At 30.4% G+C, this 57,671-nt stretch carries 53 protein-coding genes (2 of these 53 cut by a window edge); 43 read left to right on the forward strand and 10 right to left on the reverse strand.

Annotation, left to right across the window (positions count from 1 at the left end; all coding sequences use genetic code 11):
• From pepV to ACI48Q_RS03395, 19 genes are all read left to right on the forward strand, one after another.
• Nucleotides 1-658, forward strand: the final stretch of a protein-coding gene (gene pepV, locus ACI48Q_RS03305; protein WP_474917618.1) for a dipeptidase PepV. It extends 731 nt beyond the left edge of the window; only the last 658 of its 1,389 coding nucleotides appear in the window; its start codon lies off the left edge, out of view; its stop codon occupies nt 656-658.
• Nucleotides 659-1,247: 589 nt separating this feature from the next.
• Nucleotides 1,248-2,972, forward strand: a complete 1,725-nt coding sequence (locus tag ACI48Q_RS03310; RefSeq protein WP_474917619.1) for a peptide ABC transporter substrate-binding protein — start codon at nt 1,248-1,250, stop codon at nt 2,970-2,972.
• Between the two features lie 69 nt (nt 2,973-3,041).
• Entirely contained in the window at nt 3,042-3,998 is a 957-nt protein-coding gene (locus ACI48Q_RS03315; protein WP_474917620.1) for an ABC transporter permease, read from the forward strand.
• Nucleotides 3,999-4,015: 17 nt separating this feature from the next.
• A complete protein-coding gene (locus ACI48Q_RS03320; RefSeq protein WP_474917621.1) occupies nt 4,016-4,933 on the forward strand; it encodes an ABC transporter permease in 918 nt (305 codons plus the stop codon).
• 14 nt (nt 4,934-4,947) lie between these two features.
• Nucleotides 4,948-5,967: an ABC transporter ATP-binding protein gene (locus ACI48Q_RS03325; protein ID WP_474917622.1), complete on the forward strand. Its 1,020-nt coding sequence runs from the start codon at nt 4,948-4,950 to the stop codon at nt 5,965-5,967.
• Nucleotides 5,968-5,990: 23 nt separating this feature from the next.
• Nucleotides 5,991-6,932: an ABC transporter ATP-binding protein gene (locus tag ACI48Q_RS03330; protein ID WP_474918328.1), complete on the forward strand. Its 942-nt coding sequence runs from the start codon at nt 5,991-5,993 to the stop codon at nt 6,930-6,932.
• 39 nt (nt 6,933-6,971) lie between these two features.
• Entirely contained in the window at nt 6,972-7,322 is a 351-nt protein-coding gene (locus ACI48Q_RS03335; RefSeq protein ID WP_474917623.1) for a hypothetical protein, read from the forward strand.
• Nucleotides 7,323-7,574: 252 nt separating this feature from the next.
• Nucleotides 7,575-7,898 (forward strand): thioredoxin family protein, encoded by a 324-nt coding sequence (locus ACI48Q_RS03340; protein WP_474917624.1) that lies wholly within the window; start codon nt 7,575-7,577, stop codon nt 7,896-7,898.
• A gap of 201 nt (nt 7,899-8,099) precedes the next feature.
• Nucleotides 8,100-9,122, forward strand: a complete 1,023-nt coding sequence (locus ACI48Q_RS03345; protein ID WP_474917625.1) for a branched-chain amino acid aminotransferase — start codon at nt 8,100-8,102, stop codon at nt 9,120-9,122.
• 475 nt (nt 9,123-9,597) lie between these two features.
• The gene (locus tag ACI48Q_RS03350; protein ID WP_474917626.1) at nt 9,598-10,713 is read left to right on the forward strand and encodes a BMP family ABC transporter substrate-binding protein; all 1,116 of its coding nucleotides are present in this window, start codon (nt 9,598-9,600) and stop codon (nt 10,711-10,713) included.
• A 62-nt stretch (nt 10,714-10,775) separates the two neighbouring features.
• A complete protein-coding gene (locus tag ACI48Q_RS03355; RefSeq protein WP_474917627.1) occupies nt 10,776-12,308 on the forward strand; it encodes an ABC transporter ATP-binding protein in 1,533 nt (510 codons plus the stop codon).
• Nucleotides 12,305-13,411 carry an ABC transporter permease gene (locus tag ACI48Q_RS03360; protein WP_474917628.1) on the forward strand — a complete coding sequence of 369 codons (1,107 nt, stop codon included), beginning with the start codon at nt 12,305-12,307 and terminating at the stop codon, nt 13,409-13,411. Before ACI48Q_RS03355 ends, ACI48Q_RS03360 begins: the two co-directional genes overlap by 4 nt.
• Nucleotides 13,411-14,337: an ABC transporter permease gene (locus ACI48Q_RS03365; protein ID WP_474917629.1), complete on the forward strand. Its 927-nt coding sequence runs from the start codon at nt 13,411-13,413 to the stop codon at nt 14,335-14,337. The genes ACI48Q_RS03360 and ACI48Q_RS03365 overlap by 1 nt, the downstream gene beginning before the upstream one ends.
• 266 nt (nt 14,338-14,603) lie before the next feature.
• Nucleotides 14,604-15,431 carry an ABC transporter permease gene (locus ACI48Q_RS03370; protein WP_474917630.1) on the forward strand — a complete coding sequence of 276 codons (828 nt, stop codon included), beginning with the start codon at nt 14,604-14,606 and terminating at the stop codon, nt 15,429-15,431.
• A gap of 1 nt (nt 15,432) precedes the next feature.
• Nucleotides 15,433-16,215 (forward strand): ABC transporter permease, encoded by a 783-nt coding sequence (locus ACI48Q_RS03375; RefSeq protein ID WP_474917631.1) that lies wholly within the window; start codon nt 15,433-15,435, stop codon nt 16,213-16,215.
• A 19-nt stretch (nt 16,216-16,234) separates the two neighbouring features.
• Entirely contained in the window at nt 16,235-17,266 is a 1,032-nt protein-coding gene (locus ACI48Q_RS03380) for an ABC transporter ATP-binding protein (RefSeq protein WP_474917632.1), read from the forward strand.
• A gap of 33 nt (nt 17,267-17,299) precedes the next feature.
• Complete coding sequence (locus ACI48Q_RS03385; protein WP_474917633.1) at nt 17,300-18,355, forward strand: ABC transporter substrate-binding protein; 1,056 nt, start codon at nt 17,300-17,302, stop codon at nt 18,353-18,355.
• A 26-nt stretch (nt 18,356-18,381) separates the two neighbouring features.
• The gene (locus tag ACI48Q_RS03390) at nt 18,382-20,091 is read left to right on the forward strand and encodes an adenine deaminase C-terminal domain-containing protein (RefSeq protein ID WP_474917634.1); all 1,710 of its coding nucleotides are present in this window, start codon (nt 18,382-18,384) and stop codon (nt 20,089-20,091) included.
• A 34-nt stretch (nt 20,092-20,125) separates the two neighbouring features.
• Nucleotides 20,126-21,451: an amidohydrolase gene (locus ACI48Q_RS03395; protein ID WP_474917635.1), complete on the forward strand. Its 1,326-nt coding sequence runs from the start codon at nt 20,126-20,128 to the stop codon at nt 21,449-21,451.
• Nucleotides 21,452-21,474: 23 nt separating this feature from the next.
• Here the strand turns inward: ACI48Q_RS03395 and ACI48Q_RS03400 are convergent, their stop codons facing one another.
• On the reverse strand, nt 21,475-22,299 hold the full coding sequence (locus ACI48Q_RS03400; protein ID WP_474917636.1) for a hypothetical protein: 825 nt from the start codon (nt 22,297-22,299) through the stop codon (nt 21,475-21,477).
• 322 nt (nt 22,300-22,621) lie between these two features.
• Between ACI48Q_RS03400 and ACI48Q_RS03405 the strand changes: the two genes are divergently transcribed.
• The 8 genes from ACI48Q_RS03405 (at nt 22,622) to ACI48Q_RS03440 (ending at nt 30,988) form a co-directional block, all read left to right on the forward strand.
• On the forward strand, nt 22,622-22,813 hold the full coding sequence (locus ACI48Q_RS03405; RefSeq protein WP_474917637.1) for a hypothetical protein: 192 nt from the start codon (nt 22,622-22,624) through the stop codon (nt 22,811-22,813).
• A gap of 223 nt (nt 22,814-23,036) precedes the next feature.
• The gene (locus tag ACI48Q_RS03410; protein WP_474917638.1) at nt 23,037-24,941 is read left to right on the forward strand and encodes a glycosyltransferase family 2 protein; all 1,905 of its coding nucleotides are present in this window, start codon (nt 23,037-23,039) and stop codon (nt 24,939-24,941) included.
• 25 nt (nt 24,942-24,966) lie between these two features.
• Complete coding sequence (locus tag ACI48Q_RS03415; RefSeq protein ID WP_474917639.1) at nt 24,967-25,992, forward strand: polysaccharide deacetylase family protein; 1,026 nt, start codon at nt 24,967-24,969, stop codon at nt 25,990-25,992.
• An 83-nt stretch (nt 25,993-26,075) separates the two neighbouring features.
• Nucleotides 26,076-27,098: a glycosyl hydrolase family 18 protein gene (locus tag ACI48Q_RS03420; protein ID WP_474917640.1), complete on the forward strand. Its 1,023-nt coding sequence runs from the start codon at nt 26,076-26,078 to the stop codon at nt 27,096-27,098.
• Nucleotides 27,099-27,224: 126 nt separating this feature from the next.
• On the forward strand, nt 27,225-28,643 hold the full coding sequence (locus ACI48Q_RS03425) for a polysaccharide deacetylase family protein (RefSeq protein ID WP_474917641.1): 1,419 nt from the start codon (nt 27,225-27,227) through the stop codon (nt 28,641-28,643).
• A 197-nt stretch (nt 28,644-28,840) separates the two neighbouring features.
• Nucleotides 28,841-29,422: a M15 family metallopeptidase gene (locus tag ACI48Q_RS03430; protein WP_474917642.1), complete on the forward strand. Its 582-nt coding sequence runs from the start codon at nt 28,841-28,843 to the stop codon at nt 29,420-29,422.
• A gap of 79 nt (nt 29,423-29,501) precedes the next feature.
• Entirely contained in the window at nt 29,502-30,728 is a 1,227-nt protein-coding gene (locus ACI48Q_RS03435; protein WP_474917643.1) for a hypothetical protein, read from the forward strand.
• A 98-nt stretch (nt 30,729-30,826) separates the two neighbouring features.
• The gene (locus ACI48Q_RS03440) at nt 30,827-30,988 is read left to right on the forward strand and encodes a hypothetical protein (RefSeq protein WP_474917644.1); all 162 of its coding nucleotides are present in this window, start codon (nt 30,827-30,829) and stop codon (nt 30,986-30,988) included.
• A gap of 51 nt (nt 30,989-31,039) precedes the next feature.
• Here the strand turns inward: ACI48Q_RS03440 and ACI48Q_RS03445 are convergent, their stop codons facing one another.
• From ACI48Q_RS03445 to ACI48Q_RS03460, 4 genes are all read right to left on the reverse strand, one after another.
• Nucleotides 31,040-33,127: a cell division protein FtsA gene (locus tag ACI48Q_RS03445; RefSeq protein ID WP_474917645.1), complete on the reverse strand. Its 2,088-nt coding sequence runs from the start codon at nt 33,125-33,127 to the stop codon at nt 31,040-31,042.
• A gap of 211 nt (nt 33,128-33,338) precedes the next feature.
• On the reverse strand, nt 33,339-33,608 hold the full coding sequence (locus ACI48Q_RS03450; RefSeq protein ID WP_474917646.1) for a hypothetical protein: 270 nt from the start codon (nt 33,606-33,608) through the stop codon (nt 33,339-33,341).
• 46 nt (nt 33,609-33,654) lie between these two features.
• Complete coding sequence (locus ACI48Q_RS03455; RefSeq protein ID WP_474917647.1) at nt 33,655-34,230, reverse strand: GDSL-type esterase/lipase family protein; 576 nt, start codon at nt 34,228-34,230, stop codon at nt 33,655-33,657.
• Between the two features lie 126 nt (nt 34,231-34,356).
• Nucleotides 34,357-34,728 (reverse strand): hypothetical protein, encoded by a 372-nt coding sequence (locus ACI48Q_RS03460; RefSeq protein ID WP_474917648.1) that lies wholly within the window; start codon nt 34,726-34,728, stop codon nt 34,357-34,359.
• Nucleotides 34,729-35,181: 453 nt separating this feature from the next.
• On the opposite strand from ACI48Q_RS03460, the gene ACI48Q_RS03465 reads away from it, so the two are divergent.
• From ACI48Q_RS03465 to ACI48Q_RS03475, 3 genes are all read left to right on the forward strand, one after another.
• Nucleotides 35,182-36,837, forward strand: a complete 1,656-nt coding sequence (locus tag ACI48Q_RS03465) for a SulP family inorganic anion transporter (RefSeq protein ID WP_474917649.1) — start codon at nt 35,182-35,184, stop codon at nt 36,835-36,837.
• Nucleotides 36,838-36,938: 101 nt separating this feature from the next.
• The gene (locus tag ACI48Q_RS03470) at nt 36,939-37,382 is read left to right on the forward strand and encodes a DUF2383 domain-containing protein (protein ID WP_474917650.1); all 444 of its coding nucleotides are present in this window, start codon (nt 36,939-36,941) and stop codon (nt 37,380-37,382) included.
• A 454-nt stretch (nt 37,383-37,836) separates the two neighbouring features.
• On the forward strand, nt 37,837-38,799 hold the full coding sequence (locus ACI48Q_RS03475) for a TRM11 family SAM-dependent methyltransferase (RefSeq protein WP_474917651.1): 963 nt from the start codon (nt 37,837-37,839) through the stop codon (nt 38,797-38,799).
• 36 nt (nt 38,800-38,835) lie between these two features.
• Here the strand turns inward: ACI48Q_RS03475 and ACI48Q_RS03480 are convergent, their stop codons facing one another.
• Entirely contained in the window at nt 38,836-39,618 is a 783-nt protein-coding gene (locus ACI48Q_RS03480) for a nitroreductase family protein (RefSeq protein ID WP_474917652.1), read from the reverse strand.
• Between the two features lie 167 nt (nt 39,619-39,785).
• On the opposite strand from ACI48Q_RS03480, the gene ACI48Q_RS03485 reads away from it, so the two are divergent.
• Both ACI48Q_RS03485 and ACI48Q_RS03490 read left to right on the forward strand, forming a co-directional pair.
• Nucleotides 39,786-41,003 (forward strand): MerR family transcriptional regulator, encoded by a 1,218-nt coding sequence (locus tag ACI48Q_RS03485; RefSeq protein ID WP_474917653.1) that lies wholly within the window; start codon nt 39,786-39,788, stop codon nt 41,001-41,003.
• Between the two features lie 290 nt (nt 41,004-41,293).
• Nucleotides 41,294-42,277, forward strand: coding sequence for a diaminopimelate dehydrogenase (locus ACI48Q_RS03490; protein ID WP_474917654.1), 984 nt, complete (start codon nt 41,294-41,296; stop codon nt 42,275-42,277).
• Between the two features lie 71 nt (nt 42,278-42,348).
• Here the strand turns inward: ACI48Q_RS03490 and ACI48Q_RS03495 are convergent, their stop codons facing one another.
• On the reverse strand, nt 42,349-42,858 hold the full coding sequence (locus tag ACI48Q_RS03495; protein WP_474917655.1) for an N-acetyltransferase family protein: 510 nt from the start codon (nt 42,856-42,858) through the stop codon (nt 42,349-42,351).
• Nucleotides 42,859-42,911: 53 nt separating this feature from the next.
• On the reverse strand, nt 42,912-44,600 hold the full coding sequence (locus tag ACI48Q_RS03500) for a methyl-accepting chemotaxis protein (protein WP_474917656.1): 1,689 nt from the start codon (nt 44,598-44,600) through the stop codon (nt 42,912-42,914).
• Nucleotides 44,601-44,936: 336 nt separating this feature from the next.
• On the opposite strand from ACI48Q_RS03500, the gene ACI48Q_RS03505 reads away from it, so the two are divergent.
• From ACI48Q_RS03505 to ACI48Q_RS03525, 5 genes are all read left to right on the forward strand, one after another.
• Nucleotides 44,937-45,578 (forward strand): undecaprenyl diphosphate synthase family protein, encoded by a 642-nt coding sequence (locus ACI48Q_RS03505; RefSeq protein WP_474917657.1) that lies wholly within the window; start codon nt 44,937-44,939, stop codon nt 45,576-45,578.
• A 3-nt stretch (nt 45,579-45,581) separates the two neighbouring features.
• Nucleotides 45,582-47,054 carry a phytoene desaturase family protein gene (locus ACI48Q_RS03510; protein ID WP_474917658.1) on the forward strand — a complete coding sequence of 491 codons (1,473 nt, stop codon included), beginning with the start codon at nt 45,582-45,584 and terminating at the stop codon, nt 47,052-47,054.
• Nucleotides 47,055-47,353: 299 nt separating this feature from the next.
• Entirely contained in the window at nt 47,354-47,797 is a 444-nt protein-coding gene (locus ACI48Q_RS03515) for a LytTR family DNA-binding domain-containing protein (RefSeq protein ID WP_474917659.1), read from the forward strand.
• Complete coding sequence (locus ACI48Q_RS03520; RefSeq protein ID WP_474917660.1) at nt 47,797-48,237, forward strand: hypothetical protein; 441 nt, start codon at nt 47,797-47,799, stop codon at nt 48,235-48,237. The genes ACI48Q_RS03515 and ACI48Q_RS03520 overlap by 1 nt, the downstream gene beginning before the upstream one ends.
• A 6-nt stretch (nt 48,238-48,243) precedes the next feature.
• Entirely contained in the window at nt 48,244-49,431 is a 1,188-nt protein-coding gene (locus ACI48Q_RS03525; protein WP_474917661.1) for an MFS transporter, read from the forward strand.
• Between the two features lie 106 nt (nt 49,432-49,537).
• Here the strand turns inward: ACI48Q_RS03525 and ACI48Q_RS03530 are convergent, their stop codons facing one another.
• Nucleotides 49,538-50,272: a M15 family metallopeptidase gene (locus tag ACI48Q_RS03530; RefSeq protein ID WP_474917662.1), complete on the reverse strand. Its 735-nt coding sequence runs from the start codon at nt 50,270-50,272 to the stop codon at nt 49,538-49,540.
• Nucleotides 50,273-50,621: 349 nt separating this feature from the next.
• Between ACI48Q_RS03530 and ACI48Q_RS03535 the strand changes: the two genes are divergently transcribed.
• From ACI48Q_RS03535 to ACI48Q_RS03555, 5 genes are all read left to right on the forward strand, one after another.
• Entirely contained in the window at nt 50,622-51,356 is a 735-nt protein-coding gene (locus ACI48Q_RS03535; protein WP_474917663.1) for a hypothetical protein, read from the forward strand.
• Between the two features lie 177 nt (nt 51,357-51,533).
• Entirely contained in the window at nt 51,534-52,202 is a 669-nt protein-coding gene (locus tag ACI48Q_RS03540; RefSeq protein WP_474917664.1) for a response regulator transcription factor, read from the forward strand.
• Nucleotides 52,199-53,209: an ATP-binding protein gene (locus ACI48Q_RS03545; protein WP_474917665.1), complete on the forward strand. Its 1,011-nt coding sequence runs from the start codon at nt 52,199-52,201 to the stop codon at nt 53,207-53,209. The genes ACI48Q_RS03540 and ACI48Q_RS03545 overlap by 4 nt, the downstream gene beginning before the upstream one ends.
• Before the next feature lie 132 nt (nt 53,210-53,341).
• Complete coding sequence (locus ACI48Q_RS03550; RefSeq protein ID WP_474917666.1) at nt 53,342-54,109, forward strand: ABC transporter ATP-binding protein; 768 nt, start codon at nt 53,342-53,344, stop codon at nt 54,107-54,109.
• Nucleotides 54,099-56,114 (forward strand): FtsX-like permease family protein, encoded by a 2,016-nt coding sequence (locus tag ACI48Q_RS03555; protein ID WP_474917667.1) that lies wholly within the window; start codon nt 54,099-54,101, stop codon nt 56,112-56,114. The genes ACI48Q_RS03550 and ACI48Q_RS03555 overlap by 11 nt, the downstream gene beginning before the upstream one ends.
• A 71-nt stretch (nt 56,115-56,185) precedes the next feature.
• Here the strand turns inward: ACI48Q_RS03555 and ACI48Q_RS03560 are convergent, their stop codons facing one another.
• On the reverse strand, nt 56,186-57,046 hold the full coding sequence (locus ACI48Q_RS03560; protein WP_474917668.1) for a hypothetical protein: 861 nt from the start codon (nt 57,044-57,046) through the stop codon (nt 56,186-56,188).
• A gap of 150 nt (nt 57,047-57,196) precedes the next feature.
• On the opposite strand from ACI48Q_RS03560, the gene ACI48Q_RS03565 reads away from it, so the two are divergent.
• Nucleotides 57,197-57,671: the 5' portion of a TetR/AcrR family transcriptional regulator gene (locus ACI48Q_RS03565; protein WP_474917669.1), read on the forward strand. 176 nt of this gene lie beyond the right edge of the window; 475 of the gene's 651 nt are visible here — the first part of the coding sequence; its start codon is at nt 57,197-57,199; its stop codon lies beyond the right edge, outside the window.

A 57,671-nucleotide genomic window follows, 5' to 3' on the forward strand; every position in this document is an offset into this window, starting at 1 on the left:
AGTGGCAGTAGAGCAATTAGAAGACAAGATTGTAGTTAAAATTAAGGGAGTATCTGCTCATGGCAGCACACCTGAACAAGGAATTAATGCAGCCTCACATATGTTTAGGTTTTTAAACTCTCTAAATCTAGCATCAGGAGATATTAAAACATATATAGAATTCTATGCAGAAAAAATAGGTCTTGAAGTAAATGGAGAAGCAATTGGATGTGGTTTTAAACATGAACTTGGAGATTTGACCTTTAATGTCGGGGTAGTTAAAGTAGATATGGATTTAGCAGAGGTAACTGTTAACGTAAGATATCCTATCAATCTTAATTATGAAGAAGTACTTAAGTCAATGGAAGTTGCCACAAAGCAATATGGAGTAGCTATAGAGTATCAAGGTGGGCAAGGGCCTATTTATATACCAGAAGATAGTGAACTTATAAAAAAACTTATGGCTGTTTACGTGGAAATCACAGGAGATACAGAAAATAAACCTAAAACTATAGGGGGAGGAACCTATGCTAGAGCAATGAAAAATTGTGTAGCCTTTGGATGTGGTTTTCCAGGGCATGAAGAAACTGAGCATCAAAGAAATGAGTATATGGCAATAGATGACATGATGCTTAATGCTAAAATTATCACTAAAGCGTTATATGAATTAGCTAAATAAAGTAGAAATTGAGTATAGGACTTCCTCTATATAAATTAATTTATATAGAGGAAGTCCTATTGTTAGATTATATTTTAATATAGTATCGATAGAAAGCAATTAATATTAAGCTTGATTCTGAATATATAATAAGTTATAGCTACTATATTAAAAACAGAGTGTAATATTATAATAAATTTATAAAAATACCTTATTGTCAAATATATAAAATATTTGGCAATAAGGTATTGTTTTTTGACTAGATATATCCTACACTAATTACATATATTTCTATATTAAGTTAATAATTACATTTAATATAGAAATATACAATAGTTTTGGTGTGAAAGTTGGAATATTTAAAATATTAATAGAATATTCATAAGAGATAAGGATTAAATCTATACAGCATATAATGTTTTGTAATTTATACTACTTTTTATCTTTACAAGTACAAATTTTATTAGCATTATAAACTACTTCAAGAATCTAGCCTCTTTAAAAGTTTTGTTAAAAATTCTGAAGAAATATAAAAAGTAAATCTTCAGGATTAAAATGGAGACTTAAATGTTTCCAAATATATTTTATTAATTAAGTAGGAGGTAAAAAAATGAAGTCAAAAAAATGGATTAGCCTTTTAGTAGCAGCCACTATGGTAACAGGCCTAATTGGACTTGCTGGATGCAACAAAAAAACTGAAACTAAAGATCCTGACACAAAACCAGTTGAGGAAACAACAGGAAAGAAGGATGCAGATCAACACTTAAAACTCATATTACTAGAACCACAAACCTTAGATCCAAATGAAGCACAAGATACTTCAACCCATGTAGTACTTTCTGCGGTTCAAGAAAGCTTAGTTAGAGTAAAAGTTGTGGATGGCAAGGATAAAATAGAACCTGCAGGTGCAGAAAGTTGGGAAGTTTCACCTGATGGACTTACATGGACATTTAAACTAAGAGATTATAAGTGGAGTGATGGTGTAAAGGTTACTGCACAGAACTATGTAGATTCCTATTTAAGACTATTAAATAAGGAAAAAGCTTTTCCTTATGCATATTTCTTATATGATATAAAAGGAGCTGAAGCATATAATAAGGGCAACGGAAAGATAGAAGATGTAGGCGTTGTTGCTAAGGATGACAGTACATTAGTTATAACCTTAGAAAAACCAACAGCATATTTTGAGAAGAAGTTAGTGCATACAGCAATGTTCCCTATTAGACTTGATGTTATAGAAAAAGGTGGAGAAAATTGGAGCACAGATATTACAAAGCAGGTTTATTCTGGACCTTATAAAATAAAAGAATGGATAAGAGATAATAAGTTAGTTTTTGAGAAAAATGCAGATTATTGGGATGCAAAAAATGTAACTATAGAAAGAGTTGAAATGAATGATATCAAAGAATTCTCAACTCAAGCTCAATTATTTGAATCAAAGCAATTAGATGTTACAGGTTCTAGACAAGAATATATAAAAAAATGGACAGAAGCAGCTAAAACAGGAAAATTCCAAGCAGCAGTAGGAGAAGTTCCAGGTGCTTGGTATTTAGGATTTAATATGAATGGCGGTCCAAGTGGATTAATGGCAAATCAGAAGATAAGATTAGCCATGGCATTATCTGTAGATAGACAAGAATATGTAGATGTAATTACTGGAAGATATACTCCAGCTTATGGTTGGGTTCCAAAGGCAATAGAAGCAGGAGATGTAAATTTTAGAGAGAAAGTTAAAGAACCTTTAAAGGAGTTAGCAGATGAGTATCTAAATAAACCAGAAAAATTGCAAGCATTATTTAAAGAAGGGCTTAAGGAATTAGGAAAAGACACTAGTGACTTAAGTAAAGTAAAACTTAAATATGTTACTACGGGCGCTACAGCATCTGCTAAACAACAGCAAGAGTGGTATCAACAACAATTCTTAAAGAATTTAGGAATAAATATTGAAGTTCAGGTATTAGGCGATTTTGGTATATGGATGAAAGCTATAGATAATATGGAATATGACTTTATGATGTGGGGATGGAGCGCAGATTTTAATGATCCAATAAACTTTTTAGAGATGTTCCAAAGTAAAGGTGGAAATAATTCTGTAAAATTAAATAATGCAGAATATGACAAAATATTAGCAGAACTTCCAAATGAGACAGACCAAAATAAGAGAATAGAAAAATATCAAAGACTTGAAGAAATATTAGTAAAAGAAGAAGTTGCTATAACTCCAATGTATTATGAAGATACAAGAAGATTTACACAAAACTATGTTAAAGACTTCATGACACCTAAGTTTGGACCAAGTTATGAGTGGAGATGGGCATATACTGAAGGTAGATAATTCATAATGGTATTAATGTGCACAGGGACCTATTAAAGTCCTGTGCATTATTTAAAAGGAGGGATTTTTATGATGCGTTATACCATTAGAAGATTTCTGGAGATGATATTAACACTTTTTATAATAGCCACAGCCACTTTCTTTTTATTAGAGGCAGTACCAGGAGATCCACTTAGTGCAAAGGTACAAAAACTACCAGAAAATATAAAAGAAGCAATGTATAAAAAATATGGATATGATAGACCAGTTCAAGAAAGATATATAAAATGTATGACAGGAATACTCCATGGTGACTTTGGTACATCCATAGTTTACCCAGGGGAAACTGTTGTCACTGTAATAAAAGCAAAACTTCCAGCCTCTGCAAGATTAGGGATACAGCAGATTATTCTAGGGGGTGGATTAGGTATCATTTTAGGAATTTCAGCAGCCATGAAGAAGGGTAAATGGATTGACTATACAATAATAACGACGGCTATATTATTGATTTCAGCGCCATCCTTTATTTTTGCTTTGGGCTTACAAAAAATATTTGGAGGAATCTTAGGATGGGTTCCAATAATAGGATGGCCACAAGGAAAGGACCTATGGTTTGGAGGCTGGGAATATACAATATTACCGACCCTTTCAGGATGTTTTGTATATATTGCATATTATTCTAGACTCTTAAAAACTTCTATGTTAGATGTTATAAATCAGGATTATGTGTTAACAGCAAAATCTAAAGGTTTATCAAGTAGAAAAATAGTATCAAGGCATATATTAAGAAACTCCTTAATTCCATTGGTTACGAATTTACCAATTGCAATTGCCATGTGTATAACAGGATCCTTCTTTATTGAAAGGGTATTTTCCATACCGGGCTTAGGGCATTATTATATAGGAGCAGTTCAAGGACAGGATTTATCAATGATCATGGGACAAACCATAATCATAACATTCATGTATGTTATATGTATATTTTTAACAGATGTTCTGTATACTGTGGTTGATCCAAGAATAAGAATCACTGGTGGAAAAAGATAAGGTGAGGAGGACTATGTATGGTTGAATTTAAAATAGACGATTTTCATGTAATCGGATGCGATGATGCGGATAAAGACATAATAAGCAGACCTAATATAAGTTATTGGCAGGATGCCTGGAGAAGGCTTAAAAAAAATTATGTAGGTATGATTTCTCTATGGGTATTAGTGTTTTTAGTATTAATGGTTATAGTCGGACCCTACATCACAGGAAAAAACTATGTAACCATGAATACAAAACTTGGAGATTTGCTTCCGAGTAGTGAATACTGGTTTGGTACAGATAGATTAGGAAGAGATCTATTTTCAAGGGTTTGGTTTGCAGGAAGAATGTCCATAGCTATAGGGCTTGTTGCAACCACAGTACAAATAGTTGTAGGATGTCTATATGGCGGTGTAATGGCTTATTTTGGAGGATGGGTAGATGAAGTTATGATGAGAGTCATAGAAGTAATTACTAGTGTTCCAGATTTGCTTTTAACCATACTTATGCTAGTAGTTTTAGGAAACAGTGTTGGAGCTTTGATTGTTGCATTAACAATCACAGCCTGGTGTGGAACTGCGAGGATGATAAGGGGACAATTGATGCAGCTTAGAGAGTCTGAGTATGTATTAGCGGCTCAGATGTTAGGGGCATCACCTACGAGAGTTATAGTAAAACACTTCATTCCTAATACTATAGGAGTATTAATACTAAATATAGCCTCAAGTATACCAGGATATATCTTTGCTGAAGCAGGACTTAGTTTTTTAGGAATTGGGCTTCAACCTCCAGATACAAGTTGGGGAGCACTTATAGCTTATGGAAGGGAAGTTATGGAATTCTATCCGACTCAGCTAATATTCCCAGCGCTTGCACTTTGTATTACAGTATTGGCATTTAACTTGTTGGGTGATGGTCTAAGAGATGCACTTGACCCAAGACTTCGTCAATAGTAGGAGGGAAAGTTATGGAGAAACAATTAGAAGTTAAAAATTTAAGAGTATCATATTATACCTATGCTGGAGAAGTGAAAGCTGTTAGGGGAATGTCCTTCGATGTAGATAAGGGAGAATGCATTGCTATAGTTGGAGAATCAGGTTGTGGAAAAACTGTTACGTCTAAAGCTATAATGGGGTTAATTCAATCACCACCAGGAGAAATAAAAGAAGGAAGCGAAGTTATTTATAAAGGTGAAAATATATTGAATTTTTCAGAAAAACAATGGCAAAACTTTAGAGGTGAAGAGTGCAGTATGATCTTCCAAGATGCATTAACAGCTCTAAACCCAACCATGAAGGTAGGAAAGCAGATTGCAGAGAATTTAATAATTCATAGAGGGATGAGAAAGCATGAGGCATTAAGCGAAGCAAAGAAGATGCTAGAGCTTGTAGGTATACCTAATATAGAGAAAAGAATTAATCAGTATCCCCATGAATTTTCAGGGGGAATGAGACAGAGGGTTATGATAGCTATAGCATTGGCTTGTAATCCTAGTATACTTATAGCAGATGAACCTACTACAGCATTAGATGTTACCATACAAGCACAGATAATAGATATTATAAAAAATCTTCAACAAAAATTGGGAACTTCTGTTATATTAATAACCCATGATTTAGGTGTGGTTGCAGATCTTGCAAATAGAATTTTTGTTATGTATGCAGGGAAATTAGTTGAAAAAGGAAATTATAAAGAAATATTCTATAATCCTAAGCATCCCTATACTTGGGCATTGCTTAAAGCCGTACCTAGATTAGATGCTGATGATAAAGAGGAATTAGTATCTATTCAGGGAACACCCCCAGATTTGATATGCCCTCCAGCTGGATGTGGCTTTGCATTAAGGTGTAAAAACTGCATGAATATATGCTTAAGAGAAGAACCACCAACATCTGAGTTTGAAGAGGGGCATACAGTAGCGTGTTGGCTACATCATCCTATGGCTCCCAAATTAGAAGTACCAGTTGGAGTAGGAGGTGCTAAGTAGTGGAAGAAAAAAATAATGCAGTAATGGAAATTAAAGGTTTAAAAAAATATTTCAATGTGGGTAAAAAAGCAATTTTGAAAGCAGTTGATGATATAAGTATCTCTATAGGAGAAGGAGAAACAGTAGGGCTTGTTGGTGAATCAGGATGTGGAAAAACTACTTGTGGAAGAACTTGTGTAGGAATGTATGAAAAAACTGAAGGAAGCGTTATATATAAAGGAATGGATGTTCATAAATTAAGGGGAAGAGAGAGAAAAGCCTTTTCTAAGGAGGTTCAAATCATTTTCCAAGATCCATATGCATCACTAAATCCAAGAATGACTGTAGGAGACATAATAGCAGAGGGTATAGACATTCATAAATTAGCTTCTAATTCAAAAGAGAGAAGTGAGAGAGTCAATGAATTCTTGAGATTAGTAGGATTAAATAAAGAACATGCAAATAGATTTGTTCATGAATTTTCAGGAGGTCAAAGACAAAGAATTGGTATAGCAAGAGCACTTGCAGTAGAACCTAAATTTATAATGTGTGATGAACCAATTTCAGCATTAGATGTTTCTATACAGGCGCAAATTGTAAATCTTTTAATGAAATTGCAGAGGGATATGGGATTAACCTATTTATTTATAGCCCATGACCTATCTATGGTAAAGCATATATCTAATAGAGTAGCTGTTATGTATCTTGGAGTTATAGTAGAGCTTACCAATAGTAAAGAATTATATAAACATCCAAGTCATCCATATACTAAGGCATTATTATCTGCAATACCTATACCAGATCCATTGGTGGAAAGAGCAAGACAGAGAATTATGCTAGAAGGAGATGTACCTAGTCCTATAAATCCTCCATTAGGATGTAAATTTGTTAAAAGATGCAAATATGCCACAGCCAGATGTAATGAAGAAGCGCCAATTCTTAAAGAGATATCAGCTAATCACTTTGTAGCGTGTCATTTATATTAGATTGATTTTATATTTTAAATATAGGAAAAGGATTGTGTTATGAATAGAACTATAGATTATTTTAAAGACATAATGAAAGCACTTATGATAGGTATAATGGTAGCTTTGCTCATAATGGTGTTAACTGCACTGATAACATTTATAGTAAATCACAATAATATTAAAGGAGTTTTAGAAACAGTTAAAAACACTTTATTTATTATTGGAGCATTTGGACTATTAATATGCTCTGGATTTATATTAAAACGAGATTCAAGGAGACCATTAGCATACGAGGATCAATGGAAGGAAAAATTTAGAACTATCAAATTTCAAAATGTTTTAATGGTTATAACTGTAACACTTTTATGTTTTGGAATAGGTATAGATAGAATTATTTATTATTGGTAATCTTATAGCTTAAATACAACTCTATTAGAGGGGTATTTAAGCTTATTTTTTATGGTAGAATATATAGAGATATTTAAGTGCGTTGATAAAGATGCACATTACTACTGGAAAGCAGTTTCGAAAGATTCATTTATAATAATATGCATATTTATCAATCCAGTATGATAGTAAAATCATAAATAGAGAAAGGAAGTAAAACATAGTTATGGATAGCAATAATAATAGATTGGAAGAAATTGAGGAGTAAGTTGCATGATTATAGTTAACACAAAACAAGAGTTATTTGAGTTAGTTGAAAAAAATTCTATGGTACTTCTATATTTTTCGTCAGAAAATTGCTCTACTTGTATGGCATTAAAACCAAAGATTCAACAGTTACTAACTAAGTACCCAAAAGTAATTTCAGGTGAGATAGAAGGACGGGTGTTATCAAAGTTTGCTGCAGATTTTAATGTTTTTTCGCCACCAATAATTATTTTGTATGTGGATGGAAAGGAGACCATAAGAGAGGGCAGATATGCTAGCATTGAGGAATTAGAAGGAAAGATTAAAAGATATTATGAAATGATATTTTAATTTATAGACTATGTTTCAATATAGGGCTAAATTTTCTGTAAGTTACTTCTTTTGCAATACTATGTAGTTCTTTATCAATACTATATTGAAACATAGCTAATTTATAAAATATTTATGTATGTAAATATTTTCATAAAGGGATGATTAATTGAGGAAAATATTATAGAATATAGATATAAATATATTTTAGGGGGGCTAATTATGAATAAAGCTGTTAATATTGATTGGAAAAATCTTAGTTTTAGTTATATGAAGACAAATTTCCGCTATATTTCTATTTGGAAAGATGGAAATTGGGATGAGGGTATACTTACAGAGGATAATAAGTTAACCATTAGTGAAGCTTCAACATCATTACATTATGGACAGCAATGCTTTGAGGGCTTGAAAGCCTATAGAACTAAGGAGGGAAAGGTACAATTATTTAGAGTAGATGAAAATGCAAAGAGAATTAATAGAAGTTGTAAACGATTGCTAATGCCTACAATTCCAGAAGAAAAATTCATAGATGCTTGCATACAGGTGGTAAGAGCTAATGATGAATTTGTACCACCTTATGGAACTGGTGCAACTTTATATTTAAGACCTTTTGTTATAGGGATAGGGGATAATTTAGGCGTAAAACCTGCTCCTGAATACATGTTTTGTATATTCTGCTCACCTGTTGGACCTTATTTTAAAGGGGAAATGGCACCAGTTAATTTCATGATAGCTGACTATGATAGAGCAGCACCATTAGGTACAGGTTCTGAAAAGGTAGGAGGAAATTATGCAGCAAGTCTTTATCCTCATGAAATAGCAGTTAAGAGAGGATTTGCTGATTGTATTTATCTAGATCCAGCAACTCATAGTAAAATTGAAGAAGTAGGAGCAGCAAATTTCTTCGGGATTACTAAGGATAATAAATTTATTACTCCAGAATCTGAGTCTATTTTACCGAGTATAACTAAATATTCACTAATGTATCTTGCAAAAGAGTACTTAAAAATGGAAGTAGAAGAAAGAGATGTACTTATAGATAATCTTTCAGAATTTAAAGAAGCCGGTGCTTGTGGTACAGCTGCAGTTATTACTCCAATTGGAGGAATTGAATATAAAGGAGGACTTCATGTATTCCATAGTGAAACAGAAGTAGGACCTATAACAAAAGAGCTCTACAATACATTATGTGGAATACAAATTGGAGATGTAGAAGCACCTGAAGGATGGATATTTGAAGTATAGAAAATAAAAGAGAATAAAGAGAATATAATTTCATATAAGGTTCAGCTAGGTTTAAATTTCTAGCTGAACTTTTTTATTTGATTTTATTTTAAATGATTTTTAATAATATGTAGTTCTAGAATCAACAATCATTTAAAACACAGTCCTTTAACTTAATTATATCTGAGAAAAAGACAATTTTATATAAATAAAGGAAGTATAGAGTTATACCAATGAGTGTATAGAAAGGATTTCACTTATTTTAACAAGGTAAAGTGTAAAATTTTGTTGTTAATTTAAGTAAAAAAATGTAATTTAAGTATTGAAATTACATATAGTATAATTTAAAATTAAACTAAGTAATCAGTAAATTGATAAAAATGCAGCTAATTTCAACTTGAGTAAACATATTTATTTTATTTATACATAAATATTTTATTAAATAAATAAAGTATTAATACAATCTATATTTTTATTAAGGGGTTGAAGGGGAAAAATGAATAAGTTATTAAAGAAAATTGCAACATTGGTTATCACTGGAGCATTTATATTTACAGGATGTGGAGGGGCATCGTCTGGAGGAGATAAACCAATTGGTGACAAAGAAGCCTCAAAAGAAATTAAAGTTGGATTTCTTTATTCAGGGCCAGCTAGTGATGGAGGATACAATTATGTCCATGACCAAGGTAGATTATATCTAGAAAAGGAACTTGGAGTTAAAACTGTTTATAAAGAGTCAGTAAAGGAAGAAAAATCAGAGGTTCAAAAAACTGCTGAAACTATGATAGAAGAGGGATGTAATGTAATTATTGGAGTTAGCTTTGGATTCCAAGAAGGATTACTTGCAACAGCTAAAAATTATCCAGAAGTTAAATTCCTACATTGTTCAGGTTTTGAACTAGCTGATAATATGGGGCAATATTTTGGTAGAATACATGAAATGCAATATCTAAATGGTGTTATAGCTGGATTAACGACTAAGACAAATAAATTAGGATTTGTTGGTGCATTCCCATTTCCTGAGGTTATAAGAAATATAAATGCATTTACATTAGGTGCAAAATCAGTTAATCCTGATGTAACTGTAAAGGTTAATTGGACAAGCACTTGGTATGATCCAGCAAAGGAAAAAGAGGCTGCAAAAGCATTACTTGATGCTGGAATAGATGTAATAGGACAACACCAAAATACACCAGGACCACAACAAGCGGCAGAGGAAAAAGGTGCATTTGCAACTGGATATAATACAGATATGAGTAAAACAGCTCCAAAAGCTAACCTTTCTTCAGCAGTATTTAATTGGGGATCTTACTATGTAAAGGCAGTTAAAGATATACAAGATGGAAAATGGAAATCAGAGAAATATTGGGGTGGAATCGAGGATAAGGTTGTTGATATAGTTATAACAGATTTAGTATCATCAGAAAACAAGGCTAAGGTAGAAGCTGTAAAAGAAGATATAAAGTCAGGTAAAAATAAGATATTTCAAGGATCTATAAAGGATCAAAAGGGACAAGAGAAGCTTAAAGCTGGAGAAGTTATGAGTGATGAAGATGTTTGGAATATTAACTGGTTTGTAGAGGGTATAGATGGAATAATACCAAATAATTAGCGAAAATAAAGGAGAACTGAAGATATTACCTTCAGTTCTATTTTTAGATTGAGGAGGATAATATGAAAATCGATGCACCATATATTTCTATGAATGATATAAAAAAGATCTTTGGTAAAGTAGTGGCAAATAATAATGTGAATTTTAGTGTAAATGGAGGAGAGATACATACCTTACTTGGTGAGAATGGAGCTGGTAAGAGCACCTTGATAAATATTTTGTCCGGTGTGTATAGTCCAGATAACGGAAGTATATCAATACATGGTAAACAGATGAATTTTACTTGTCCTAAGGATGCTATTAAAGCTGGAGTAGGAACTATATATCAACATTTTAAATTGGTAGAAGCTATGACTGCTAGGGAGAATATAACTCTTGGTTTTACAACAGGTATTTTTCATGGTAAGGATAAAGTAGAGGTGAAAATTAAAGATATATGCAAAAAAATGGGTCTTGAAGTTGATTTAAATAAATATGTAGGAGATATGTCAGTAGGAGAAAAGCAGAATTTAGAAATAGTAAAGGTACTTTATAGGGGAGCTGATATATTAATACTGGATGAACCTACAGCCGTGTTTACACCTCAAGAAACCAAAAAATTATTTGAAATAATGAAGAAGATGAAAGAACATGGCTGTGCTATTATTTTCATATCTCATAAGATGGATGAAGTAATGGAAGTAAGTGATAGGATAACAGTGTTAAGAAAAGGGGAAGTTGTTAGAACAGTGGATAAGAAAAATACTAACCCCAAAGAACTTACTGAGCTTATGGTTGGACGTTCAATAAATTTGGCTATAGAAAGAGCAGAAATAGAATCAGGAAAAAATATGCTAGAAATAAGGAATTTAACTATATTAAACGAAGAAAAAGTAGAAGCTGTAAAAAATATTTCTTTTAATATTAGGTCTGGAGAAATTCTTGGAATTGCAGGTATAGCAGGATGTGGACAGAGGGAATTATGTGAGGCTATAGCTGGAATTTACCCTATAAAATCTGGGGATATAGTATTTGAAGGAGAAAGTTTAGTGGGGAAAAATCCTAAGGAGTTTATAAAGAAAGGAATATCTATGAGTTTCATTCCAGAGGATAGGTTGGGAATGGGATTAGTAGGGTCCATGGATATGGTAGATAATCTTATATTAAAAAGTTACCATAATGAAAAGGGACTATTTATTAATAGGAAGCCAGTAGAAATAAAAGCTAAGGATATTGTTAATACGCTAGAAATAAAAACTCCAGGAGTTCATTTTCCAATAAAATATTTGTCTGGAGGTAATATTCAGAAAATTCTATTAGGTAGAGAATTGAGTTCACAACCTCGACTTCTTGTAATGGCCTATCCAGTCAGGGGACTTGATATCAATACTTGCTATACTATATATAATTTAATAAATGAAGAAAAGAAGAAAGGTACAGCTATTTTATTTGTTGGGGAAGATTTGGATGTACTTATGGAATTGTGCGATAGAATAATGGTAATGAGTGGAGGAACATCCACAGGAATACTTGATAGTGCCGAAGTTACAAAAGATAAATTGGCACTTATGATGGTGGGAGAGAATATTCATAAGGTTAAGGGGTGCTGTAGATGATTAAATTTATTAAAAGAGGTGAAGTTAGTAAGAAGATTAATTTTATTGTAAGAATTATGGCTATAATCTTAGCATTAGTAGTTGCAGGTATATTTATGGCAATACTAGGTCATAACCCCGTAGAAGTTTATGGATACATGATTAAGGGTGCCTTTGGATCGCCTGGGAAAATAAGACAGACTATAATATTAGTAATCCCTCTTTTGATAACAGGGCTTGGGGTGTCAGTAGCATTTAAAATGCAGTATTGGAATATTGGAGGAGAAGGTCAGATATTAATGGGAGCCTTTGGGGCTTCTCTATTTGCTCTTAACTTTCCTAGCTTACCAATGCCCCTGTTATTAATTTTAATGATAATTTCAGGTGCTATATTTGGTGGATTATGGGCATTAATTTCAGGAGTATTAAAGGTGTATTTTAACACTAATGAAACCATAACCACCTTGATGTTAAATTATGTAGCACTAAAAATCATAACTTACTTACAATATGATGCATGGAAGGATAAACAAGCGCTTGGATTTCCTAAGATAGCAAACTTTCCGGATAATGCCATATTTCCATCAGTATTTAGAGTTCATATTGGATGGATAATAGCATTGGTGTTAGTGGTTATATTCTATGTGTCTATGAAGCACAGTAAGATGGGATATGAGATATCCGTGTTAGGTGAAAGTGAAAACACTGCAAAATATGCAGGGATAAATATTAAGAAAACTATACTTAAGGCAGTATTTATAAGTGGAGCAATGTGTGGGCTAACAGGGGTTATCCAATCATCTGCAGTTAGTAACACATTATCTGTGGAAGTTACTGGTGGAATGGGGTATACAGCCATAATTGTGGCTTGGTTATCCAATCTTAATGCTCCTATTATGCTTATAGTATCGGTATTATTTGCAGCTTTACTGGAAGGTGGAGCTTATATCCAGACAGCATTTGGAATTCCTAATGCAGCAGCATCAGTAATGCAGGCATTGATATTGTTTTTTGTATTAGGTAGTGAATTCTTTGTAAAATATAAACTAGTTTTTACAAATAAACTCAAAAAGAGTAATTCTGGGGAAGTCCGCAAAATAGAAAGTAAGGATGAGGTGATATAATGGATTGGGTAGCATTTTTTGCATCTGCAGTGGTAGCAGGAACACCACTACTATTTGCCACTTTAGGAGAGATAATAACTGAAAAATCAGGAAATTTAAACTTAGGTGTTGAAGGTATGATGCTCCTAGGGGCGGTTGCTGGATTTATTGCAGGCTTTAAAACTGAAAGTGCTACAATAGCCTTAATTTCAGCAATGGTAGCAGGAGGGCTTGGTGGGGTAGTATTTTCTTATTTAACAGTTTCATTAAGAGCAAACCAAGTAGTTACAGGATTAACACTTACCATATTTGGAACAGGGATTTCAAGTCTCTGGGGAGTAACTGTAGTAGGACAGATAGTTCCAGAATCCATTAAAAAGATATTTACGCCGACTAAGATACCAATTTTAGGTGATATACCCTTTATAGGAGAGATATTCTTTAGACAAGATGCATTTATATACTTGTCTTACATTATAGCTATAGTGCTAGGAATATATTTACTGAGAACAAATAAGGGAAATAATTTAAAGGCAGTAGGCGAGAATCCATCAGCTGCTGACGTAGCAAGCATTAATGTTAAACTATATAGATATATTCATACTATATTAGGTGGAGCGTTATGTGGTCTTGGAGGAGCATATTTATCACTAGTTTATGTGCCTGCATGGCAAGAAAACATAACTGCAGGAAGAGGATGGATTGCAGTAGCATTAGTTATTTTTGCATCATGGAATCCTTACAAGGCATTGGCAGGTGCCTACTTATTTGGAGGACTAGATATTATAGGCTTTAGAGTTACTCAGTCAATAATATCCCCATATTTTCTATCAATGTTGCCTTATGTAGTGACAATTATTGTATTGGTACTAGTATCTGCAAGGAAATCTAGAAAAAATGCACCTCCAAAGTCTCTAGGAGTTGCTTATTTTAGGGAAGAACGATGATAACAAATGAATTTATATAGTGAATAGTGAGAACTTAAATATTATTTTTCTGAAAAAAGTAATATTTAAGTTCTTTTACTTTTAACATATATGGAAATATACACAATATAAAAGTTTTATTTATAATTTTATGAAAATAAAAGTATAAAAATGTTTGACTTCGACAAAAAATGCTGTTAAAATAAAACACGAACTATAAAAAGACTACATAATACAATGTTCGTAATTATATTAAATACATCAGTTTTGCAGAGGAGTTAATGACTATGAAGAAGAAATGGGCTTATATATTATTTATACCATGCTTGGTGTTGGTTCTATATTTTTTAATAGTACCACTTTTAAGCACTATAATTCCAACTTTTAGTGTAGACGGAAGTTTTAGTTTAAAAAATTATATGGATTTCTTTAAGGATGAATACATGGTAAAAATATTCATAAGAACCTTAAAGGTATCTCTAATAGCCTCCTTAATTTCTATGATTATTGGGGTACCCACAGCTTATTTTATATCAAGGACATCGAAAAAACTTAGAGGTCTATTGATGGCAATGACTATATTTCCAATATTGACAAATTCAGTAGTTCGTTCTTTTGCTTGGATGAGTATATTAGGAAAAACAGGAGTCATAAATAGCTTACTTATGAAGTTAAACATAATTAAAGAACCCCTGTCTCTTTTATATACAGAAGGAGCAATAATAGTTGGAACTATATATATTTTTTTGCCATTAATGATAACTTCACTTGTAGGCGTTATGGAGAACATAGATAAGGATCTATTAGAAGCTGCGGAAAGCTTAGGAGCTAATAGATTTAAAGCTTTCTTAAAAGTAGTATTTCCTCTAAGTGTGCCTGGGTTAATAGTTGGAACAGTACTTGTGTTTACAGGTTCATTAACAGCATATACAACACCTCAATTATTAGGTGGAAATAAAAATACTGTATTAGCGACGCTTATATATCAGAAGACTATGACTCTAGGCGACTGGCAAGGTGCAGCAGTAGTAGCTAGTATAATGATTGTGACTACATTGCTGGTTATAAAAGGAATAAACTATCTTGCAGGAAAGCTAGATAAGAGAGGTGTGTAAGATGAAAAAGAATAAGATGTTAACATTGTTTGTGTTTTTAGTATATACATTTTTATTTGCTCCACTTATTATCATAACTTTGACAAGTATAGGAACAGAAAGTTATATAGCGTTCCCACCTAAAGGCTTTAGTTTACAATGGTTTGTAAATATTTTTAAATCAAAGTCTTTTATGCAGACCATGGGCACAAGTTTTCTAATTTCTATAGTAGCTACATTGACAGCATTAGTTATTGGAGTACCAGTAGCTTATGGATTAAGTAGAATGAATTTTAAGGGAAAGGGAGCACTAAAAAGTTTCTTTTTTTCACCACTTATAATACCAGGAATAGTAGTTGGATTTTCACTATTTCAATTTTTAGTAGCAAAGTTACAACTGTCTATATATATGAGCTTATTCATAGGACATACCTTGGTAATTATACCTTATATAATTAGAGTTATTGGATCTAGTTTAGAAGTCTTTGATTACTCTATTGAGGAAGCTGCCATGAGTTTAGGATGTACAAAATTTATGACATTCTTTAGAGTGGTTATGCCGAATATAACCTCAGGAATAATAGCAGCATTTATGTTAGCATTTATAAATTCCTTTAATAATGTACCTGTATCTATATTTTTGACAGGTCCGGGGGTTAGTACTTTACCAATAACTATGATGAGCTATGTAGAATACAATTATGATCCTACAGTTTCAGCTCTATCAGTTTTATTGATGTTGATAACTATAGGAATCATGTTTATAGTAGAAAAAACCTTAGGCTTAAGCAATTTTTCAGCTTAAATATTGGAGGAGTAAGCATATGGATTTAATTAACTTAAAAGATATAACAGTATCCTATGATGGAAAGATAAATATTCTAGAAAACTTGAATTTAAAGATAAAGAAAGGGGAATTAGTATCTCTTTTAGGACCAAGTGGATGTGGTAAGACTACAACACTTAGAGTTGTAGCAGGCTTTATTGAGCCAGTTAAGGGAAGTTTTATGTTACAGGATAAAGACTATACTAATATTCCAGTGCATAATAGAAACTTTGGATTAGTATTTCAAAGTTATGCATTATTTCCACACTTAAATGTTGAAGAAAATGTGGCCTTTGGATTAAAGATGAAAAAGTTGCCTAAAGAAGAAATTAAGGAAAAAGTAAAGGAAATAATAAAACTTGTAGATATGGAGCATTTAGCTAAAAGATACCCAAAGGAGTTGTCAGGAGGACAAAGACAAAGGGTTGCTATTGCAAGAGCTTTAGTTATAGAGCCAAGTTTATTGCTACTAGATGAGCCGCTAAGCAACTTAGATGCTAAGTTAAGACTTAAAATGAGGGTAGAAATTAGAAAACTTCAACAGGAATTGGGGATAACCACATTATTCGTAACCCATGACCAAGAGGAATGTTTTTCTATATCCGATAGAGTTGCAGTAATGAATAGTGGATTAATAGAGCAGTTTGATACTCCAGAGAATATATATTCAAATCCAGCTACAGAGTTTGTGGCAAGATTCGTAGGGTTTGAAAACTTCATAGATTTAGAAATGGTTTCTAAAGGATTATATAAGACTTCATCAGGTCATGAATTTAAGGTGAGCAATGGCGAAAAAAATGGTTCAATTAAGGGAACTATAAGACCAGAAGATATTAAAATAGTTGAAGAGAAGATTGATAATCTTATAGAAGGTAGAGTTGAAATAAGAACATTCTTAGGTAAATCTTATCAATATAACGTAACTACAGATATTGGAACTTTAATCGTTAATAGTGAAAATGATGTGATTTACAATCAAGGAGATACAATTAAACTTCACTTACCAGAAAATAAAATGGTATTAGTATAAAAATAACTTAAGGTGAAAGAGGGGAAATAATTTATGTTAAAAAAATCGTTAGCTATAACATTAGCACTAGCACTATCAGTAGTAGGATTAGTAGGATGTGGGTCAAAAGATGAAGGTTCTAAAGGTGGAGAAAAAAAGGAACTTGTAATTTCCACTTTTGGATTAAATGAAGATAAGATGTGGGAGAATTTATTTACACCTTTTGAAAAAGAACATGGTGTGAAAATTGTTTTAGAAACTGGAAATAACTCAGAGAGATTAACTAAACTTAAAAATAACCCTAATTCTAATGTAGATATTATTTGTTTAGCTGAATCTTTTGCACAAGAGGGAATAGATGGAGGGCTTTTTGAAGAACTGGATTATAGTAAAATAGCTAATGCAGAAAAATTAAATGTAAAAGCTCAAGAAACTGTAAAAGCAGGATTTGGTCCAGCACAAGCACAAAACAGTATAGGATTAGTAGTAAATTCAACAGCAGGTATAGAGGTAAATTCATGGGAAGATCTATGGAAGCCTGAATTAAAAGGGAAAATAGCTATACCAGATATAACTACTACTAATGGACCAGCTATGGTATATATGGCTGCAGTAAAAGCAGGAGTAGATGTTAGCACTGACAAAGGAGAAGCTGCATTTAAAGAATTAGAAGCATTAAAGCCAAATGTAGTTAAAACTTATTCGAAGTCATCAGATTTAGCTAACATGTTCGCAAGTGGAGAAATTGTAGCAGCAGTAGCAGCAGATTTTGCTTATGGAAACATAGTAAAAGCAAGCCCAGATGTTAAATATATCATACCTGAATCTGGAACTTACTTAAACTTTAATACCCTTAACATAAATAAAAATTCTAAAAATAAAGACATGGCTTATGAGTTTATAAACTATGTATTAAGCACAGAAAGTCAAACAAGAACAGCTAAAGGTTATTCAGAGTCTCCAGTAAATGGTGAGGTTAAACTTAATGAAGAAGAAGCTAAAAATTTAACTTATGGACCAATGGTAGATAATGCAAAAACTATAGATTTTAGTGTTGTTAATCCATTAATGCCTGAATGGATTGATAAGTGGAATAGAATGATGAATTAAATTTTCAGGAATAGGTTAGGTGAGTCATGGTAGTTGATTATATTATAAAAAACATTTATGTGTATAATAGTTACTTCAAGAAATTTATTCAAGATGATGTAGCTATTAAGGATCATAGGTTTGTATATATAGGTCAGGAATATGAAGATAAGCTATTTCCTAAAAAGGTGTTAGAGGGAAATGGACAATATATGGTTCCAGGACTTATAGACATTCATATGCATATAGAAAGTTCCATGACTACTCCAAGTGAATTCTCAAAATGGGCTATAAAACATGGGGTCACCACAGTTGTGGCTGATCCCCATGAAATAGCTAATGTGTTTGGAGTGGAAGGCATAAGAGAATTTTTAAAAAATGATGAAAAACTGGATATTTTCTATGGTATACCGAGCTCAGTACCATCAACATCGCAGAACCTTGAAACTACAGGAGGAACTATAAGTGATGATGAGGTAAGTGAGCTTTTGTGTTATGAGAAGATATTATGTCTTGGAGAAGTCATGAATTTCAAAGATTTAATTGAAGATGAGCATTCACAAATCAATAGGATAATTAAGAACGTAAGAAGAAAAAAAAGAAATTTTCCTCTAGAAGGACATTGTCCTAAAATAGCAGGAGTAGATTTAGCCTTATATATTTACAGAGGAGTAGATGGAGATCATACTCAACAGACTGTAGAATCTATAAAAGAAAAAATTTTCAATGGAATGTTTATGGAAATACAACATAAATCTATGAGTAAAGAAAATATGGATTTTTTAATAGAAAATAGCTTATATGAGCATTTCTGTTTAGTAACAGACGATGTTATGGCTGATAAACTGATGGAAGGTCATCTAAACTTATTGCTTAAAAAAGCTGTAGCAATGGGAATGAAAATAGAAGATGCTATTTATGTTTCTACATTTACTCCAGCTAGAAGGATGGGGCTTTTAGATAGGGGAGCTATAGCTCCAGGAAAGGTAGCAGATTTTATTTTAATAGATGACATAAAAGACTTTTCAATAGATTCAGTATATAAAAATGGACAGTGTGTATATGAAGCAAAAAGTGGATGGAAAGATGAATATTTTAATAATGACGCTACTTTTCCAGATAGTTTTTTTAATAGTATAAGACTAGAGTCAATTACTGAGGAGCAGCTAAAGCTTAATTATAAAACAAATGAGAAGAATGTTTTATGCAGAACTATGGAAGTATGTAATAATACAACCTTTACTAAAGAAGGGGAAATAAGCTTAGAGGTGATAGAAGGTGAGGTGCAGTGGCAGAAAGAAGAGTGTGCACTTATAGCTGTATTTGAACGTTATGGGAAAAATAAGGGAAGGGCGTTTGGATTAGTTACAGGAGATATAATAGCTAAAGGGGCAATAGCTACTACATGGTCCCACGATCATCATAATTTAATGGTTATGGGTAAAAATATTAAGGACATGGTTTTGGCAGCAAATAAGATTATAGAAATGCAGGGTGGATATGCGGTAAGTAATAATGGAGAAACAATAGCTTCAGTGCCACTATCTATTGGAGGCATAGTGAGTAATGAACCTATAGAAGAACTAGGAAGTAGTTTAAAAAAGGTAAGAGAAGCAATGAAGATGTTAGGATATAATCATAATAATGAAATTATGTCCTTTAGCACATTATCATTACCCGTGAGTCCTGAATTAAAAATAACAGATGTGGGTTTGATAGATGTTAGAAAGCAGAAAATTGTTTCGTTATTTAAATAAGTCATATTCACTTAGGAAGTGTAGGTGAAAGTAAATGAATAAATTAAAATTAATACACAACGTAACCCTTATTACTATGAATAAGAATAAGGATATTATAGAAAATGGTGTTTTGGTCATCAAGGGAGATACCATAATAGCTGTCGGTGATAGGGAGCTATATGAAGAATATAGTGATAGAAGAGATGTTGAATTTATAGATGGAGAAGATGGGATTTTAATGCCAGGTATGGTAAATTGCCATACCCATGGTTCCATGGTAGTCTTTAGGAGTTTAGCTGATGATTATAAGGATAGATTAAAAAGATATTTATTTCCACTAGAGAAAAAATGCATGACTGAAGAACTTGTTTATATAGGAGCAAGATATGCTATAGCTGAAATGCTTTTAGGTGGTGTTACTACCTTTTGTGATATGTACTATTTTGAAGATAAGGTGGCTCAGGCTTGTAAAGAACTTGGTATGAGGGGAGTATTATGTGAAACTATATTAGGTTTTGCTTCTCCAGATTCTGAGGAGCCCTATGGTGGACTAGATAAATCTATAGAGTTTATAGAAAAATGGAAAGGTGACAGCTTAGTAATTCCAGGGATAGCACCTCATGCACCTTATACCAATAGTGATGAAAGTTTAAAACGTGCGTATGAAATTTCTAAAGAATATAAAGTACCTCTTACCATGCATGTGGCAGAGATGGATTATGAATGGGAGCAGTATAGGGAAAAATATGGACTAACGCCTATTCAGTATTTAGAAAGCCTAGGAATTCTTCATCAAGGTTTCATATCGGCACATACTATTTTAGTGGATGATAATGATATAGAGTTGCTTAAAAAATATAATGTGGGAGTATCTCATAACATAGGAGCTAACTCAAAGGGAGCTAAAGGTGTAGCACCAATTTTGAAAATGAAAGAAAATGGAATTAATATAGGTTTGGGAACTGATGGACCAATGAGTGGAAACACCTTAGATATAATTACTCAAATGGCGCAGGTAGGAAAAATTCATAAATTAGTCAATAATGATAGAACACTTCTGCCAGCCAGTGAACTTGTGGAAATGGCAACTATAGGTGGAGCTAAGGTCTTAGGTGTTGAAGATATGGTTGGATCCATAGAAATCGGTAAAAAGAGTGATTTAGTGATTGTTGAAACTAAATCTGTAAATATGCAGCCAATATATGATTATTATTCAGCATTAGTGTATTCAGCTAATCCAGCAAATGTACATACTGTGATTATAAACGGTAGAATAGTTGTAAGGAATAAGAAGCTTATCTCTTCGGAATTTGGTGAAATAAGAAGTGCCTTAATAGAAGTTAAAGATAGAATTAATAAAATAGCAATGACTTTATAAGTCATTGCTATTATTTTTAGTTTTTATATACCATCATCTTCAACAATTTTACTTGGTGGAGCTTCTAATTTTTCTGGATGTTTTATAAGGGTGGAAAAATGTCGAAGAGCCTTTACTAAATATACGCCATCTCCAATTCTTTCATCAATAGAGCAGGATAAATTTAAATAATTTTTCCCTTCTTTTTTAGTGATTTTACCCATGGTAACAAATAAAGAAGTTGTACCCCATTCATAGAGGTGATGATTAAGGGCATTATGTCCTACACTGCCTAAGTTAGATATATAAATACTTGAGAAGAGAGGTATTATATCTATATATTTCTTAGGTAACATACCCATAATACTCAACTTATTAAACATATATGATGTGAAATTCAGTATGGGCGAAGGGAGTTTTGAAACGAAGTCCATCAATTTATCATCATCTTTATCTACATTAGAACGGCATATTTTTATTGCATCATTTACTTTTCTCGATACATCAAAAATTGTATCTGTTTTATTGAAGTACACCTTAGCATTGCTTTCCTGATAACTTCCATTTACCATCTTTAACACCACAAAGGAAATAGATAGAAAATTTCTAGCATATAACTTTTTACCAGCCACAAATCTATTAAGGTATGGGTATTCAACAAAAGTTCGTATAGCAGCTGCTATAACTACTTCAAAAGCACCTATCTTTAAATCTTTATTGTTTTTATTAAAATCTCTTATATATTGTTTTGCATTATCAAATTCAACTTCCTCAGGTGAATACACAATACTTCCATTTCTAGTTTTAAGAAGATAAGGCATAAGTTTTCTCATAGGATCTATATTTTTTAATAATTTACCGTCTTTCATAATTTTCACCTAATCCTTTTAACTATAGTTAGGCATCTGAAGAGAAATAACTAGTTATTTTTTTGAAGATGCCTTATTAAAATATATGAAAAGTTACTCTAAAAATAACCATATAAAATAACCATATAATATATACTATTTCTAGAGCGGCATTTAGCTTCTTCATATTATATAATTACTCATAAATATAACAAATATATACTATTATCACATAAAATAGCATAAGATAAAAGGTTTTGTTAATAATATATGTACAAATCACCTAAGAAATGATATATGTTAAGATAAGGTATTTGGAATGAAAATAAGGAGTTAGCGAATAATGAATAAATTATTTGAGGAATATATAGTCTTTCTGTATTTAATAATTATAGGATTTATAGGATTAAAAGGAATACAGCAAGAGATAAATCATATAGTATTGATTCCGTTTTTATCATTACTTTTTGCAGTGGTATTCTTTGCAATAACAAGCTATAAGACCTCAGTTAGAGATAAGATTAATAATATTTAAAGCAAATTATATATAAAATAAAAAGTGAATTGTATTTTTAATTACAATTCACTTTTTACTTAGTAGACATTTTTAATTTGGTAATAATAAATATTTATTGGTAATAAAAATCAGTTTAAATTCTTTTAATTATATAGTAGAATTTTAAATGGGTGATAAATAAAAGTAAAACATAAGGAAAATGTCTTATTTTGCTTAAAATCAAAATAAGGAGGGGAGGACTATGACAATAAATACAAACAAAAGAAAATTAGAAGAGGTATATCCACGCCCGAAAGAGGATAGAAGATTTTTATCATATGTACCTGACCCAACACATAAAAGACAACAAGTAGATAGAAGGGGAATCCCTATTGTTGGAAGTAAGAGTGATGGAAGGGAAACCCATAAGTATATTAATGAAATAAATGAGGCTGGAATAAGATACTATACTCATACAGAGGTAGAATTTCGTACTGAAAAAGAAAATAAAAAGTTTATCATAAGAGGAGACAGTGTGGATTTATCTGTATCTGGGATATTAGTTAAAATTTCTAAAGAGGATGCACAATGTATAGATATAGACGATGAGGTTACTCTAAAGTTTAAAATTCCTAAAGGAGCTATGCAGGAAGGATATGAAAATAAAGTTAAGATAAGAGCTAAGGTTATGAGATATGCAGATGAGAAAAAAACATCTGATGATGGTGAACTTTGCTATATAGGATTTATGTTTAATAAATCTTTAGCTCAATATTTTTCAAAAAGAAAGTGGATTTCAGAAATCACAATATCAAGTATATTTTTAGGCATCATTGTATTTATGATTATGCTAATGCGTTTAGAAAGCGTTATTTATTTTAAGTATAATGTACTTTTATATAGCTATAGTATTTTAACTGCCACGTATCTGCTTTCAAGATATCTTTTTGGGGCAGCCTATAAGACAGTGCCCGTAGATATAGAGTATACTCCAGGAGTTTCAGTGGTAATACCTTGTTTTAATGAGGAGACCTGGATACATAAAACTATAATAAGTTGTTTAAATCAAGATTATCCTGTGGATAAATTAGAAGTTATAGTTGTAGATGACTGCTCGAATGATAATTCTGTAGAAAAAATTGAAGAAGTTATAAAGGCTTTAAAGCGTGAATGCGCTCAATATCATATTGAAGATAGGATAAAATTTATACCATTAAAAGAAAATAGTGGGAAAAGGGTTGCGTTGGTAAAAGGTGTAGAGGAATCAAAGCATGAGCTTGTTACATTTGTAGATTCAGATAGCTTTTTACAACCTACAGCTATTAGGAACCTTGTACAACCCTTTAGAGATCCTAAAGTTGGTGGAGTAACAGGAAGAACAGATGTGGAGAATAAATGGACAAACTATATAACTAAGATGCAAGCAGTAAGATATTATGTAGCATTTCGTATAATAAAAGCTGCAGAGGCAGTATTCGATGCAGTTACATGTCTTTCAGGGCCAATATCTTGTTATAGAAAAGAATTGGTAGAAGAAAATAAGGAGGCATGGCTTAATCAGAAATTTTTTGGGCAGCCTGCAACCTTTGGAGATGACAGAAGTATGACAAATTTTATACTACGTCATCATAGAACTACCTATCAAGATACAGCAATATGTACAACCATAGTTCCTTCTGAATTTAAATCATTTTTAAAGCAACAGATGAGATGGAAGCGTTCATGGCTTAGGGAATCCTTAAGAGCTGGAATCTTTATGTGGCGAAAAGAACCTTTTCAAGCATTATCATTTTATGCAGGAATAATAGTACCTATCCTTGCTCCAATTGTGGTTATATATAACCTTGTTTATGTTCCGGTGGTCTATAATATATTTCCCACAGTGTTTATTACAGGAATATTACTAATGAGTTTACTAATGAGCTTTGTTTATCTTTGGTTTAGAAAGAGTCGCATATGGATCTATGGATTGGTTTTTTGTCTATTTTATGAATTCATTTTACTGTGGCAAATGCCTATTGCCTGCGTCACATTTTGGAAGTCTACTTGGGGAACTAGAAAAACCAAGGAAGATATAGAAGCTGATTTTAAGAAGCAAGAGAAAAAGAGACAACGTAAGATTGAAAGAGAAAAGAAAAAAGAAAAAAGGATGAAAGATATTACTTAGAAGAAAATATTTTGGAGGAATGTAAGTGGATAGTAGAAATTTAGATATACCAGCAGACATAAAAGCTAAAGATAGAAAAAAAATTATACGTACTATACTCCAAGTTATATTTTGTATATCTATTGTGATTGGGGTAAGTTTATACTTATGGTTCCCTAAAAAATATGTGGAACCAGATAAGACAAAATGGGCTCAAAGAGATGGATTTATAACTCTGTCATATGCTGGAGTAGCTCGTTCATCTAACAAAGATTTGGTTTCAAGGGAAGAGCTAAATAACCATTTAAAAGCACTATATGAATCAGGGTATGTGACCATTGGAGTTGAGGATATAAAAAATTATTATGAAAGTGGAAGTCCACTACCTGAAAAAGCACTATTTCTAATATTTGAAGATGGTAGGAAGGATTCCATGATTTTTGCGCAACCTATCTTAGAAAAATATAATTTTAAGGCTACTATGTTGAACTATGCAGCTAATGTTGAGAATAAAGATAGATTATTTTTAAAAGAAAAAGATTTAAGGTCCTTAGATAAGAATTCCTATTGGGAAATGGGCAGTAACGGATATAGATTTTCTTATATTAATGTTAGAGAAAAAGATATAGAGGATATGAAAACTAAAGATGGGGACAGTGAGGGTAATAAATTAGAATATAATCATTACCTGATGGACTATTTAAGAGATGAATATGGAGTACCTATAGAGAGTAAGAGTGAAATGCAGGAAAGAATTACTTGGGATTATGAACAAATGTATAGGATATATATGAAATCTCTAGGATATCAACCTGATGTTTATATGATAATGCACGGAAATTCAATATTTGAAAATATGAACTCTGCTGTGGAGAAAGTTAATTTAGAAAATGTATATAAGTATTTTAAAATTATGTTTAATAGAGAAGAGTCATGTTACAATACTTCGAAGGATTCCATATATAATCTTACAAGAATGCAAGTAAAACCAAATTGGTCAGTAAATAAGCTATTAATGGAAATTGAAAATTGGACAGATAGCAAGACTTCTGAAGGAGAACCTAATAAATAAAAAAGAGTAATCCTAATCACTAGAAGGTATTACTATAATTAGGGTTATCTTATTGTAGGGATATATAACGTGGGAGATGTATTATGAAGAAGAGAAAGTTATTTATGATTATAGCTATAGTTGTAGTATTTATAGTTATTGCGAGATGGGGAATTAATAGGTATTCTAAGGAAAAGTTTTATGATATTTCTGCTTGGATTGTAGAATGGGATTTAAAAAGGGGAATAGAAGAGTTAGAAAATACCTCTATGATATTAAGTAGTATACAGTCATTTGCAGCTTATTTTAATGAAGAAGATGAAGTATTCATAAAGGAAAACTTTGCAAAAGATATGGATAAAACTAAAAAAGAATTAAAGACTAAAGGTTTTAAAGATCTATATTTAACAGTAGTAAATGATATAGTTTTTAAGGATGGTAAATCAATTCAAAAAGATAGCAAGTTAATCACTAAGATAATGAAAGATAAAGAGAAAAGAGAGGCTCATATAGAGGAGTTAGTTAAACTAGTTGATAATGATAAATTTGTGGGACTTGAATTAGATTATGAAAAAATAGAAACAGATGTATGGAATGAGTATGCTTTATTTATAGAGGAGCTTGGAGAGGCACTTGAAAAATCAGGGAAACAGCTTAGAATAGTTTTAGAACCAAGATGTCCTTTAGAAAAAGTGAATTTTCCGAAGGACTATGAATATGTAATGATGGCTTATAATTTATATGGATATCATAGTGGACCGGGACCAAAGGCTGATAAAGAATTTATTATAAAGCAAAGTAAGAGGATGAACAGTAATTTTGACAATATACGAATAGCATTTGCTCTTGGTGGATTTGATTGGCAGGAAGATGGGAAAATAAAAGCAATAACTGAAATTGAAGCACAAAACTTATTATTGGAAGCTAATGGTGAAAAAAAGCGAGATAAAAAAAGCAATTCACTATATTTTAATTATACTGATGATTTTGGAGTGAAACATACAGTTTGGTATGCTGATAGTGAAACTATTTCAAATTGGATGGAAACAGCCCACGAAGAAGGAATAAGTAAATTTTCACTGTGGAGACTAGGTGGAAATAATGCAACTATAAAAGTAGATAAGTAAAATAGATGAGTAGAATGAACGTTTTTTTGAAGATGAAGAAATAAAAGATTAAAAGTATTTTATAATAAGGAGGTGATTCACATAGATAACTTCATTAAGAAAATAGGAATATTAATAATAGTAGTGATGACTACATTGTTAACTGTGGCTTGTTCTGAGAAAAAAGATGATAGATATCCCATAGAAGATAGAGAAGAAATGCTTTCTAAAGTTCAAAAAACAGAAGAAATTAACTATACTCCTTCCTTAAATGGAAAGAAGAGTGATGTTATTTCAAGTGTAATAACCGATAGAAAAGTTTTAAGTCTTACATTTCAAGGATTAGCAGATGATGAAATGATGAAAAAATTATTAGATGAACTTGATAAATTTAATATAAAAGCAACTTTTTTTGTTTCAGGAGTGAAAGTGGCAGAAGATACAGATGTGGCAAAGATGGTTATAGAAAGAGGTCATGAAATAGGAAATAGTACCCTTTCTGGAGCTGATCTTACAAAGAAGAGTTATGCTAAAAAAGTATCAGAAATTCTGAAATCTCATGAGATAATTGAAGATAAATTAGGGATTAAACCTAAGTACTTAAGACCTGGTCATGGAGCTGTAGATGAGGAGGTTCGTCTTGCAACAGCACAAGTTGGATATGAGAATATTATTAAATACAATATAAACCCTCAAGATTGGGAAGATAGGACTCCAGAGGAGATATCTATGCATATAGATGAAAAGAAAAAAAGAGGGGGAATTATTGTTTTAGATGCTGAAAAAAATTCACGGGTGGATGAATCCATAGCTTTAATTTACGATAAGCTTGCAAAGAAAGGATATGAACTTATACCATTAAAAGATCTAGTTCATATTTATGAAGATAGAAAGGCTAATCAATATATATCTGATAATAGCATAGTTAAAGTTAATTCAGAGTACAGCGATGAAAAATATAAAATAATCAAAGAAGGATCACGAAATGAAAAAAAGATTGCATTGACCTTTGATGATTGGGGTAGTGATGATACCTTAGATAGTATATTAGATACACTGGATAAATATGATGTTAAAGCTACATTCTTCTTTAGAGCAAAGGGTGTGGAAAGTAATCCAAGTTTAGCTTATGCCATATCTCAAAGAGGGCATGAAGTGGGAAGTCATACTTATAGTCATGTAGATTTGGATACATTAACTTGGGAAGAAATCCAGCAAGATATTGTGAAGAGCCACGAGGTTATTGCCCGGGCAATCAATAAAGAGCCTAAGAGGTATTTAAGACCTCCGAGAGGAATAATCAATGAAGAAATAGCTAAAGCGGTTGCTGCCTGCGGATATAAAGATATAATAATGTATGGACCAAGTGCTCTTGATTGGAAAAAAGAGAAAACAGCTAAGGATATTGCAGATTATATGCTTTCAAATACTTATAATGGAGCAATACTACTATTGCATATGTTGGACGATATTAGTACACCAGAAGCTTTACCTATGATTCTCGAAGGATTGCAAGAACAAGGATATACCTTCGTAACTGTAGGACAACTCATAGGTGACGAATAAGTAAAAATTTGGGTGCACCCCAGGGGTGGTTACAGTATTTACCATAGGGATAAGGTTTTACTTTTTTTACAAACTAGTTAATGATATACTATAATTACAATAAATGAGGTGGAGAATAGTATAGTGTGAATGAAGTAGTATTTGAAGAAAATTCATAAGGAAATTAACCTCTTACTAATTTAAGGAGATGAGTATTTATGAATTCAAATCATGAATCTAAGAATTTGGGGAATTTAGTAAACATATCTGAACTTTCTAAAGATTTCGTATTAGATATAAGATACGCTACCGAAAATAATTTTCTTGGAAGAAAATTATATTCTATGCCTATATGTGCATTGCAAAAAGAAACTGCAATTAAGTTAATTAATGCAAACAAGACACTTATGGGCATGGGATATCGTATAAAGATTTTTGATGGATATAGACCGCTATCAACCCAAAAAATATTTTGGGAAATTATACCTGACGATGACTTTATAGCTAATCCATATAAAAATGGATCAATTCATAATAGAGGATGTGCTGTGGATATTACCTTAGTACATATAAATACTGGAGAAGACCTAGAAATGCCTTCAGAGTTTGATGATTTTTCTGAAAAGGCCAACAGAAACAATTCCAATATGACAGAGATTGCTAAAAAGAATTTAAATATTTTAACTGAAGTAATGGTAGCTAATGGATTTGATAAGATTAATTCTGAGTGGTGGCATTTTACGGATTGTAACAAACAAAAATATGAGTTACTAGATGTATCCTTTGAGGATATACACTAATTTTTAGAGCAGATTTGTTTAGAGACTATAATATACATAAACAATTCTAATTTAGTTTGATTATAATATGGGAGGATGGATGAAGGAATTAAGTAATATAAAAGTTATTGATAAGCAAGATATTCAAAGGTTAAAGTTATATATTGATAAAAAATATAGTGATTTAGACAGCAAACAAAGGGCTAATATATTATCTAAGGCTATACATGGAGTTTTAGATAAATTTATTCTTGGTATTAATAACGAGGATGATAATAATATAAAAATGAATATATTAAAAAATAGTATTTATGGAGAACAGTATACTGTATATCTATTGGATGTTTTTAAATATTATTTAAAGGATATTAGGTATAGAGAAGAAGATTCTATAGAGGTATTAATTACTTGGATAAGTAAACATACAAAGTATCAGGTTAATAAAGAGAGTATAATAGATTATTTATATGATGAGAATTATATAAATATAGAAGAAAAAAATAGGATAAGTAAGACTGACTTTGAACAAAGAGATAAATTAGAAAATAATCAATGTCAACCTGAAAAAACTCTATTAGAGAGTAAGGAAATACTAATTGTAGGTCAAGCTAATAAGAAATCAAATCATTTCAACCTAACAGGAGTAGATTTTAATAAATATATAAAAAATATAAGGGATGTAAATATAAAGTCATGGGGCAAAAGAAAATTTACTTATATAGCATGCACACTAGGATTGTTAGCCATATTTGGTTCTATGTATATAAAAACACTTATAGAGGATAGGGGTAAAATAATAGAAGAAACGCTCTTAGGAAAGCCAGGGGAAGAACAATCAATAGAAGTAGAAGTTGTTAAAGTTGGACAAGCCATAGTAGGAAAAGAGATTAACCCAAATATTCCAGGATTTATAAAATATAAAGAAGTTAATAAGGAAATTTTAAGAAAGTTTTTAAATGAGAGAAATTCATTATTAGCTGAAGAACCTTATTTTTCTACTATAATAAATGCGGCTAAGGGATTTGATATAAATCCAATACTGCTATTTGCAATTACAGGGCAAGAACAAGGTTTTGTACCTAAAAATACACCTGATGGAAATAATATAGCTAATAATCCTTTTAATGTATTTCATAGCTGGAAGGATTATAATACAGATATAGAAGACTCCTCTGATATTGCTGCTAGAACTGTTTTTAACATTTGTAGTAAAATGCCTAAAGGTGAAAATGTATTTCAGTGGATAAATAAAACTTATGCAGAAGATGAAAATTGGTGGAAAGGTGTAGAGAGCATCTTCTATCAGATTAACAATTTAAAGTTATAGAGAGTTTAGTATCTTTAACTATACTCTCTATTTTATTTTTGGACATTATTTCAAATGTATTGCATAATAATTTATTTGACATTGGCGAAGTTGGAACAATGATTATAAACCAATATAAAATCTATGATAAGTTTTTAGATGGAGCATTAAAATTATACCTTTTATTACATCTTTATTTTGCAAGAAATAGCTATTCGGGTTTAAAGTATGTAGACGAAGAATTTATAGATTGGGAGAAATTTTTAGAAAAGCATAAGTAGTTCATAAAAAGCTGTAAATAAGTTTATTAAACTTTATTTACAGCTTTTTATTTAATTCCAATAGATATCAATGGAATCGCCATCTTTTATAGGTTCATAATAGGATGCATTATTGCCATTGTGCGATAATACTAAAGTTCCTTTAGAGGTAGTTCTATCGAAATCAATGAAATCAAAAATATCAATAAATATATATTCACTTTTTCCTCTCAAGGTTATAGTTTTACCATTCACAGTTATAAATAATTCCTCATTGCTTTCAATGATATCAAGAGAAGAGTCACTGAAAGTGATAGAAGATTCATTTGAATCAGGATTCTCTTGAGAAAGCATTACTTCGTCAGCAATAATTATATCAGAAGAATCAAGGGGAAGAGGCGAAGGAGATTCTTCAAAAATTTCTTGTACAGAAGTTGTAATTTTATCATTATTACATATTACATATTCATTGCATATTTTTTTAGAGTCAATGAAAAAGCCAATCCCATAAGAAGGGAGATTATTATGTTGTAGAAATTCTCCTAAAGTATTTTGTATAATAATTTTAACGTCATCACCATGATTTATATTAGAATTTAAAGAAACATGTTGACCATTTATGTATGATCTAGGTTCTATAGTATATAACATATCATCTATATAAAAGTTTATGGTGTCATAATTATCAAGATATTCATATACTTTGGACGTGCCATGAGATCCGTCTTTAGCATAGTTAATTTCAACATAATCATTGTTACATACTTTACTATCTAAAGAGGCAGTCATTCCATTTATATATATAGTGGCAGGTGATGGGGCATCGCCAATAATAGTATATTCAACATCATTAACAGAAAAACATATGTCTTTACCTTTTTTACCTAAGAGAAGTCTAGGGTTTACAGAAGCTTGAACAAGTACTTCTGCCACTTTATGTTCCTTAAAATTAAATAGAGTTATACTAGTGCCATTTAGAAATACTTGTATATAGTTTTCTTCCTTATTATTCATAGCAACTTGAGCTATACCAAGAACTGTAACTCCGATACTTCCAAGAGATAAATCAGAAGAAATACATTGAGATACTGCTTCTCTTCCTTTTATAGCTATTCGTTGAGGTGGTATATTAAGTTTTTCACATAGCTTTACTTGTAGCATAGGTGTATGTGCTCCTCCACCTATAAGAAATACTGCAGAGGGACTCTTATCACAATTCAATCTCAATATTTCCTTAGCAATTTCAGAAGCAATATTTTCAACTACAGGATTTATTACTTCTTCAAGCTCTAAAGGAGTAGCTATATAATCAAAACCAAGTACATCTCTATAATTCAATTCTTCATTAGAACTGTATTTTTTTTTCAATTCTTCTCCACTATTAAAATCTAATAAAAACCTTTTAGAAATAACCTCAGTTACCTCATCTCCAGCTAGTGGAACCATACCATAACCTACTAAGGAGTCATTACTACTTATAGCTATGTCTGAGGTACCAGCACCTACATCAACAAGAGCAAGATTTAATAATCTTAGGCTTTGAGGTATAACAGCTTCTATGGCAGCAATAGGCTCTAAAGTTAGGGCTATGACATTTAGATTAACTAATTTCATAACAGCATAGAGGCTATCTACTACGGAGCTAGGTAAAAAAGTTGCAATAATATCAACGCCAGCAAGAGTTCCTTTATGGCATAATAAGTTACTTATAGTGTACCCATTTAAAGTATAGTTTCTTACAGTATATCCCACGCAATATAGGGTATGAGGATTTTCTTCAATAATTTTTTTCTCAGCATCTTTAATGGCATAAAGTTCTAAGGTTTTTATGAAATCCTTATCTATTTCTATGTCTTCTGAAATATCCACTTCAGTACATACATTAATAGTTTTTAGAAATCTTCCTGCTGCTGCTATAGCTACAGTTTCTAATTTATAATTTAATCTACTTTCTAGATTTTTTTTCACCATAGATACTGCTTTTGCTACTAATGAAATATTATGTATTTGACCGTCATGCATTGCTCTTTCTTCATGCTCTACATATTCCTCATCAAGGACTTTAAGTTTTCCGTTAGTTATTTCAATAACAGCACCCTTTATAGAACGAGTACCTATATCTAGTGAGAAAATAATATTTTTTTCATTCCAATCTCCCATAACATCCCTCTTTTTAACATAATTAAATAAAATACTATATTTAATTATATTATCAAAAATGTAATTATTCAACATAAGGAGGGTATATAATATAACTAATATGAAATAAGGTAGTATATATGATATGATTTGATATAGAAAATAAAAGAATGGCTGTTTCAAAAGGGCGTTAATTAGGGAAGTTATGATTATATATCATACTTCCCTTTTATTATACTAATGTAATAGTTAGCTTCTCATCATCTTTGTTTACAAAGAATGAATAACTCTCGCCACAACTCTTACATACAATGTACTTACTCTCACTGACCTTTTCACGGTTATCAAAGAGGTAAGGAGATTCAGCTGTTTCTAGAATTTCCGCTTGAAGATTATTAGAATCTACATTATAGGTATATACATAGGTGGCTTTCTTTTTTATTTCAAAATTTTTTCTGTGACATTTAGGACAAACTAAAGAATTCTCTGCTCTTAAATCCATAATATTAATCACTCCTTTATACTTATATTATTTCAAGGATTAGAGGTTATATACTTTTTATATAATCTCTGATTAAATTAAATACAACTTTATTTCCAAGAACACTTAAATGTACTCCATCTGTATAGAGTAAGTTTTTCTCATTATAGCTTTCAAAATTATCCCATAGATTTATAAAAGGGATTTTGTATTTATTAGATAGAGAGTAAAGATATTTTTGTAATTTTGATAATAGAGAGTTTATGTGTGAATAATCACAATTACTGTCCCAATGTTCTTTAGCTAATTCAGTAATTATAGGTGGTGGAGACAATAGTACAATGTTGATATTGTTTAAAATAGCATCCTTTAGCATTATCTCAAAATTTTCAATAATTCTGGAAAAAGGTCTATTACATAATAAATCATTACTTCCACCAAGAAGAATTATGAGGCTTGGAGATTTACAGATTACATTTTCAGTAAATCTAATCATCATATCTGTGGTAGTATTACCACAAATTCCACAATTTAGTATTTCTATTTCTGTAAATTCCTCTTGTAATAAGGAGGCAAAGCTTTTATTATTTTGTACTCCATATCCAAAGGTTAAGCTATCTCCCATCAAAGCTATTTTATTCATAAAAACCTCCCTATAGTAATATTTAAGTAGAATTAATCAAAACTATAACTAACCTATAATGCTATTTTTCAATTAAATAATAAAAACCACCGCTTTAATTTGCAGGTGGCTAACAATAGGACATGTTTAAACTGGTATTCTAGCAATTACCATATGTTTATTTTTCATATTGTATAAATGATCTTTATCTATTTCTTGAATACTATTTATAGTTACAGATTCATGAATAGTATTAATTCTAAGTTTAGCATCATCCAAATCTCTAGCTAATAAAGTTCCACAGTATATAGCTTTATCATTAGTTATACTAAATAAAAATATCTTTGCTTGATCTATTGGAACTACATCACTTTTTAAAAATTCATCATCGAATTCGACCTCACTATCAAGAGAGATGAGACCTTCTCTAATTATATGTTTATCCCAACCTTTGTACTCGCATAGCCTACTCCATAGACCTAAATTTACAATGCTTCTAACAGTAAGTTTTACCATCATAACAATCCACTCCCTTTCAAAATATATTAATTCCAATTGCTGTAAAGTATTACCCTTAATGATACCAGTAATAATTAGTATTTGCAAATGAATACTAATTATTTAACAGAATTATAAAAAAGTTTAAGAAATGTCTACAAAGTTGTGAATTATTAAACTGAAATATTATGCCAATCATTAAAAGTGGTTATATTCTGATAAGGATATATTTGTTAGAGAACTTATCAGCAATGGATGTGATGTTATAAATAAGCACTATGCTTTATTACCTGTAGAGATTTATTTTATCAATGAAAATAAAAATAAGAAAGAAATAATTAGTTCAATTTGTCATTATGTCTATGATTTAGCAATGATACGTCATAAACTTTAACCTTCTTTATCCTTGATGTTTACATGGACATGTATTAACATATTATATGGTATACATTACAATTGAAAGGAAGTTTTTACATGAAACCTAAAATATTAGCGGTTATAAAGAACAAAGAAGTAACTAAAAAACAAATAATAAATGATATTATAGCAGGAATTATTGTTGCTATAATAGCCCTACCATTATCTATAGCCTTAGGGATATCCTCGGGTGTATCTCCCGAAAAAGGATTGATTACTGCAATTGTAGCAGGATTTGTAATATCACTATTAGGAGGAAGTAGGGTTCAAATAGGAGGTCCAACAGGAGCTTTTGTTGTAATAGTTTATACCATCGTTCAGACTTATGGAATAACTGGACTTATCACAGCCACTATGATGGCTGGTGTTATGTTGATTATAATGGGTCTTTTCAAATTAGGATCTTTAATTAAGTATGTTCCTCAAACTATTACAGTAGGATTTACAAGTGGGATAGCTGTAACTTTGCTATGTACACAGCTTAAGGATCTGCTAGGACTTAACATAGAGAATGTTCCAGCAGAATTTATTCCTAAAGTTTCAAGTTATTTTACTCATATTAGTACTCTTCATTTCTTAACATTTGCCATAGGAATATTATGCATCGGAATCATTGTTTTATGGCCTAAAATAAATAAAACCATACCAGGTTCATTAGTAGCATTAGTAGTATCTACCTTAATGGTAAGTCTATTTAATCTTCCAGTAGACACAATTGGGAGTAGATTTCAACAAATATCTTCATCAATACCAGTACCTACATTACCATCAATGAATTTAAATACCATTAAAGGATTATTTCAGCCAGCTATGACTATTGCTATTTTAGCAGCAATAGAATCATTACTATCAGCAGTTGTTGCAGATGGAATGATAGAGGACAAACATGATTCCAATATGGAGTTAATAGCTCAAGGGTTTGGAAATATAGCTTCAGCTCTTTTCGGAGGAATACCTGCAACAGGAGCAATTGCAAGAACTGCTGCAAATGTTAAAAATGGAGGAAGAACTCCTATTTCAGGAATGATTCATGCTGTGGTGTTGCTTTTAATTATGATGATATTTATGCCATTAGCTAAGATGATTCCAATGTCAGCATTGGCGGCAGTTTTAGTAGTTGTTTCTTATAACATGGGAGAATGGTCAACATTTAAGGGACTACTTAAGGCACCAAAGGGCGATGTAGTTGTCCTAGTATTGACCTTTGTATTAACTGTGGTTTTTGATTTGGTAATTGCTATAGAAATTGGAATGGTATTGTCTATGTTTTTATTTATGAAGAAAATCGCAGAGGCTACTAATGTACAAAGACTTACTAAAGAGAATGAACTTGATAATGGCGCATATGAGATTGTGAATATATGTAAAGAAAAGCTGGTAATTTATCAAGTTAATGGTCCATTATTTTTTGGAGTAGTTCATGAGTTTAATAGAATACTTAAAGATCTAAAACCTTCAACCGAGGCTCTGATACTGGATATGGATAGAGTAAATATATTAGATGCAAGTGCTATGCATAGTTTGAAAAAGTTTCATAAGAAGTGTAAAAAAAATAACATAAGAATCTTCTTAACAAATTTACATGATGAACCTAAAAAAGCCCTTGAAAATATAGGTTTTATGGAGGAATTGGATAAGGACTCGTTGTTTGGAAGTAGAAAACAATGCATAGCTGGTGCCTATGAATATATAAAAAACTTGGAAGTAGTATAGGTATAATATTTAATCAAAATTGACACTATTTTAAAATATTATAAGTTTAAATATGTATAAAATTATATTGAATAACAAATCATATCCAATGAGGTGATTTTATGGATATGCAATTAACACAGGAAGTAAATAAGTTTTTAAAAGGAATACATATGGGAGCAGCTAGTTTTAGAGAGTATCTGAACAAGGCTCAAGATAAAGAATTAAAGGAAGAATTAAAGCACATAATAGAATCTTTTAAAAATCATGAGGAAGCTATAACTAATATAATTGAACATATGGGAGGAGCGCCAACAGATACCATAGGTGTAATGGGAACTATGGCTGATTTTTGGGAGAAATTAAAACTACTTTCTGTAGATAGTGATTTAGAAGTATGTGAGCACGCTGTTCAAGCTATGGAAATGGGAATAAAGCAAGGCAATAAGTTTTTGAATGAGCATACTATTTTACCCCAGAATATTAAGGAAGAGATGAATGGTGTTGTTAAGGATTATGATAATCATTTAAGACATATAGAACAGCTTATGGTTAAATACAAATAATGAAAAGAAGAGATTTCTCAAAGTAAATTTAAGTAGAAGTTTATGAATCATATACGTAAAACGAGATATAAATCTACGTTGTAAGTATATGTTAAGATTTCACTTAAAAGTGATTTTGAGATCTCTTTTTTATTAGGCATCTAAAAATTTAGTATAACTTATTATATTTGGATCATATCTATTATTCAATTTTAAGCCTTCATTTAAAGTCTTTTCTTTTATAAAATATTATAATAAAAACATAGGGTTATTTAATGATATATAAATAAATATATATTTTGAAATAAAATAAAGGATTTCTCTGTAGGTAAGTTTAATAAAAGAGATAGTGCATTTTATGAAGTCTGATGCTCATTATAACAATAAAAAATGTTTATGGACAAACTAATAATTTTATGGGTACATAGCTTATGGAAAAGATGAATAAGAAAAAAATGTAATAAAGGAGTTTTTTATGAATAAAACCATATTAAAAGATGAAGTTCTCAATAATGAGGAGAAGGATTATTTCTATGTAATTAACTATCCAACATATCATGAAGAATTATGTAAAATGGAGATGAAATATATCTTTAATGTGATTCCACATGAGAAATATTTATTTTCAAATTTAGATATAGATATTTCGAGGAGTCCTTTTATAAAAGAAGGAATAAAAGTTATATATAAGGGAACTTGCCTTAATGAGATTATAGATAGAATTAAGTTAGATAGAGTATCTTACCAAAAATTCAAGATGATTTTCCTGAAAATTGATGTAGATATCGAATATAAGGAGAGGATGAAAGCCTTAAATGATATAGGTTTCGAAATTATAGGAGATGCTAGTGTTCACAATCCGGAAATAACTTTAGCTCTGTCAAAGGTTCATGGAGTATGGATATTTGGTGAGTATAGGAAAAATGATTATAGGTGGCATAGACATGATAAAAAACCTTATTCCTATTCTAATGGATTAAGCATGAGAGTATCTAGAGCACTTGTCAATATTGCTGTAGGAAATGAAATAGATACCACAATAATTGACCCTTGTTGTGGTATAGGTACTGTAGTTATTGAAGCGCTTTCACTAAATTTAAATATTAAAGGATATGAAATTAATCCACAGATAGGGAGAAATGCCAAGAAAAATTTAGAGTTCCTTAAATATAAGGATGTTATAACTATTGGAGATATGCATAATATACAAGAACATTTTCAAGTAGCTATTGTGGATATTCCGTATGGCGTGTTTTCACCTACAACCTTAGAGGAGCAAAGAGATATAATAAAAACAGCTAGGAGAATTGCCGATAAGGCGATTATTATAACCTTTGAGGATATGAATCACATCATAGTTTCTTCGGGATTCAAAATAATAGATGGCTGCACAGTATTAAAAGGAGGCTTCAAAAGGTACATTAATATATGTGAATAAATGTAACGACCCCAGGGGTCATTACATTATTTGGAATTAATCATGTTTACCTTTTTTCCAGTGATTTATCATAACTTCTAGGGAGCGCTCCATCTCACTTGAACAATCTCCACTAAATTTTCTTCCATAAAGGAGTTGACCAAAATTTTCAGCTCCATATACATTATGAGAAGTAACTTTTTTTTCTAAATCTTTATACATGTGGTCATATTCTTCAGAAGTTAGATTTTTATATTCTTCATCAAATACTATATATTTTCTGTCAAATCTAGGGCTTAATATTCTAGTGGTATTTTCAGGGTAATACCCCATGCAAAGCATAGAAATTGGGAATACCCAATTAGGTAAGTTAAGAATTTTTTTATGAATTTCATAGTTCTCTACTATATCTCCAATATAGCAGGAACCTACACCAACAGATTCTGCAGCAATCACTGCGTTTTGAGCAGCAATTAGTGCATCTCCAGTGCTTAAAAATAATTTAGATAGATCAGGTTCTGTATATTTAAAATTATTTTTATCACAAAACTCTTTAACATTGCATTTATCAAAATATCCATATAAGCGTTCCATATCTGCAAGAAATATAAGGATTACAGATGCTTTTGCGATAAAGGGTTGATTGTCACAGGTAATGCTTAGCTGCTTCTTTTTTTCTTCATCTTTAATTACCAATATAGAATACATCATCATATTCCCAGCAGTAGGAGCTCTTAAGGTGCTTTCTAGTATTAAATCCATATGTTCCTCTGAAATGGGAATATCAGCATATTTTCTTAAAGACATTCTATTATTTAATAGGTTTAATGTAGAATTCAATGAAATCATCTCCTTTTAAATAAGGTACATAGTACTCTATTTATATTATTGAATATCCACATACCTCCATGTCAACTACATATTTTACATAAAAAATAAAATATCGCGTAGTATACTACAGATTTTAATTTAGATATATTATAATTAGGCTAAAGGAGTGAGTGTTGATGAAGGTTAGTGAATTTGCGAAAAGATATGATATGAATAAAGAGACCATACGATATTATACTGATCTAGGATTACTTATTCCTGAAAGGATAGGAAATTATTATGATTATAATAATCAATGCATAGAAGATATGGATAAGATAATAAACTTGAAGAGCTATGAATTTTCCTTAAGTGAAATTTTAAGAATTTTATCCTTTATTAGATTGGTAGGAGTCAATGAAGAGGAAAGTCAAGAAAATTTTCAATATATAATTAAAAATAAGAAGCAGGAGCTTATAGATAAAAAAAATAAATTAGAGAAGAAGATAAAGGATATAGATAAATTACCAATGAGTTTTAAAGGACGCTCTATTGATAATAAATGCAAAATGGGAATAAACATAAAATTTATTAACTATCTGGCGTGTCCTAAGTGTGGTCAGGGATTGGATATATTTAATTCAAGTATAACAGGTGAAACTATAATAGAAGGTACAATGAAATGTAGTTGTGGATATGTGGGGTGTATTAAAGAGGGGATTATATTATGTGAAAATATAGAACATGATGGAGAGAAGCCACATTGCTTAATTGAATCTAATCTATCTAATATTGAACCAGAATTAATATCTATGCTTAGGAAAACTTCAAATTATATATATGCTAAGGTATGTGAAGAAGCTCTTATAAATAAAGTAGTTTTAGACTTAGATGGAGATATAACGTTAATAACAAGTAAAATAATAAATTTAATCAGAGAAGATACGCTTTATATAATTACAGGAAATAGTTTTCAGGATGTAAAGCATAAGCAATTCTTGTTAAGTAATAGTACAAATTTAAAAAACATCATATTTGTGGCAGGAATTAAGGAAATGCCTATAAAATATTCATCAATAGATTTGATTATTGATGGATATGCTACAAGTTTTAGATTTCTCAATGAAAATTACGGATATATGGAGTTTTGGTCTCCTTATTTAAAAAAAGATTGTAAGTATATTGGAGCATATTTTGGATATAAAAAGAATGTTGACTCCTTAAGAAACATTAGAGAGGAAAGTAGGAGATATTTTCTAGAGGATAACCTAATAACGTATCTTCAACTCCTTGGATTTGCTATAACGGAACATAAGGAGTGGAAAGGTATAAAAAACACAGGTCATGCTTTAGCATTTCATAATCATAAAGATGAGATTTACCTATGGACATGGAAAGCTATTAAAAAGTCATAGAGAATAGTTTAAGAAATAAGCTGAGATTTCAGTAGATAAAGTCATGAGAACAGCTGAAAAAGGATGAGGAAATTACTGGAAAAATCTAAATGAATTTTTATGTTTAATAAGTATGAATCAGAATCTTATTCTGTTTTATACTTATTTTTATATATCTTATGAATTTATGCTCAATTATATGTAAGTGTGCATATTATAAATTATGATGATGTTGCTTTAGAGGTGAATTTGCTCTAAGGATAGTCAAGTAATTGATAGCATGTAGATATACTGAGGAGGATATTAATAAGATGAATAAAATAAAAATTGGTGTTGTTGGATATGGAAATCTTGGTAAGGGAGTAGAAGAGGTAATTAAAGAAAATCAAGATATGGAACTATACGCTATTTTTACGAGAAGAAATCCATATGAAATTTGTCCTAAAAATTCTAATGCAAAGGTAGAAAGTATATCGAACATAGAGAAATATATAGGTAAAATTGATGTTATGATATTATGTGGTGGTTCAGCTACAGATTTGCCTGTGCAAGGCCCAAACATTTCTAAATACTATAATACAGTAGATAGCTATGATAACCATACAAAGATATATGAATATTATGAAAGAATGAATAATGTAGCAAGAGCCTCAGGAAATATATCCATCATTGGTGGAGGATGGGATCCTGGACTATTCTCCATTATAAGAGCAATGACGGAGTGTTACTTGCCAAATGGAAAAGATTATACATTTTGGGGTAGAGGAGTAAGTCAAGGACATTCAGATGCCATTAGAAGAGTTAAGGGAGTTAAAAATGCGGTTCAATACACTATTCCTGTAGATGAAGCACTGTATAGAGTTAGGCGTGGTGAAAATCCGATATTAGATACTAGAGACAAGCATATAAGAGAGTGTTTTGTAGTAATAGAAGAAGGAGTAGATGTGAATAAAATAGAAAATGAAATAAAAACTATGCCGCATTATTTTGAAAATTACGAGACTATTGTAAATTTTATAGATGAAGATGAACTTAAAGAAAACCACTCTGGGATGTATCATGGAGGATATGTATTAAGATCTGCGGTTACAGGGGGAGGAAATAAGCATATAATTGAATTATCTCTAAGAACTCAGAGTAATCCAGAATTTACTTCAAGCATTTTAGTGGCATATGCTAGGGCTGCATATAGAATGAAAGAAGAAGGTCAAAAGGGTGCAAAAACTGTATATGATGTGCCTGTTGCATATTTATATGAATCAGATAGAGAAAGATTAATCAGAGAATTATTATAGAATTTAGAAAAGAGCTAGTGAAATTTATTCATTAGCTCTTTCCAAAGGAAATAAAATTATATAGGTATTTTTTATTTAAATTCTTCAGCTAAATTAGTTAGTGCATCATCACAAACTCTATATACAGTCCATTCATCCATTGGAATTGCACCTAAACTCTTATAAAAATTAATAGAAGGTTCATTCCAATCAATACACCACCATTCAAGTCTTCCACAGTTCCTTTCTTTTGCTAAATGAGCAAGGAAAGCAAGGAGGGTTTTTCCAAGGCCTTTGCCTCTCATTTCAGGTCTTACATATAAGTCCTCTAGATAAACCCCAGGTCGTCCTAAGAATGTAGAGAAATTATGGAAAAATAATGCAAAGCTTACGGGTTCTCCTTTATATTCACCAATTACAACTTCAGCAGCTTTTCTTACAAATAAGGACTCCCTAAGAATTTCCTCAGTAGCTACTACCTCATGTAATAGTTTTTCATAATCTGCTAGTTCTTTAATAAATTTTAATATTAGTGGTATATCTTTTTCCTCAGCTAATCTTAAAGTATAATTAGCAACATTAGTTTCTATCAATTTATCCATTTAATTAACCCCCTTAGTTTAATAATATAGATAATTATATCACAAATATAAGCTTATATTTTAAATTGTCTGACAGCTTCAAGCTTATCTTGGCATGTAGCATGTAAATCTTGAGATATGGAAGCTACATTCATAGAGGTTTTACTTACCTCTTCAGAAGACATTACAATCTCTTCTGATGAATTTGATACAGAATTAGAGATATCTTTAGTTGTTTCAACCTTCTCTATAATACCTTCTTTTTCTTTATTGATATTATTCATATTTACATTTATATCATTAATTTCAGGTATTAGTACCTGAATATCTTCAATAACCTCTTTAAAAGATTCAATAGATTTATCTATTATTTCATTCTGATTAGTTAATTTTACATTCATAGTTTCAGAAGTTTCCATAACAGATTGACTTTCTTGGGTTACATCTAAAAGTAGATTATTTATATTAAGAGATGAAGCCTTAACTTCCTCAGCTAATTTTCTAACTTCATTTGCAACAACAGTAAATCCGCGACCAGCTTCACCAACTCTAGCAGCCTCTATGGAAGCATTTAACGCCAATAGATTAGTTTGGTCTGCAATGCCGTCAATTAAGTTAGTTATATTTCCAATTTTATTAAGAAGATCATTCAATCCTTCTATTTTAATACTCATATATTTAAAAGAAGTACTAATTTCTTCTGTAGAACCTTGAAGTAGTATTAAATCTTTATTACTATATACCACTTTAGAATTCATGGTTTCCAGAGTGCTATTCACCTTATTTACAGAATCTGTAGCATAGTTAATTGTTGAATTAAAGTCATCTAAAATAGAGTTAATGTTATCCATATTATTAGATTGAATACTCATGCTATCTGATATACTCTGAATAGTAGCAGTAACTTCTTCAGAGGATGCAGCTAATTCTTCACTGGTAGCAGATAAATCATCCACATAAGCTACTTCTTTATCTGTAGAATTCATTATAATTTTAACTATGGATACAAATTTCAATCTAAAATTATTAATGTGATTTCCGATATCCTCAATTTCATCTCCGGTTTTCACAACTATGTCATTGCTTAAATCTCCTTCTGACATTTTACTTAAACTGTGAATCAGCTGAGTTATACCTTTGCTTAAATCTTTGGATATTTTTAATGTCATAAAAATATAAGCAATAATAAGAATTATAGATATTATTATAATTATTAGAAATAAATTATTTCTAGTTGAGAGTAGGTTTGTTACGTCATTTTCAACACATAATGCAGCCACAACTTCACCGTTAGAGTTTACAATTGGCTCATAGGTGGTTATAATCCAATTATTCACATAGGTTCCTTTGGTAGCATCTGAGGTTAAGGTTTCGCCGCCAAATACTTTTTTAAATTTATCATCATATTCATAATTTAAGCCTTTAGTAGAATCATCATATATGCCATCCACTAGAATTTCTACTTTATCATTATTTTTATACACAGCATAAATAAATTTAATGCTACTACTATCTTTAAATTCATTTAATTTAGTCTTTACCTCTTTATACTTTGGATTTTTTGTTGAGTTATCCTTTATAAGGTCCTCAAAATCCTCAGCTTTGATTAATTTTATTGCATCATCCATGGTTGCTAAAGTTTGTCTTTGAATATTTTTGAATTCGTGAGTAAAGACGAATACATTACTTAGAATCAAAACCATCATAGATAATATACATATAGTTAAAGTTTTTCTAAGTATTTTTTTGCCCAATTTGTTCACCAAAAGTCCTCCTTTATAATAAATTGAAGTGAAATAGATAATAATTCACATAATAATTGTTATATTTTGATTATCGGTACAACATGACAAAGTTTTATATTTTCAGACAAAATTTCTAAGTAGACTTTGGACATGGTTAATTCAATTAAATAATAAATTATAAGAACATCTTTTAAAAATCTCAAATAAGAAACTTACTATTCTAAATTGAAGTGATACATAGTTATTAGGGAATTTATATCACAATGTATAATATATTGAAAAAAACTGCACATACTAAATAGGAAGGTTCTTCTTAGTGAGGGGCCTTCCTATTTTAAATTAAGAGGTGTTAGTATGAGATTACCAAGTCATATAGGAGTAATTCCAGATGGAAATAGAAGATGGGCTCAAGGTCAAGGGCTAACTAAGGATAAAGGGTATGATTTAGGCATAGATCCAGGATTACAACTATTTAAATTATGTCAAAAATCAGGAATACAGGAGCTAACTATGTATGGCTTTACTACAGACAATACAAAAAGACCCGCAGAGCAAAGAAGGGCCTTTACTGAGGCTTGCATTAGAGCTGTTAATTTGATTTCTGATGAAGATTGTGAGATTTTGGTTCTAGGAAATACAAAATCACCTATGTTTCCTAAGGAACTTTTGCCTTATACAAAGAGAACAGTATTTGGTAAAGGCGGAATGAAGGTCAACTTCTTAGTTAACTATAGTTGGAAGCATGATCTAGAAAGTTTAAAAAATGGAGAAAAAGGAACTAGTATTTTAGCAGAATATCTTGAATCTAAAGATGTTTCACGGTTAGATTTAATAATTCGTTGGGGTGGAAGAAGAAGATTAAGTGGATTTCTACCTATTCAATCTGTTTATGCTGATTTTTATGTCATAGATGATCTATGGCCAGATTTTAGAGAAGATCATTTTTATAATGCATTAAATTGGTATGGGGAGCAAGATATAACATTAGGAGGCTAGAGGATGGGGAAAAAGGCTATAATAATTGGAGCAGGTATAGGGGGACTCGCCACTGCAGCTAGATTATTAAGCAAAGGATATAGTGTAAAGATTATTGAGAAAAATAAAGAAGTTGGGGGGAGGATAGGAATCATTAAGGAAAGTGGTTTCACTTTCGACTTAACTGCATCTATAGTTATGATGCCAGATATGTATATAGATTTATTAGAAGAATTAGGACTAAGCTTAGAGTTTATTAAGATAGAACCAAATTATAGAGCTAATTTTTGGGAAGGAAGTTCTATAGATTTTTACACAGACTTAGAACCAACATTGGAACAGATTGAGAAAATCTATAGTAAAGATGGAGAGGGATATTTACGATTTTTATCTGATGGATATGAAAAGTACAACGTAACCTATGATTATTTTCTAAGCCGAAGTTTTTGTTATATAGGAGATATTTTAAATCCTTCTACTTTTATTGGAGCATTTAAAGCACATATATTGACTAATTCCTATGAATATATCTCTAAGTTTGTTGAAAGTGAAAAGTTAAGAACATTTCTAGCTTTCCAATCTATGTACATAGGGGTAAATCCTTATGAAGGCTCCAATATATATACAATAATTCCTGCCATTTCTGCAATAAAGGGACTATGGTATATTAAAGGAGGAATGTACTCTTATATAAATTTATTAGAAAAGTATATAAGAGAAAATGGAGGAGAAATAGAATTAGAAACTGAGTGTAAAGAAATTATTATAGAGAATGAAAAGGTAAAGGAAATAATAACAGATAAATGGCAGAATCAAGGTGATATAATTATATGTAATAGTGATTTCTCCTATTCTATGGATAATTTTATAAAAAATAATGAATATAAAAAAGATTATCCAACTAAGAAAATTAATAATATGGAGTATTCATGCTCTGCATTTATTTTATATCTAGGATTAAAAAAGAAATATACCTGTTTAAAAGTACATAATATATTTTTAGGAGTAGATTTTAAAGAGAATATAAGTGCACCTTTTGAAGGAGATATACCAAGTCAGCCTTCACTGTACTTATATTGTCCATCGGCTATAGACAAAACAATGGCACCAGAAGGAAAGGAAGCTATTAGTGTGATAGTTAGAGTGCCTAATCTTTTAAAGGTAGATGTTAAGTGGAGTAGTGCCACCATTAAAGAATTAAGAGCAAATATCTTAAGCATTTTAAAGAAGGTAAAAGGGTTAGAAGACATAGAAGAAAATATAGAATATGAGAGCTATTTAACTCCAGTAGATTTACAGGAAAGATTTAATTGTTATGAGGGAAATGGGTTTGGAATTAGTCATAACTTAAATCAATCAGCCTTTCTTAGACCCCAAATTAAGAATTCCGATGTGAAAGGTTTATATTTTGTAGGAGATTCTGTGCATCCAGGAACAGGTGCATCTTTAGTACTTTTAGGAAGTAAACTTTTATGCGATGAAATATATAATAGGTGAGCACCAACTTTACTGTGGTGCTTTTTTTGTTGATATTTCCATAGAATTATAGTTATTATCTATAAGAATAGTTGACTATGATTTAATATATTGTTGATACTAAACAGGAATAAAATAGTTAAATATAGAAATTAAATTTAGAGTGTAAATAGCTTAAAGTATAGCTCTATATTATAAAGAGTTGATGGACTTGGCACCTTAGATGACTAATGTGACCACATACTATGTAAAGGATTGATATACAGGTGTGATTAGAGTACAGTTTAATTAAGGAAAGAGAAGTGATGGGAGGATGTAGTGTGAGAATAAATGTTGAGGAAGATGAAAAATTTGAAGAGACTGAAATTATTATAAAATGTAATAAAAAAGATAAAAAGATAGATGCATTAATAAATAAAATTTTAGAAGAGGATAAGCATTTATTGGCATATAAGGACAATAAATCATATTTTATAGATTCAAAGGATATTTTTTATGTAGAAAGCGTAGATAATAGAGTATTTATATACTTGGAAAAATCTGTACTAGAAATAAAGCTTAAACTATATGAGTTTGAGGAGCTTTTATCTAGTAAGTATTTTTTTAGATGTAATAAATCTACCATAATAAATATAGTTAAAATAAGTGAACTAAATCCACAAATTAATAGAAGTATAATAGCTATAATGGAGAACCAAGAGCAAGTATACATATCAAGGAAATATGTAAAAAAGTTAAAGGAAGTATTGGAGGACTGGGAGTAATGGAGATTAAAAAAATTAATATTATTAATGCATTATATAAAGTCTCTATGATATTCACTGCAATAATCATAGTGATATCAATGAGAAAAGAAACTATTAGTACATTATCACTATGGGGAAATCTAATAATTTCGGGAATGATAGTTATGATGGAATATATATATTTTACTGATAAGAATCTTACAAAAAAACAATATTGGATAAAAGTAGTAATGCATTTTATAACATGCTTTTTTTTATATATCTTATTTTCTCAACTAATCCAATTTAATAACATAAAAGAATGGGATTTATTGCTGTGGATAAAAGTAATATCAATATACACTTTTATATATGTAATAATAACTTTAATTTACAGAGTTAAACATAAATATGAAGTGAAGGAGTTAAATAGTAAATTAAATAAAGTTAAAGAGAAAATTTATAAAGATATGGAGTGATTTTCTATGATAAAAAACCAAGAAACCTTTAAGGTGAGCAAACTTCAAAAACCTATTATATTAAATTCTTTAGCTTTCGGGATAATGTCCTTTATATTACCTATATATAGCAAAAGGCTTAATATGAGTGCAGTTGAGATTGGTGGATTATTTTCAGTTTTTTCTTTTATTATTTTATTTTTAAGGCCTATTATAGGAATTATAGTAGATAAAAAAGGAAGAAAATTAGTATTAGTGTCTTCACTACTATGTTACGCCATTTCATTTTATATTTTCTCTATAGCGGCAAATATCTATATTTTATATTTGGGTAGAGTTATACAAGCTATAGCTTCAGCTTTAATTGGAATATCTACTTATAATATAATTATGGATTTATCTATAAATGATAAAGGAGAGAAACTAGGAAAATTAAGGGAATACAGTACAAGAGGGTCAATTTATGGTATCATAATTGGATTTATATTATTGTCAAACATGCCATTAGTAAAAGGATGGGAAATTTTATTTAAAATATATGCTATAGCATCAATAGTGGCAGCAATTATTACAATTAGGGATATACCTGAAACAAAAGTTCATAAAGCTACAGAGAAAATGAAAGCTGAAAGAATTTCAGTAAATATGATAAAGCTATTTATTATAATATTTATTACAGCTACTTCAGTTTCTATGTTAAGTCCCATATTAATCATATATCTGCAAGATAAATTTACTAATGATATAGGAAAATTAGCCTTAGCTTTTTTGCCAACTGTAATTATAGAGGCTAATTTGGCTTCAAAACTTGGAAAAATAAGTGATAAATATGGAAGGGTAATACCTATGGTGGTAGGTATAATTATTTCAGGAATAATATCTATGTTTATTCCACAAGTGGCTACGCTTATATTGTTAGCAGTTATATTAGGAATAGATTCCATAGGTTCCTTATTGACTATGCCAGCAGAAGGAGCATTATTTACAGATTTTAACGGCGATAATGAGAGAGGAAAGATGTATGGAGTTTATACAGCAATAATTAGTTTAGGTGGAGTAATAGGACCTATACTGGGCGGATATTTGTATGAAAAAATAAGTTATAGTGCACCTTTTTATATAAACGGAATTATATTGATATTTAGTGGTATGTTAGCTTTTGGATTTTTTTACAACATGGTTGAAGGTTGTAAGAAAATATCAAGTATTAAATGAAAATATTTGGGTTTGTTTTAAATTGTTGTTGATTTTAAAACTACATATTAAAACAAAGCCCAATATTTAAATACCATACATTCTACACTACCGAATAACATGGTATTTATTTTTCGAAATGTTGATAGTCTTTAACACCTTTCCATTCACCACCCCATGTCCATCCTCTACTAATAAAAGCTTTATAGCAAGGATCATCTTTAAGAATCATACCTTTCTTATAAGTAGATCTATCTACATATTCTATAGCATTTTTAGGTTGTATTATATCTCCCTTTGTATAAGGGTTTTGAAGAGGATTTATATCTATAGCAAGACCATAGCTATGAAGTGATAATTTTGAGGAACTTGTCTGTGGTCTGAAACAGAAGGAGGAGGTATTATTGTCTTTCATGGAAGCTTCATCATTAGCATCATATTCATCAATAAGTTTAATTTTATCTATAGGATATTTAGCATCATAAAGTTCTTTAAAGATATTTTTAATGTCTTCTCCAACAGAGGCATTTACAATTAGTTCACCAAGGTGTGATTTATTATCAAAACCCCAATAAGTAACGGTTACATGGCTTAAAGATTCGATGGATATAGGAGCATTCTCGGTCCAAGACTTACCATAGATTTTATTATAAATATCTTCTGATATAGGATTTATTTCAAAAACTTCAGCTGTTTCATCTAAACTAATCTCCGATGATGGGAGAACTTCTTCTTTAAAATTATCTATATTTAAAGAGGAATTGATATTATTGTCAATATGTCTTTCCTTATTGGATAAAAGATAAGATGATCCGAGGATAATAATTAATATTAAAAGGGTGATAAACAATAATTTCTTCATGAGCAACCTTCTTTCGAAAAATTTTAGTGATTTATTTTACTCCATTCCATTCATCATAAAATTGATTTGAAAAATCAATCATAACTTTATGTTTCTCTAAATCAAGCCCTCTATCAGTAGAAGTTTTCATGGTATCCTTAAGTTTTAGGAACTTTTGATAAAATATCCTATTGTTGATTTTATGAATATATGTATATAATTTTAAATACATTAGGAAGATTTGTATATATTATCTAATGATTATACAGTAAAATTCATGTAAAAATATTGAAACTTTAAAATATTATGCTAAACAATTCATGAAACTTTACGAATATTATAGTATTAAGATTTTAAGGAGGAATAAGATATGAATATTTCTGCGGTGAGCAACAGAAATAGCTATAATATGGCTTTTAATAAAAATAATGAAGAAGAAAAAAATAATATTAAGAGCTTAACTATAAAGCCAGGTAAAAATAATGCTATGATGCAAGCATTGGAAAAGACAAAAGAAAACTTATTAAAACAAAAAGAAAAATTACAGCAGGAAGAGATGACTCCAGAAGAGAAAAAGTTTAAGATGGAAGAAATAAACAAACAAATAAGTGAAATAGAAGAACAAATATACCAAGCTAAGCTAATAGAAAAAGAAAAAGAATTGGAAAAGCTTAAGGAAGAAGTAGAGAAAAGAAAGCAGGAAAGTGAAAAACATAAAGAAGAAGAGAATAATGGAGTAATAGTAGCAGATAGTCTTAAAGAATTGATAGCGGCAAAGCAACATTTAGATAATACACATGATATGAAGGTTACTAAAGCAAATATGAAGGTGGAACTCGGATATTTGCAAGATGTTAAAAGCCCTGGAGCATTTGTTTCAAAGCAAAAAGAAAAGCTACAGAAGGGAATATATGGACTAGAAAACAGAATTAATGTAGAGATAGGTAAATCAAATAAAAAAGTTAATGGTTCAAAAGAAAAAGAAAAAGAAAAAGAGAAAGATACAACAGAATTTAATATAGAGAAAGAGAAGAATACAAAGACTGAGAAAGGAAATGAATCAAAAGTAGAGAAAAGTGAGAAAAAACCTGTTGATAAAGAGTAAAAATTAAAAAAGGTCAATACTCAATGAAAGATTATAGTTGAGTATTGACTTTTTATCATTTACTATATGTATTTGAACTAAAATAGTAAATAATATTAGATATTATAAGTTATAATTAATTTACTAAGCCATTGAAATAATTATTATGATTATAGATTTTAAAATAAGGAGGACATGATGAAGAAAATTATAATTATTGAAGATACAGAAAATATAAGAGAAGAATTAAAAACCTTTTTAACGAGATATGGTTATGAAGTTTATGCTCCAACAGATTTTAATAATATAGTGGAGGATATAGAAAAATATAATGGGGACTTGATATTATTGGATATAAATTTACCTGTATTTGATGGATATTATATATGTAGGGAAGTTAGAAAAAAATCTGAAATACCTATAATTATAGTCACCAGTAGAGATAGCGATGTGGATGAGTTAATGAGTATGAATTTAGGAGCTGATGATTTCATAGCTAAGCCTTATAATACTCAAATACTTTTAGCTAGAATTTCAAATTTATTGAAAAGAGCTTATGGTACTAATATCCAAGAAAGTTTATCCTATGGAGATTTAAAATTAAATCTTGCAAATGGGAGTATTACTTATAAAGAGAATACTTTAGAATTAACTAAAAACGAGTTAAAAATACTTTCACATTTAATAAAAAATAAAGGGAATATAGTAGCTAGAGAAGACCTAATGGAGTATTTGTGGAGTTCAGATATATTTGTAGACGATAATACATTATCAGTTAATATTACAAGACTAAGAAAAAAGCTTGAGGAAATAGGCATGGAAAAGCCTATAGAAACTAGGAGGGGATTAGGATATATAATGCCATGAGAACAAGAGATTATTTTAAAGAAAGATTGCCATTTTTAATTATAAACCTTTGTATAATTATATTTCTCGTAATTTTGATGATAATGCTAGAGATAGGCAGTGGAATTATATTTCTAATTTTTATAATATGGTTTGCACCAATAATAACATATATGGTCATAGAATTTTTAAAGCATAAGAAGTATTATGATGAAGTAAAAGAGCTTTTAGAAGGTTTAGATAAAAAATATCTACTAACTGAAGTAATAGAGAGGCCAGAATTTTTAGAAGGTGAGTTTTTATTTGATATAATACAAGAATGTAATAAAGATATGCATGAGCATGTAAATTTCTATAAAAATCTTGAACTAGAGTATAGAGAATATATAGAAACTTGGGTTCATGAGATAAAAACCCCTATTGCATCTACTAGATTAATTATAGAGAATAATAAAAATTCTACTACTGATAGTATAAACCAAGAAATCAAGAGGATAGAAGAATTTATTGAACAAGTTTTATATTATTCAAGGAGTAATAATGTAAGTAAGGACTACATTGTAAGGGAGTTCTCATTAAAATCTGCAATTATGAACACTGTAAAAAGAAACTCTAGAGATTTTATAAACAAGAAAATAAGTCTATGTTTAGAAGAAATAGATGGTACAGTATATAGTGATATGAAGTGGATAGAATTTATATTTAATCAACTTATAAGTAATGCTATAAAATACTCTAAAAGTAATAGTGGAAAAGTAACTATTTATTCAGTTAAGAATGAAAATAATATTGTAGTTACCATTGAAGATAATGGTATAGGAATAGTAGAGAAAGATGTAAATAGAGTTTTTCAAAAAGGATTTACAGGAGAAAATGGAAGAGTTTACGGGAAGTCTACTGGTATGGGACTTTATCTTTGTAAAAAACTCTGTGATAAGTTAGGTTTAGGAATAGAGATTAAATCAATCTATGGAGAGGGAACTAAAGTAAATGTTATTTTTCCAATAGGAAAAGTTACTATATTATAATTTATGAGTTTAACATTAAATAATTCCACCTTATCTTACAAAATTGTAACCCTAATGAAAGCTAAGTGAATATGTAAAAGTATAATAAAGCGATAAAATAATGCTGTAAGATAGACAAGGGAGGAGATTAGTATGAAAAACATATTAAAGGTAGAGAATATAGAGAAATATTATGGTAATAAGGGAAATGTAACAAAGGCTATAGATAATATAAATTTTAGTGTAGATAAAGGGGAATTTCTTGGAATAATGGGCCCTTCAGGTAGTGGTAAAACCACATTGCTTAATTGTATCTCAACTATAGATAATGTAACCACAGGCCATATAATCATAAATAATAAGGATATAACCAAGTTAAAGTCAAAAAATCTAGAAAAGTTTAGAAGAGATGAATTAGGATTTATATTCCAAGACTTTAATTTATTAGACACTCTAACGGCTTATGAAAATATAGCACTAGCACTGACAATACAAGGAAGAAATCACAGGGAAATAGACAAATTAATAAAAAATGTAGCTAAAGATTTAGGAATTACAGATGTGTTAAACAAATATCCATATCAAATGTCAGGAGGTCAAAAACAGAGAGTTGCATCAGCAAGGGCAATAATAACTAATCCGTCGCTCATATTAGCTGATGAACCTACAGGAGCGTTAGATTCTAAGTCTTCAAGGTTACTTTTAGATTCTTTTGAAAAGCTAAACGTGGATTTAGAGGCTACTATATTAATGGTTACTCATGATGCTTTTACTGCTAGTTATGCACATAGGATACTTTTTATTAAGGATGGAAAGATATTTAATGAATTAGTTAGAGGAAATGATTCAAGAAGAGAATTTTTTAATAGAATTATTGAAGTAGTAACACTTCTTGGAGGTGACGCTAGCGATGTATTCTAAGATAGCTATAAACAATGTAAAAAGAAGTTTTAAGGATTATACTATTTATTTTTTAACATTAACTTTTGCAGTATGTATATTCTATAGCTTTAACTCCGTAGGTTCTCAAAAAGCCATAACCGAAATGGGGAGTAGGCAAGCACAATACATAAATATATTAAACTCATTACTTGGAGGAGTATCAGTATTTGTGTCCATGATACTAGGAGGATTAATTATATATGCTAATAATTTTTTAATTAAGAAACGTAAAAAAGAATTAGGTATATATATGACTTTAGGAATGGGTAAGAATAAGATATCTAAAATACTAGTGGTTGAAACCTTTATAATAGGAATTATATCATTAATTGTGGGATTAGGAATAGGAATAATAGTATCTCAAGGATTATCAGTATTTACTTCAAAATTATTTGAGGTGAGTATGAGTGAATATAAATTTATCATATCCATGGGTGCTATTACTAAAACTATATTATATTTTGGAATAATATTTATTTTGGTAATGATATTTAACACCTTTGTTATTTCTAAATATAAGTTGATAGATATGATAAATGCTTCAAAGAAAAATGAAAGTATAAGTATTAAAAATCCAATAATTTCCATTATAATATTTCTATTATCAGTAATCTTCTTAGTGGCTGCATATAGTTTAGTAAAAAAAATAGGTTTAAATCCAAAAAATAGTATGTTTTGGATATCTATATTATTAGGAGTTATAGGTACATTGTTATGCTTTTTTAGTTTAGCTGGTTTTACTCTTTGTGTAATGCAAAAAAGTAAAAAGGTGTATTTAAATAAATTGAATATATTTATTTTGAGGCAAATAAACAATAAAATCAATACTAACTTTATATCTATGACGGTAATATGCCTTATGTTATTTTTAACTATAGGAATTTTATCTACAGGATTAAGTCTTAAAAATGGAATGGAGAAGGCCTTAGCTAATAGCACTCCATTTGACGCATCAGCAACTATGTATATAAATGAAGAACAATCTATAATAAGCATTGAAGAAAGTTTGAAAAAGTTAAATTTTCAATTTGATAATTCGGAGAATTATGGATTCTATAATGAATACATAATTGATACTAGAATAAAAGATTTAATAGGTAACTATGCAGAAGAGAATTTTAAGAAAAATTTAGATGATAATTCCTCTAAATTTAATGTTAGTGCTATAAAAATATCTGAATATAATAAGATTAGAGAATTAAAGGGTGAAAGCTCTGTAGATTTAAAGAATAATGAAGTTTTAGTTACTTCTAATAATGACATAATTTTACCAATGGTTAAAAAGTTTATGGAAAACGAAAAAAACGTAAAGATAAAGGATAAAGTTTATATAATAAAAAACGAGGAAGTTATAACAGCTTCAACATCCTCTACAGGTTTTAGTAGTAATATGCTAACTTTGATAGTATCTGATGAAGTAGTTGAAGGTATAACTCCAATTGAAGCTATTATGAATGTGAATTTTCAAGGAGATAAAGAAGCATCAGAGAAAAAGTTTAGAGAACTTTTTAGTTTATTTAAAGATGTCGGCATAGATTATGATGAATATGGATTCATAAATGGATATACTAAGATTCAGTTACAGGAAGACTTTAAAGGTATGAGTGTAATAGTTTTATATGTAGGAATATATATAGGTATTATATTTTTAATAGCTAGTGCCGCAATATTAGCCCTTCAACAATTATCTGAGGCTAGTGATAGCGCCGAAAGATATAACGCTCTTAGGAGAATAGGTGCGTCTGAAAAGATGATTAATAAGACCATATTTGTTCAGATTTTCATATATTTTATGTTACCACTAGTATTAGCATTAGTCCATTCAGTAGTTGGAATAAGTGTAGCTAATGATTTTCTTGTTGCATATGGTAAGCCAGATATAGGAACATCTTCCATGATAACAGCCTTAGTATTAGTTGTAGTTTATGGTGGATACTTTTATGCAACCTATGTTGGATATAAGGCTATGGTTAAGAATAGCTAAACTTTATGTTCAATAATTAAAATAGTAAAAAGATGTTTTGAAATTTTTCAAGACATCTTTTTTTATATAAGTTATCTATTGGTTTCAACTAAATTTTCTCCACGGAGAGGAGCAGAGGTACGTTTAAAGCTAAAGTCCGATTTGCCAGTGTGAAGTTGCCACATATGCCAGAATACGTAAGGAACAATTAAAATAAAGTTAAATATTCCCCAATATTTCATGACTTCAGGATTAAACCATGAAGCAGCATTCATAGTAGAAGGAAATAGATTAGGTGCACAGGCACGAATTAAGAGGTGAGTTGCTAAGGTATAAACTCGTGCTGTTACATATAATTCTGGACGCTTTTTAAATATAGGATATAATTCAGCTGCTAGTAAAATACATACTGAACTTGCAAAATAAACAGGGGTCTCAGCATATACAAAGCAAAGGTTCCAAGTTGTATATAAGAAGTTCCAACCGATTGTAGTATAGCAAATTAAGTCGCCATGCTTTTCTTCAGAAATTTTCCAAAACTTAGCTGGAAATGGAATGGTGACACATAATAGGAATCCACACATAGCATTAAATATATTACCCATGGTGAAATCTTTAATGGTAGCTTCCATTATATTCAGGAATAGCACTCCGTACAATATCCAAAGACCCCAGTTTTTTTGTAATGAAGTCCAAATTTTGCCTTCACGTTTTTCATAATTAGCAATTCTATAAAAGCCTACAAATATAGTTGGAATAATAACACTTAATATTTTAGCCCAACGAAACCATCCTACTACTCCTCCCATAAGCCACAGTGGAAAAGTCAGAAGAGATGCAATCCAAAATAAATTAGCAAACTTATAATGTTTTCTCATGATTTCCACAATAAATATTAATAGTGTAAAATATAAGACCATAGAAATTGCATATTGAAATGGTGCAATGTTCATAATTATAAATCCTCCTTCAAAACATAACAATTGTTCGGTCTCCATGATTATAACAAATATTACCACAAATGTAAACGTGTAATACCAATCTGAGAATTAAGTTAATTATGATATAATTAAAGGTAAGGTCATATATGGAGGAGAGTTTTAATGGCAAAAGAGGGAAAGGAAAAAATCATTGAGGCTGCTAGAGTGGTGATAAGTAGAAGTGGAATAAATGGTGCTACTATAAGGTCTATAGCTGAAGAAGCTGGAGTGAGCACAGGAGCAATATATCATTATTATAGTAGTAAGGAAGAAGTACTATACGATGTGATGGATAGAAGTCTTTCTATGTCTTCACAAATTTCAAGTAAGCTTAAAAATAATAAAGTAAGAAAAAAAGAAGTCATTGATGAGATATACGAAAATGTAATTGAAAGATTTAAAAAGAAGGATGAGAATAGCATACAGTTTTATCTAGCTAAAGAGGCTATGCTAGGAGACGAAAAGTTAAAAGAAAAATTTAGAATTAAATATGACCAATGGATAAGTGAAACAGAAGAACTGATGATAAAGTTATATGAAAATTATCCAACTAAATATAGAAGAGCAATAGCATCTTTACTTATAGGTGCAATTGATG

Source organism: Clostridium sp. LXY-7, assembly GCF_056172015.1.

Bases quoted from the DNA above. Each gene is read 5' to 3' on its own strand.
- ACI48Q_RS03310 (WP_474917619.1), top strand. From the start codon at position 1,248: ATGAAGTCAAAAAAATGGATTAGCCTTTTAGTAGCAGCCACTATGGTA.
- ACI48Q_RS03315 (WP_474917620.1), top strand. From the start codon at position 3,042: ATGATGCGTTATACCATTAGAAGATTTCTGGAGATGATATTAACACTT.
- ACI48Q_RS03320 (WP_474917621.1), top strand. From the start codon at position 4,016: ATGGTTGAATTTAAAATAGACGATTTTCATGTAATCGGATGCGATGAT.
- ACI48Q_RS03325 (WP_474917622.1), top strand. From the start codon at position 4,948: ATGGAGAAACAATTAGAAGTTAAAAATTTAAGAGTATCATATTATACC.
- ACI48Q_RS03330 (WP_474918328.1), top strand. From the start codon at position 5,991: ATGGAAATTAAAGGTTTAAAAAAATATTTCAATGTGGGTAAAAAAGCA.
- ACI48Q_RS03335 (WP_474917623.1), top strand. From the start codon at position 6,972: ATGAATAGAACTATAGATTATTTTAAAGACATAATGAAAGCACTTATG.
- ACI48Q_RS03340 (WP_474917624.1), top strand. From the start codon at position 7,575: ATGATTATAGTTAACACAAAACAAGAGTTATTTGAGTTAGTTGAAAAA.
- ACI48Q_RS03345 (WP_474917625.1), top strand. From the start codon at position 8,100: ATGAATAAAGCTGTTAATATTGATTGGAAAAATCTTAGTTTTAGTTAT.
- ACI48Q_RS03350 (WP_474917626.1), top strand. From the start codon at position 9,598: ATGAATAAGTTATTAAAGAAAATTGCAACATTGGTTATCACTGGAGCA.
- ACI48Q_RS03355 (WP_474917627.1), top strand. From the start codon at position 10,776: ATGAAAATCGATGCACCATATATTTCTATGAATGATATAAAAAAGATC.
- ACI48Q_RS03360 (WP_474917628.1), top strand. From the start codon at position 12,305: ATGATTAAATTTATTAAAAGAGGTGAAGTTAGTAAGAAGATTAATTTT.
- ACI48Q_RS03365 (WP_474917629.1), top strand. From the start codon at position 13,411: ATGGATTGGGTAGCATTTTTTGCATCTGCAGTGGTAGCAGGAACACCA.
- ACI48Q_RS03370 (WP_474917630.1), top strand. From the start codon at position 14,604: ATGAAGAAGAAATGGGCTTATATATTATTTATACCATGCTTGGTGTTG.
- ACI48Q_RS03375 (WP_474917631.1), top strand. From the start codon at position 15,433: ATGAAAAAGAATAAGATGTTAACATTGTTTGTGTTTTTAGTATATACA.
- ACI48Q_RS03380 (WP_474917632.1), top strand. From the start codon at position 16,235: ATGGATTTAATTAACTTAAAAGATATAACAGTATCCTATGATGGAAAG.
- ACI48Q_RS03385 (WP_474917633.1), top strand. From the start codon at position 17,300: ATGTTAAAAAAATCGTTAGCTATAACATTAGCACTAGCACTATCAGTA.
- ACI48Q_RS03390 (WP_474917634.1), top strand. From the start codon at position 18,382: ATGGTAGTTGATTATATTATAAAAAACATTTATGTGTATAATAGTTAC.
- ACI48Q_RS03395 (WP_474917635.1), top strand. From the start codon at position 20,126: ATGAATAAATTAAAATTAATACACAACGTAACCCTTATTACTATGAAT.
- ACI48Q_RS03400 (WP_474917636.1), bottom strand. From the start codon at position 22,299: ATGAAAGACGGTAAATTATTAAAAAATATAGATCCTATGAGAAAACTT.
- ACI48Q_RS03405 (WP_474917637.1), top strand. From the start codon at position 22,622: ATGAATAAATTATTTGAGGAATATATAGTCTTTCTGTATTTAATAATT.
- ACI48Q_RS03410 (WP_474917638.1), top strand. From the start codon at position 23,037: ATGACAATAAATACAAACAAAAGAAAATTAGAAGAGGTATATCCACGC.
- ACI48Q_RS03420 (WP_474917640.1), top strand. From the start codon at position 26,076: ATGAAGAAGAGAAAGTTATTTATGATTATAGCTATAGTTGTAGTATTT.
- ACI48Q_RS03425 (WP_474917641.1), top strand. From the start codon at position 27,225: ATGACTACATTGTTAACTGTGGCTTGTTCTGAGAAAAAAGATGATAGA.
- ACI48Q_RS03430 (WP_474917642.1), top strand. From the start codon at position 28,841: ATGAATTCAAATCATGAATCTAAGAATTTGGGGAATTTAGTAAACATA.
- ACI48Q_RS03435 (WP_474917643.1), top strand. From the start codon at position 29,502: ATGAAGGAATTAAGTAATATAAAAGTTATTGATAAGCAAGATATTCAA.
- ACI48Q_RS03440 (WP_474917644.1), top strand. From the start codon at position 30,827: ATGATTATAAACCAATATAAAATCTATGATAAGTTTTTAGATGGAGCA.
- ACI48Q_RS03445 (WP_474917645.1), bottom strand. From the start codon at position 33,127: ATGGGAGATTGGAATGAAAAAAATATTATTTTCTCACTAGATATAGGT.
- ACI48Q_RS03450 (WP_474917646.1), bottom strand. From the start codon at position 33,608: ATGGATTTAAGAGCAGAGAATTCTTTAGTTTGTCCTAAATGTCACAGA.
- ACI48Q_RS03455 (WP_474917647.1), bottom strand. From the start codon at position 34,230: ATGAATAAAATAGCTTTGATGGGAGATAGCTTAACCTTTGGATATGGA.
- ACI48Q_RS03460 (WP_474917648.1), bottom strand. From the start codon at position 34,728: ATGATGGTAAAACTTACTGTTAGAAGCATTGTAAATTTAGGTCTATGG.
- ACI48Q_RS03465 (WP_474917649.1), top strand. From the start codon at position 35,182: ATGAAACCTAAAATATTAGCGGTTATAAAGAACAAAGAAGTAACTAAA.
- ACI48Q_RS03470 (WP_474917650.1), top strand. From the start codon at position 36,939: ATGGATATGCAATTAACACAGGAAGTAAATAAGTTTTTAAAAGGAATA.
- ACI48Q_RS03475 (WP_474917651.1), top strand. From the start codon at position 37,837: ATGAATAAAACCATATTAAAAGATGAAGTTCTCAATAATGAGGAGAAG.
- ACI48Q_RS03485 (WP_474917653.1), top strand. From the start codon at position 39,786: ATGAAGGTTAGTGAATTTGCGAAAAGATATGATATGAATAAAGAGACC.
- ACI48Q_RS03490 (WP_474917654.1), top strand. From the start codon at position 41,294: ATGAATAAAATAAAAATTGGTGTTGTTGGATATGGAAATCTTGGTAAG.
- ACI48Q_RS03495 (WP_474917655.1), bottom strand. From the start codon at position 42,858: ATGGATAAATTGATAGAAACTAATGTTGCTAATTATACTTTAAGATTA.
- ACI48Q_RS03505 (WP_474917657.1), top strand. From the start codon at position 44,937: ATGAGATTACCAAGTCATATAGGAGTAATTCCAGATGGAAATAGAAGA.
- ACI48Q_RS03510 (WP_474917658.1), top strand. From the start codon at position 45,582: ATGGGGAAAAAGGCTATAATAATTGGAGCAGGTATAGGGGGACTCGCC.
- ACI48Q_RS03520 (WP_474917660.1), top strand. From the start codon at position 47,797: ATGGAGATTAAAAAAATTAATATTATTAATGCATTATATAAAGTCTCT.
- ACI48Q_RS03525 (WP_474917661.1), top strand. From the start codon at position 48,244: ATGATAAAAAACCAAGAAACCTTTAAGGTGAGCAAACTTCAAAAACCT.
- ACI48Q_RS03530 (WP_474917662.1), bottom strand. From the start codon at position 50,272: ATGAAGAAATTATTGTTTATCACCCTTTTAATATTAATTATTATCCTC.
- ACI48Q_RS03535 (WP_474917663.1), top strand. From the start codon at position 50,622: ATGAATATTTCTGCGGTGAGCAACAGAAATAGCTATAATATGGCTTTT.
- ACI48Q_RS03540 (WP_474917664.1), top strand. From the start codon at position 51,534: ATGAAGAAAATTATAATTATTGAAGATACAGAAAATATAAGAGAAGAA.
- ACI48Q_RS03545 (WP_474917665.1), top strand. From the start codon at position 52,199: ATGAGAACAAGAGATTATTTTAAAGAAAGATTGCCATTTTTAATTATA.
- ACI48Q_RS03550 (WP_474917666.1), top strand. From the start codon at position 53,342: ATGAAAAACATATTAAAGGTAGAGAATATAGAGAAATATTATGGTAAT.
- ACI48Q_RS03555 (WP_474917667.1), top strand. From the start codon at position 54,099: ATGTATTCTAAGATAGCTATAAACAATGTAAAAAGAAGTTTTAAGGAT.
- ACI48Q_RS03560 (WP_474917668.1), bottom strand. From the start codon at position 57,046: ATGAACATTGCACCATTTCAATATGCAATTTCTATGGTCTTATATTTT.